Source organism: Vibrio sp. 1557, assembly GCF_033340175.1.
Classification (GTDB): Bacteria; Pseudomonadota; Gammaproteobacteria; order Enterobacterales; family Vibrionaceae; genus Vibrio; species Vibrio alginolyticus.
In genome coordinates, this window is record NZ_JAWOVZ010000027.1 from 1 (window position 1) to 54,856 (window position 54,856).

The window sequence follows — 54,856 nt, forward strand, 5'->3', positions numbered from 1 at the left end:
GCGGGGTGGAGCAGCTTGGTAGCTCGTCGGGCTCATAACCCGAAGGTCGTCGGTTCAAATCCGGCCCCCGCAACCAAATACAAGACGATAGATTGAGTACTTATTTAGTATACAATTGTTAAGTCGTCTACGGATGCGCCGCTTGATTCAACTCCTGCTTCTCGCAACCAATCACATCGCTCTTTTCATAATGCTGCGAAGCATGAATCCCCAAAAGCTAAACTTTTATCCGCATCATATGATGTCGGACGATTTCGTTTGTGTTTAAAACACGATATGAATCGGCTGACGTACAAGTATGATGAGGCTTCGCGTGTTTTATCTACTTTAATTAACAGAGTTATCCACATACGTCGTTCTGTGGATAAGTTGGTTGATAAAGTGTTTTTAGCTCGACTTTTTATGATGGGGAAGAAAGATCTTTTCTCTAAAGTGAAGTTGAAATAACAAAGAAATATCAATTAAATCTTTGTTATATAAAGAAAAAATAAGTTTTTTGTCGGATCGAGTACGTTAAAATACGATCATTAACTGGTATTTTTTTGATCCTAGTCATTTCTCCGAGCTGTGTTTAACTTTTTTCTGCTAGCTTGTTTTTCTTGAATCTCAAATTTTTTTCCACATTACAAAATTGAGAACAAGGTCATGAATTGAACATGCAAAAGTACTTTCAATCTCTTGCATATAGACTACGCTCTATGCGTCTCTCGGCAGTCCCTTCTCGACTATCCTTATTAAGCGTTGCTTTTTCGTCTCTATAGATGAATTACTCTCAGTGGGGAGTTGATTCAGTTGCTCTGTCAAAGCCCATTTAATGTGCTCATCAAGTAATTTATTTTCACCTTGCCGACTTTCCAGCGCATCTATGATTCGCTGACTATATTCTGCATTACCAAGTGCGACAGCGATGTTACGTAGCCACTGTATATGACCAATACGACGGATAGCGGAGCCTTCCATATTTTTTAGAAAAGTCGCTTCATCCCAGTTAAACATGTCGACGAGGTCAGGGTTTTTGAAACTGTCACGACGGTGGAAATCATCTTGCTCCGTTATGTCGGCGTAGCGGTTCCATGGGCAAACCAATTGACAGTCGTCACAACCATAAATGCGGTTACCCATTGGCTTTCGAAACTCTTCAGGAATCACGCCATCGAACTCGATGGTGAGATAAGAGATACAACGCCTGGCATCGACAACTTTGTCTTCAACGATGGCTTGTGTTGGGCATGATGTAATGCATGCTTTGCATTTACCGCACTGATCAACGCTTGGCTCATCTACGGGTAGTGGTAAGTCGATAAGTAGTTCACCTAAAAAGAACCACGATCCACAGTCTTGATCTAAAATCAGGGAATGTTTCCCGGTCCAACCTAAGCCCGCTTTTTGGGCGAGAGGTCGCTCTAATATTGGTGCGGAATCAACGAAAGGTCGGTAACCATATTGACCAACCTCTTGTTCAATAAGTTTGCCGAGCTTATTTAGCTGCTTTCTGACGAGCTTGTGATAATCGCGCCCTAGTGCGTAGCGGCTAATATAGGCATGACTTTTATTCGCGAGGTTCGAAGCGAATTGAGCCTCTGGTGGCAGATAGTCCATCCGGACGCTGATAACACGAACGGTTCCCGGGAGTAGCTCATGGGGTCTAGCACGCATCATACCGTGACGAGCCATCCAATCCATTGAGCCGTGATAGCCTGCATCAAGCCATTTTTGTAGTGCTGCTTCATGTTCACTCAGATCAACGTCGCAGATCCCAACTTTTTGGAAGCCGAGTTCTTTTCCCCAAACTTTGATTTGTTGTGCGAGTTGTTCGTAGTTCATGTTAACCACCGGAATAAAGGGGGGCGGATCTTAACGGATCTCTGGCTTTGGTGCTACCCAGTTAGGTACGTTTTTGATGTTGTGAATACTGCTTATTGAAGTCATTTGCATATATTCTAAATCTAGGTCGATACTAAGATGATTAAGATACCGTTTATTGGATACTTTTTTCGCACATATGACATTTGAAAGCTTGTCTCTCAAAACCAACACGGTTTACTATTCCTGTTCTTTTGATTTTTATATAGTCAACGATCATTAGTTAGAGAAGCATCAATGAGCACGAAACAATTCAATTTAAAAGATGAGCATGAAACGGTTGCACTAGGCACCGCTTTGGCTCAGCTTTGTTCCCAGCAAACCACAATTTATCTGCATGGTGATTTGGGTGCAGGTAAAACAACCTTTAGTCGTGGTTTTGTCCGTGCTCTTGGTCATCAAGGTAACGTGAAAAGTCCAACTTATACTCTAGTCGAACCGTACCAGTTGGATCAGTGGCAAGTATATCACTTCGACCTTTATCGTCTTGCGGATCCTGAAGAGCTTGAGTTTATGGGGATTCGAGACTATTTCACAGACGATGCGATTTGCTTGGTTGAATGGCCTGAAAAAGGGCATGGCTTACTGCCACAACCGGATCTTGATGTAAACATTCGCTACCAAGGTGAGCAACGTGTAGCCGAACTAACAGCTAATAATGATTATGGTGTGCAGTTACTCAGTCGATTGGAGCTATGTTGAGTTTTTCAAATTTTAGAGTGGTGGCGACGTTTGTCGCCACTTTTCTCCTTCTCATCCCCAATTTAGCATTTGCTAACGTCGTTAAGAGTTTTCGAGTTTGGCCTTCACCTGATGAAACGCGTGTTGTCATCGATTTAGGCTCGGAAGCTGACTATTCCTATTTCTCTTTATCAGGGCCGGATCGCCTTGTCGTGGATTTAAAAAGCACGACGATGCAGGCCAAACTACCTGTTACTGTTACGGATAGCCCTGTTTTAAAACTGGTACGAAAAAGCTCGCCTCCAGAGAAGGGCACTTATCGTTTGGTGTTTGAACTAAAAAAGAGCGTTCAAGCGGAGTTATTTAAATTAAGCCCAACACCAGGTGGGCAGTATGGTCACCGCTTGGTGATTGATTTACCGCACGGTAAGAAGGCATCGACCTCTAAACCGAGTAAGCCAGCGGCGGCCAGCAAAGACATGAGTTCAGTTCAACGAGCTCAAGAAGTGTTAATTGTTATCGACCCTGGTCACGGTGGGGAAGACCCTGGCTCTATTGGCCCTTCACGTCGTAAGTACGAGAAAGATGCGGTATTGAGTATCTCAAGAAAAATTGCTGCTCAGCTCGATGCGACTCCTGGTATTAAAACGCGCATGACTCGTACGGGAGATTATTTTGTAAACTTAAACCGTCGTGTCGCGATTGCTCGTGAAAATGATGCGCACTTGCTGATTTCCATTCACGCAGATGCGTTTACTTCACCGAAGCCTCGCGGTGGATCGGTCTTCGTACTAAATACTCGTCGTGCAAATACCGAAATTGCTCGTTGGGTCGAGAACCATGAGAAACAGTCTGAGTTATTGGGCGGCTCGGGTAATGCGTTCTTCACGAAGACAAAAGATCGTAACGTGAACCAAACTTTGTTGGACTTGCAGTTTAGTCATTCACAAAAAGAAGGTTATAAGCTGGCAACAGAAATCCTAGGTGAGATGGGACGTGTTGCGCACCTGCATAACACCAAACCGATCAACACCAGCCTTGCGGTTTTACGCTCTCCACAGATTCCGTCTGTGCTAGTGGAAACGGGCTTTATTTCTAACCCAACAGAAGAGCGTTTACTGTTTCAACGAGCGCACCAAGATAAGTTAGCTCAGGCTATCACTAAGGCGGTCGTCAAGTACTTAAAAGATAACCCACCAGAGGGTACGGTGTTCTCGCCTTCAGCGAAGCCAATGGTACATATTGTAAAGCGTGGCGAGTCATTATCGGTGATCGCGAACAAATATGGGCTTAGCTCTAAAGCGCTGATGTCGGCAAACAACTTGAAGTCGACAGGCTTGGCAATTGGTCAGAAGCTCAACATTCCTTCTGCTGGTACGATTAAAGTGCCAAGTAAACCGATTACTGTTGAGACAGAAACCATTACGCACAAGGTTAAGTCTGGTGAGTTCTTAGGTAAGATTGCGAATCACTATAAAGTGAAGGTTTCAGATATCCGCCGAGAGAATAACTTGAAGTCAGATACCTTGTGGGTAGGGCAAAAGTTGAAGATAACGGTCGCGGTAAAAGATAAACCGATTCGTAAGCACAAGGTTTCTCGGGGTGAGTTCCTTGGCAAAATAGCGTCCAAATACGGCGTTAGCGTATCGAGCATTCGTAAAGCGAATAACTTACGCTCTGATCAGCTAGCGGTTGGGCAAGTCCTGATCATTCCAAACAAGTAGGTGAGCTTCTAACTCATTATGACGATTAAAATTTTGCCAGCCAGACTTGCAAACCAAATCGCCGCAGGGGAAGTGGTCGAAAGACCTGCTTCTGTGATTAAAGAGCTGGTTGAAAATAGTCTTGATTCTGGCGCAACTCGAATCGATATCGATATCGAGAAAGGAGGCGCAAAGCTGATTCGTGTTCGTGATAACGGAAAAGGTATCGCGAAAGATGAACTTGGCTTAGCGCTCAGTCGTCATGCGACATCTAAGATACATACCTTAGATGATCTCGAAGCTATTATGAGTCTAGGTTTTCGCGGTGAAGCGTTAGCCAGTATTAGCTCAGTCTCGCGTTTGACGCTCACGTCGCGTCCTGCGGCACAAGAAGAAGCCTGGAGTGCCTACTCCGAAGGGCGTGATATGCAGGTGAAGCTTAAGCCAGCAGCGCACCCGATTGGCACGACTGTTGAGGTGTTGGACTTATTTTTTAATACTCCAGCGCGTCGCAAGTTTCTTCGTACGGAGAAAACCGAATTTGCTCATATTGATGAGTTATTGAAACGTATTGCGTTAAGTCGCTTTGATGTCACCATCAATGTGCGTCATAACGGCAAGATCATCCGTCAATATCGCGCGGCGAAAAATCAGCTTCAAACCGAAAAGCGTATTGCTGCTGTCTGCGGTAATGCGTTTGTGCGGCATATGCTCAGAATCGAGCTTGAGCATCAAGGGTTAAAGCTACATGGGTGGATTACCACGCCAGAGGGAGCAAGGCAGCAAAGCGATTTACAATATTGCTATGTGAATGGCCGAATGATGCGTGACAAATTAATCAATCACGCGATTCGTCAAAGCTATGAAATGAGCTTAAAGCCAGATCAGTTCGCTGCGTATGTGCTCTTTATTGAGCTAGATCCGCACCAAGTAGATGTGAATGTTCACCCTGCTAAGCATGAAGTGCGTTTCCACCAAGCTCGTTTGGTGCATGATTTCATCTATCAAGCTTTGACGGATGCACTTTCACAAAGCGCCGTGATTGATAAACCACAGGTGAATGAATCGGCATTTCATCGCGTGGAACCGACTGAGTCCGAAGAGATTGAACATTCGCCAGAGCCTGAAAAAGTACAAGAGCCAGCATCTTCACCAGTACCAGAGCGGGTTTATCAAGCGATAGATAGTACACCGGCTTATCCTGGACGCAGTGATTATGAAGTGAAGCCTCGTAATAGCGGTCCTAGTGAAACCTCCGTGCGAGAGGCGCGCGTAGTGGAGTCATTCAAACGTAATGATTGGGTGGAATCCAAACCTGCACCAAAGCCAAGTCACAGTAAAGAGCGCCACGTAGAACCAGCGCCAACTAAACAAGAAGTACGCGCTTATCACGAGCTGTTGAAAACGCCAGAGTTTGAGGCTCAGGCAGTCACTCCAATAGCGCCCCAAACGATAACTTCGCACACATCAATGCCATCGATTACTGCATTAGGCAAAGCGCTGATGGTGGTCGATGAACAATTTGTTTTGATGAGCAGTGACAGTGGGGCGGCGTTAGTCTCGTTACCTAGAGCAGAATTTTATCGTGTAAAAGGCCAGCTTTCTCCAAGCGATGGTGCACTCAAGGCACAACCTCTGCTTGTTCCTCTATCTATTAAGTTAGAGGCCGAATTAGTGAGACTGGCCCAAGATTATCAACAAGATTTGGCATTGCTTGGTATTCAATTGAAAGCGAGAAACGAGCACGCCTTAATGGTGATGGGCGTCCCAGCTCCGCTGCGTCAACAAAACTTACAAAATTTAGTACCAGATCTGTTATCTTACGCGCAATCTTGTGTGAACGAAGGTATAGCAGCGGCTCAGATGCTGTCTGAGTTGATAGATTGGCTCGCATTACAGGTCACGACAGTGAAGAGTCACTATACTTTTTCTGAAGCCATTCAAATTATTGCGGAACTTGAACAGCTAAGACATGGTCAATTGCCATTAGAAGATACAAAATTCGTATCCGCTGTTGATTTCTCTGCCACGATAGCCAAATTAAAACCATGACAGATAAACTACCTTTGGCGCTATTTTTAATGGGGCCAACTGCATCAGGCAAAACTGAGCTGGCGATTCGTCTTCGTCAAAAATTTCCGGTTGAGATCATCAGTGTTGATTCTGCTTTGATCTACAAAGGGATGGATATCGGTACGGCGAAACCGGATGAAAAAGAGTTAAGTTTGGCGCCTCATCGCTTGATAGATATTTTGGATCCAAGTGAATCTTACTCTGTCGCCGACTTTCGTCGAGATGCATTGAAAGCGATGGATGATATTGTTGCAGAAGGAAAAATTCCACTTCTTGTGGGTGGAACAATGCTGTATTACAAGGCGTTACTTGAAGGTTTATCACCACTTCCTGCTGCAAATCCTGAAATTCGTCAGCAAATTGAACAAGAGGCATTGACTAAAGGTTGGTCAGTGTTGCACGATGAACTCAAAGAGGTTGATCCTGTGTCAGCCGCGAGAATCCATCCCAATGATCCCCAACGTTTATCTCGGGCATTGGAAGTTTTTCGCATTTCAGGTAAAACTTTGACTGAATTGACTCAAACGAAAGGTGAAAGCCTACCATACCGAGTCAAGCAGTTTGCAATAGCTCCCAAGGATAGGGCAGAACTTCACCGTCGGATTGAACTCCGTTTCGAGAAAATGATGGAAGCGGGCTTTGAAGAAGAAATGAAAGCGTTACATTCGCGAAAAGATCTTCACCCCGATCTTCCTTCCATACGATGCGTCGGTTACCGACAGATGTGGGAGTATTTAGATGGGGAGTGTACACGTGACGAAGCGGTATTTCGTGGCGTATGCGCGACTCGTCAATTGGCCAAGCGTCAAATCACCTGGTTACGCAGCTGGGATGATTTAACTTGGTTGGATAGCGAGAACATTGAACAGGCATTAGAAACGATGTCGGAAGCAATAGCATCTGATTGACATAGCTGTGTATAATGTGATCGTTTTTGCGTGAACGCACTCTCAAAGGATCTGTTGTTGGCGGTTTTTATACTATGCTGCTAATTACTTAGAGTGCATTTTTGATTCGTTTAGCTCAGATGCAAAAGCCGTATCTTTTGCATTGCACCACTAGCTAAATAATTACAACTACAAATTAAATAAGGAAAATAAAAATGGCTAAGGGGCAATCTCTACAAGACCCATTTCTAAACGCGCTACGTCGTGAGCGTATCCCGGTATCTATCTACCTTGTGAATGGTATTAAACTACAAGGTCAGATCGAATCATTCGATCAATTTGTGATCCTGCTGAAGAATACTGTTAACCAAATGGTGTACAAGCACGCGATCTCAACAGTTGTGCCGGCTCGTCCAGTGAGCCATCACAGCGGTGAACGTCCACAAGGTGAGCGTCCACAAGAGAAATCAGAAGATTAATTCTTCATCGAGTATTTTTAAAATAAGGAGTTGATTGCTTGTTTGACCGTTATGAATCCGGTGAGCGAGCCGTACTTGTTCATATCAACTTCACGCAAGAAGGTGAATGGGAAGATCTGGCTGAGTTCGAAATGCTGGTTTCTTCTGCTGGGGTAGAGGCGCTACAAGTGGTAACTGGTAGTCGTCAATCCCCACACCCGAAATACTATGTCGGAGAGGGTAAGGCCCAAGAGATTGCTACAGCGGTACAATCAACGGGTGCCGAAATTGTGATTTTTAATCACGCCCTCTCTCCTGCCCAAGAACGTAACCTCGAAGCACTGTGCCAATGTCGAGTTCTCGACCGCACTGGTCTTATTCTCGATATCTTTGCTCAACGAGCTCGAACACACGAAGGTAAGCTACAGGTAGAGCTGGCTCAACTTCGTCATATCTCTACTCGTTTGATTCGTGGTTGGACGCACCTTGAAAGGCAGAAAGGTGGTATCGGTTTACGTGGCCCGGGTGAAACCCAGCTGGAAACCGACCGTCGCTTATTGCGTGACAGAATCAAAGCCATCCTGCGACGCTTAGACAAAGTAGCGAAGCAGCGTGAACAAGGGCGCCGCGCCCGAAATCGAGCTGAAATCCCAACGGTTTCACTTGTGGGTTACACCAACGCGGGTAAGTCGACACTCTTCAACCGTATTACAGAAGCTGGCGTGTACGCGGCTGATCAATTATTTGCTACTTTGGACCCGACTTTACGTAAGATAGAGTTAGCAGATGTTGGTCCTGCCATCTTGGCAGACACGGTTGGTTTTATTCGACATTTGCCACACGACTTGGTTGCGGCCTTCAAGGCAACCTTGCAGGAAACGCAAGAAGCTGACATTTTGTTACATGTTGTTGATGCCAGTGATGAGCGTTTTCGTGAGAATATTCAAGCTGTTCATGAAGTACTAGAAGAGATCGACGCGCATGAAGTGCCGACTCTGGTTGTCATGAACAAAATCGACAATCTAGATTCGCAGAAACCACGTATAGAACGAGACGAGGAAGGCGTACCTCGCGCAGTTTGGGTTTCAGCAATGGATGGGTTGGGCATTGATGTCCTGTTTGAGGCGCTGACGGAACGTCTGGCGTCACAAATGGTCGAGCATCAGTTGCGAATTCCTCCACAGTATCAAGGACGATTCCGTAGTACCTTCTTCCAAATGAAGTGTATTCAACGTGAGGAATATGACCAGGATGGTAACTTGTTGATCGATATTCGAATGCAGCAAGTAGATTGGTCTAGACTTGAAAAAAGAGAAGGGGCAGTTTTGACTGGCTTTATAGTCACTTAAAGGACTGCTACAGTATAACGTCATATCAAATGATGGAGCTTTCTAATGGCGTGGAATGAGCCTGGAAATAACAACGGCAACAATGGCCGCGATAATGACCCTTGGGGTAATAATAATCGTGGTGGCCAGCGTCCTGGTGGCCGAGATCAAGGTCCGCCAGATTTAGATGAAGTGTTCAACAAACTGAGTCAAAAGCTGGGCGGCAAGTTTGGTAAAAAAGGCGGCGGTGGTTCTCCAATCGGCGGCGGTGGTGGTAGTGCAATTGGCTTTGGCGTGATTGCTCTGATTGCTGTTGCAGTTTGGTTCTTCGCTGGTTTTTACACCATCGGTGAAGCAGAGCGTGGTGTTGTACTGCGTTTAGGTAAATACGATCGTATCGTAGACCCAGGTCTTAACTGGCGTCCTCGCTTTATTGATGAGTACGAAGCGGTAAACGTACAAGCGATTCGTTCACTACGTGCATCTGGTCTAATGCTGACCAAAGATGAAAACGTTGTAACAGTTGCGATGGATGTGCAGTACCGAGTGACTGACCCATACAAATACTTGTACCGTGTAACCAATGCAGACGACAGCTTGCGTCAAGCAACGGATTCTGCACTACGTGCAGTAATTGGTGACTCATTGATGGATAGCATTCTAACCAGTGGTCGTCAGCAAATTCGTCAAACTACGCAAGAAACACTGAACCAAATCATTGATAGCTATGATATGGGTCTGGTACTTGTTGATGTGAACTTCCAGTCTGCTCGTCCACCAGAGCAAGTGAAAGATGCGTTTGATGATGCAATCGCAGCACGTGAGGATGAAGAGCGTTTCATTCGTGAAGCTGAAGCATACAAGAACGAAATCTTGCCTAAGGCAACGGGTCGTGCAGAGCGTTTGAAGAAAGAAGCACAAGGTTACAATGAGCGTGTCACTAACGAGGCTCTTGGTCAGGTAGCACAGTTCGAAAAACTACTACCAGAATACCAAGCAGCGCCTGGTGTAACGCGTGATCGTCTGTACATTGACGCAATGGAAGAGGTGTACTCAAGCACTTCGAAAGTGTTGATTGACTCGGAATCAAGCGGCAATCTTCTTTACCTTCCAATTGATAAGTTGGCGGGACAAGAGGGCAAAGCAGATACCAAACGTAAATCGAAGTCATCTTCAACCTATGATCAAATTCAACTTGAGTCTGATCGTACACAAGAAGACACTTCGAACTCGCAGTCTCGTTCAACAGGTTCACGTCAAGGGAGATACTAAGAATGCGTAAGTTAATGATCCCTGTACTGGTAATCGCACTGGCATTAATGTTGATGTCTTTGTTTGTGATTCCTGAAGGTGAGCGCGGTATCGTGGTTCGATTTGGTCGTGTCTTGAAAGACAACAACGACATCACTCGAATTTACGAGCCTGGTCTGCATTTCAAGATGCCTTTGTTTGACCGTGTGAAACAACTTGATGCACGTATCCAAACAATGGATGGCCGTGCAGACCGTTTCGTAACGTCTGAGAAAAAAGACGTTATCATTGATACCTACGTGAAGTGGCGTATTGAAGATTTTGGTCGCTACTACCTCGCGACTGGCGGTGGTAACTCGCTAACGGCAGAGGCACTACTTGAGCGTAAAGTGACGGACGTGCTTCGTTCTGAAATCGGTGCTCGTGAAATCAAACAGATCGTATCTGGTCCACGTAACGATGATGTGCTACCAGAAGACGCAAGTGCCGATGTTGTCGCAACTGAAGCGGCTCGTGAGGCGCTTGAGATTGATGGTGAACGCGACCTAATCATGTCTGAAGTATTGAAAGACACGCGTGAAAGCGCAATGAAAGACTTGGGTGTTCGTGTCGTTGATTTCCGAATGAAGAAAATCAACCTGCCTGATGAAATCAGTGAGTCTATCTACCGTCGTATGCGTGCGGAGCGTGAGTCCGTTGCTCGTAAGCACCGTTCTCAAGGTCGTGAAAAGGCGGAAGTTATTCGTGCTCAAGCAGAACTAGAAGTAGCAACTATTCTAGCTGAAGCTGATAAAACTGCGCGTGTGACACGAGGTGAAGCGGATGCTGAAGCTGCGAAGATTTATGCTGAAGCGTACAACAAAGACCCTGAGTTCTTTAGCTTCCTACGCTCGCTACGTGCGTATGAGAAGTCCTTCAGCTCTAAGAGCGATATTCTGGTGCTTGATCCGAAGAGTGAGTTCTTCCAATACATGAACCAGTCGAAGGGCAGCATGGAGAAATAATCTCCGCGTCTCATTGAAATAAAAGGCTCCTTAGGGAGCCTTTTTTGTATCTGATGCTAAGTGTTAGCTCATCATGATGGCGATGACGGCTCCAGCAACTACTAGGCAGCCACCGATGCGTCGTAGCTGATTGTTGGGTTGTTCACTTAATTGAGCCACCATATTCCGCCAACCGTTAGGAGCAATCAGTGGCCCAATGCCTTCCACGATCAAGACGAGCCCAATCGCCAACCATATGGATTCAGACATAGCGCTTTCCAGTCGAATAGAGAAAGCTAAATACTATCAGTGATATGCTGATTTCAAAATGAACAAAGCGGCAAGATGACATTCTGGTAGCGACTCTGTGAACAAAAAATGACTGCAAGAAGTGAGATTCGGTGCTAGAATCCATTTTTAACTAGCAATCAGACTTGGAAAGATGGGAAATAACGTAGTCGTTCTAGGCACCCAATGGGGTGACGAAGGTAAAGGTAAAATCGTAGACCTTTTAACTGAAGATGCAAAATACGTGGTACGCTACCAAGGCGGTCACAACGCAGGTCACACTCTCGTAATTGACGGTGAAAAAACCGTTCTTCACTTAATTCCATCAGGTATCCTTCGCGATAACGTAAAATGTGTTATCGGTAACGGTGTTGTACTATCACCTGAAGCTCTACTTAAAGAAATGAAGCCTCTTGAAGAGCGCGGTATTCCAGTACGCGAGCGTCTTTTCATTTCTGAAGCATGTCCGCTAATTCTTCCTTACCACGTTGCAATGGACCAAGCTCGCGAAATCGCTCGCGGTAAAAAAGCTATCGGTACTACTGGTCGTGGTATCGGTCCAGCATACGAAGATAAAGTTGCTCGTCGCGGTCTACGCGTTGGCGACCTATTCGATATGGCGACTTTCGCAGAGAAGCTAAAAGAAGTCATGGAGTTCCATAACTTCCAACTAGTTAACTTCTACAAAGCGGAACCAGTAAGCTACGAAGAAGTACTTGAGCAAGCGAAAGGCTACGCTGAACTACTAACGTCAATGGTTATCGACGTAACTGACGAACTAGACGCAGCACGTAAGCGCGGCGACAAGATCATGTTCGAAGGTGCACAAGGTACACTACTTGATATCGACCACGGTACTTACCCGTACGTAACGTCTTCTAACACGACTGCTGGTGGTGTTGCTGCAGGTTCTGGTTTTGGTCCTCGTCACATCGGTTATATCTTGGGTATCGCAAAAGCGTACTGTACTCGCGTTGGTGCTGGTCCATTCCCGACTGAACTATACGACGGTTTAGATAAGCAAGATCCAATTGGTAAGCACTTAGGTGAAGTTGGCCACGAGTTCGGTGCGACAACTGGTCGTCTACGTCGTACAGGTTGGTTCGATGCTGTTGCTATGCGTCGTGCAATCCAAATCAACTCTGTATCTGGTTTCTGTCTAACTAAACTAGACGTACTAGATGGTCTAGAAGAGCTAAAAATCTGTACTGGTTACAAGATGGAAGATGGCTCTGTGCTAGAAGTTTCTCCGATGGCTGCTGAAGCATTCGAAAAAGCAACGCCAATCTACGAAACAATGCCTGGTTGGTCTGAGAATACATTTGGTGCTAAGTCACTAGATGCTCTACCACAAGCAGCTCTTGACTACATCAAGCGTATTGAAGAGCTAACTGGCGTTCCAGTAGACATCATCTCTACAGGTCCTGACCGTAACGAAACTATCATCAAAGTTCACCCATTCGAAGCTTAATTGATAGCCGTTAAAGATTGCAAAAGCCGACCTTATGGTCGGCTTTTTTGTATCTGAACAAAAACAGCGTGACTCTCATATGGCAAGCTTTTGCCTCTTAGCCTAAATCAGAGGCAAAAATTGTCTAAAGCTTAGCTGTTTTTTGCCGATAAGGTTATCAAGCAGAGGAGATCCTTCACCGATCTTTGGTTTCTTAGATACCTTAAGGGTACGTTTATGAAGTTACGAACAGTGGCTGCTTCACTGTTGTTGACCTTGGTTGCTACCACAGTGAAAGCCAATGTTGCTGATGTGGGGGCACCAGTTCCGATCTATACCGAAGCAGAGCTGATAAAGCTTATTGAGCAAAATAAGCACTTACAACGTGTGCGCGCTGATAACTGCCAGCTGGTGGAGGATATCGTAGCTCGTGCGACTCGAATTAACTTACCCGCTTATGAATTTCTGTACGGAGATATGTTGGCTTGGGGTGTGTGTGTCGAGCAAGATGTCGAACTGGGTCTTTACTACATCGAAAATGCAGCGCATCAGGGGTTACCAGCTGCACTAGAGCAGATTGGCCGATACTATTCGCGTGGCACTTTAGTACAGCAAGATAAAGAACGTGCAATTCCATATTTGCGAGAAGCTGCGTCAATGGGAAACCTAAACGCGCGTATTCATCTGGCCGAGTTGCTTTTACGTGATTATGGCAGTCCACTCGATTACGAAGATGCGTATCGTTGGTTATATAACTCTGTCACAGCAGATAAGCGGCAGCATAAGCGCATAACTGTATTGAGAAACGGCCTTGAACAGCGCATGCCACAAAACGTTATTGCTCGAGCTAAACGGCGAGACACCTTTTGGTAACGCTTCAATATTGCAAACAACTTCATACAACAAAGCCCACGTCACGTGGGCTTTGTTGTTTTCCCGATAGCTGATAGCGCTTAAACCACTTTGTGTGGACCGAAGCATTCGTAATGGAATTGCTCTTCTGGTACGCCAAGTTCTAATAGCTGTTTCGCTATGTGCTGCATAAATCCTACAGGGCCACAGAAGTACACCTGCACGTTATCTTGCTTTAATGCAGCTTCAATTTCATACAGATTGACAAAGCCCGTGAAGTGGAAGTCTTCACCTAGTTTGTCTTCTGCCGTTGGTTGGTTATACCAAATGAGCGCGTTCATATTTTCTTTTTCTGCAACGAGTTGGTTTACGTGTTGCTTGAAAGCATGCTGTTGGCCATTTTCGGTTGCATGAACCCAGGTTACAGGTGCTTGATGTGCTGAGAGACTTTCTAGCATTGACAGCGTTGGAGTAAGTCCCACACCAGCAGATATTAGAACAACGGGTGTTTGTGGTTCGGCATCCATAAAGAAGTCACCGGCAGGGGCCGCAAGCTGCACTTTTTCGCCAATGTTCAGGCTATCGTGCAGGTAGTTCGACACTTTTCCGCCTTCTTCACGTTTTACCGAGATACGGTAAGTGTTCTCTTGGACCGCAGAAGACAGACTATATTGGCGAATTTCTTGGTTTTCTAACTGGTCACTGTTGATGTAGATGCCAAGGTATTGTCCCGGTTTATACGGCGCCACTTTTTGACCATCGGTTGGCTTGAATACAAAGCTGCAAATGTGTTCGCTCTCAATCTTTTTATCGACTAATTCAAATTCGCGTAGACCGCGCCAGCCGCCTTCCAAAGCTTCATTTTGTTGGTAAATTTGTTCTTCGCGCTGAATAAATACATTCGCAAGTACGCCGTAAGCCTCAGCCCAAGCATCCAACACCTCTTGACCTGGATTAAAAAGCTCATCGATTGTCGCAAGTAAATGCTTACCAACGATTTGGTACTGATCTTCTGTGATCAAAAAGCTCGTGTGCTTATGCGCAATTTTCTCTACTGCGCCAAGCAGAGCTGGCAAATTTTCAATATTGGCAGCATAGGCACAGATAGCGTTGAATAATGCTTCACGCTGATCGCCGTTACGCTGGTTACTCATGTTAAAAATATCTTTCAACTCAGGGTTATGAGTAAACATACGCTCGTAAAAGTGCGCGGTCAGTTTTGGTCCTGTTTCGGCGATGAGTGGTGCGGTCGCTTTGACGATCTCGATAGTTTGATTGCTGAGCATAAGGGCTTCCTACTTTAAGTTGTATTTATAATGCATGTTTAAAGTTGTATCTCAAATGTATCTTTCGATCAAGAAAAGATTTACACTTTTATCGATAGCTCAAGTTTGGGGTTTTAGCATCACCAGCGGGTTATTGAGTCGCACTTTGGGAGAGAATATGCAGTTAACTAGTTTCACTGATTATGCGTTGAGAACCTTAATTTTCTTGGCTTCGTTGCCGGAAGATGAGTTAACCAGCATTACCGAAGTGACGGATTTATTTGGTGTGTCACGCAACCATATGGTTAAAGTTATCAATCGGTTAGGGCAGTTGGGTTATGTCCATACCGTGCGCGGAAAAAACGGTGGTATCCGGCTGATGAAGCCAGCGTCTGAAATCACAGTTGGTGGTGTTGTGCGCGATTTAGAGCCGTTAGATTTAGTCAACTGTGGTGTGGATTTTTGCCATATTACCCCTGCTTGCCGCCTCAAAGATAAATTGGCGAAAGCAAAAAGTGCCTTTCTGGCGGAGTTGGATAACTGCACGATTGAATCCTTGCTCAGTGACAATTCTGAACTTTTGATCTTGCTGGCTCGTCCTTAACTCATTTGCATGCCTAGAGTCGATCTCGATCATTCTTTTTTCAAAGCAATTCTGTAGCTTATCGAGAGACTCAGATATACTAGCCATATACCTTCCTTGCTAGATAGGCGTGCCTATGTCAGACAATATTCCAAACGATCCTTTTGCAGATCGTGAATCCAAAAATTACGAAAATCCAATTCCAAGCCGAGAGTTTATCATCGAGTTTCTAGAGCAAGCGGGCGTTCCAATGAATCGTAACGACTTGTTTGAGGCACTAAAGCTTGAGGGCGAAGAGCAATACGAAGGGTTGCGTCGTCGGCTACGTGCGATGGAGCGAGATGGCCAACTGGTGTTTACCCGCCGTCAGTGCTATGCATTGCCTGAAAAACTTGAAATGGTGAAAGGTTACGTGATTGGTCATCGTGATGGCCATGGTTGGGTACGTCCAGAAGGCAGCGTCGGCAAGGATGATGATATTCTGTTACCGCACCATCAGATGAAGAACATCATCCACGGTGATTTTGTCTTAGTGCAACCGACAGACAACAGCAAGCGCGGCCGCCGTGAAGGACGTTTGGTGCGTGTGCTAGAGGAGCGTAATGATCAAATCGTCGGTCGTTTCTTCCTTGAATATGGATACTCCTATGTTGTCCCAGATGACTCGCGTATCAGCCAAGATATCCTGATCCCAAATGAGCACAAAGCGGGTGCACGCATGGGTAACGTAGTCGTAATTGAAATTACTGATCGTGGCTCACGCTCACGCGGCATGATGGGTAAAGTGGTTGAAGTCCTTGGTGAAAATATGGCACCAGGTATGGAAACACAAATTGCGATTCGTACACACCAAATCCCTCACGAATGGCCAGAAGCCGTCGATAAACAAATCGAAAACTTAGGCGAAGAAGTACCAGAAGAAGCGAAAGTTGGTCGTGTGGATCTACGTGATTTGCCACTAGTGACCATTGACGGCGAAGACGCACGAGACTTTGATGATGCCGTTTACTGTGAAAAGAACAAAGAAGGTGGTTGGCGTTTATGGGTAGCGATTGCTGACGTCAGTTACTACGTTCGTCCTGACTCTGCGTTGGACAAAGAAGCGATCAATCGTGGTAACTCAGTATATTTCCCGTCGCAAGTTGTGCCGATGTTGCCAGAAGTACTATCGAACGGCCTATGTTCGCTCAACCCGCAAGTAGATCGCTTGTGTATGGTGTGCGAAATGACCATTTCCGATACAGGTAAGCTGTCTGGTTACAAGCATTACGAGGCGGTGATGAACTCGCACGCTCGTCTCACATATAGCAAAGTGAGCGCGATTCTAGAAGGGGATGAAGAACTACGTGAGCGCTACCAGCCGCTTGTTTCTCATCTAGAAGAGTTGCACAAGATGTACAAAGTGCTGAAAGAAGCACGAGATCAACGCGGTGCAATCGAATTTGAAACCGTTGAAACCAAATTTATTTTCAATGCGGAACGTAAAATCGAAAGCATTGAGCCAGTAATTCGTAATGACGCGCATAAGATCATCGAAGAATGTATGATTTTAGCCAACATTGCTTCGGCATCGCTGGTAGAAAAAGCGAAAGAGCCCGCGCTTTATCGTATCCACGAATCTCCAGGTGAATTACGCCTTCAAGGTTTCCGTGACTTCTTAAGTGAACTTGGTCTTGAGCTAAAAGGTGGTTTAGAGCCTTCACCAACGGACTATGCTGATCTCGCACGTCAAATCTCCGGGCGTCAAGATCAAGAGTTGATTCAGACCATGCTGCTACGCTCAATGAAGCAAGCGGTATACAACGCAGATAACGCGGGGCACTTTGGGTTGGCATTGAAACGCTATGCGCACTTTACGTCGCCAATTCGTCGTTACCCTGACTTGTTACTTCACCGTGCAATCAAGTATCTGATTGCTAAAGAAGAAGGTCGTAATCAAGATCGCTGGACACCAACAGGTGGCTATCATTACTCGTTTGACGACATGGATTTTTACGGCGAACAATGTTCGATGACAGAGCGCCGTGCTGATGATGCAACACGTGATGTTGCGGATTGGCTGAAGTGTGAATATATGCAAGACCACGTCGGTGACGAACTAGACGGTGTTATCGCTAATGTCACTAGCTTTGGCTTCTTTGTACGTTTAACGGATTTGCACATCGATGGTTTGGTACATATTTCTACCCTTGCGAACGACTACTATCAATTTGACCCGATTGGTCAACGACTTATTGGTGAAAGTTTCGGTAACATCTACCGCTTAGGTGATGCAGTAAAAGTAAAAGTACTGGCTGTTAACCTCGATGATAAGCAAATTGACTTTGAATTGGTCGAAACAAGTCGTAAGCTACGCGGCGAAGGTAAGACTGCGAAGAAACGCGCAGCGGAAGCAAAACGCAAAGCGAAAGATAAAAAACGCGCTGCGACTCGCTCTTCATCGAAAGAAGGTGGCGCGGCTCGTGTAATTCCTGCGATAGAGCCAACTAAACGCCCAGAAGAAACGGGCGCAACGAGTAAGCGTAATGGCCCAAAACGTGGTGACGCCGAAGGCAACGAGAAGCCTAAAGTGAAAAAAGCACGTAAAAAGAAGCCGCACAGTAAGCCGAAGAAAACCAAGCGCACTAAAAAAGAAGCGCAGTAGGTTGAAGCGCCAACTTAGTTCAAACTTGGTTGGCGCAGGCAATACGACCAGAACAACAGGTTAAACAATGAGTAACGAATTTATCTACGGCATTCACGCAGTGAAGGCGGTATTGGAGCGCGAACCAGAGCGTTTTATCGAGGCGTACGTTTTAAAAGGTCGTCAAGATGATCGCCTAATGCCAATCCTAAATGATCTTCAGGTTTGTGGTGTTTCTATTCAGCAGATGACACGTAAAACCTTGGATGACAAAGCACGCGGTGCAAATCACCAAGGCATCATCGCTCGTGTGAAACCAGCGAAGCAGCTGAATGAGAACGATATTGATGACATCCTTGCAAAGCACGAATCACCACTGCTCTTAGTGTTAGACGGCGTGACCGATCCACACAATCTTGGTGCGTGTTTACGTAACGCAGATGCGGCAGGTGCTGCGGCGATCATCGTACCGAAAGATCGTTCTGCGCCAATGAATGCGACGGTAAGTAAAGTCGCTTGTGGTGCAGCTGAAGTCGTACCATTGATCCGAGTGACTAACTTGGCTCGTACTATGCGTACATTGCAAGAGAAAGGCATCTGGTTTGTTGGTACTGCGGGTGAAGCAACGCACGACATCTACCAAGCCAAACTGACTGGACCTCTTGCTATCGTAATGGGGGCTGAAGGTGACGGTATGCGTCGTCTGACTCGTGAAACCTGCGACGATTTGATTAAGATCCCAATGGCTGGTAGCGTTTCAAGCTTGAACGTATCTGTGGCATCCGGCATCTGTTTGTTTGAGGCAGTTCGTCAGCGTATTGCTGCAAAGTAACGACGAAACAAACAGTTACTGTAGAATCAGACATAATGATAAAAACAAAGGATGGGGTGCCATCCTTTGTCGTTTTCACCGATTTATAAATAAAAATCCTCAGGGAAGTTATGACTCAACAAGACATTAAATTCATCGCCTTCGATCTAGATGGTACTTTGCTTGATAGCGTGCCAGATCTAGCTGTCGCGGCAGACCAAGCAGTACAGGCGCTTGGCTTTCCATCGGTTTCAGAAGAACAAGTTCGTGATTATGTGGGTAACGGCGCAGACGTGCTTATTGGTCGCTCATTAAGCCAAAGCCTGACCATCAACCCAGAGCTGAGTGAAGAGCTTCGTGCTAAAGCGCGTGTATTGTTTGATGATTACTACGAGCAAAGTGGTCACAAGCTCAGTCACCTATACCCAACGGTAAAAGAGACACTAGCAGAGCTGCACAAAGCGGGCTTTGTTATGGCGTTGGTGACTAACAAACCTTCAAAGTTTGTGCCTGACGTTTTGGAAAAGCACGACATCGCAAAATACTTCGTTGATGTCCTTGGCGGTGATGCATTCCCAGAGAAAAAACCAAACCCAGTAGCATTGAACTGGCTAATGGAAAAGCACCAAATCCAACCAAGTGAAATGCTGATGGTTGGCGACTCGAAAAACGACATGCTCGCAGCAAAGAATGCAGGCTGTGCCTCATTTGGTCTGACATATGGTTACAACCACGGTGAACCTATTTCAGCATCAAATCCAGATTTCGTCGCTGACAGTTTGGCAGAATTATTGGACGTTGTAGCGGTTTCTGCATAACGGCTACAAAAGAGCTTCCAAAATACTCGTTAATGAGTACACTGAGTAAACCGTGCACCTATTACTGCACGGTTTTTTTCATTTAATTAGATTAAGAAGTCAAAGGAATCATTCTAATGAGCAAACCCATTGTATTGAGTGGTGTTCAACCTTCAGGTGAACTAAGTATCGGTAACTACTTGGGTGCTCTACGTCAATGGCAGCAGATGCAAGACGATTATGATTGCCAATATTGTGTGGTAGACCTTCACGCGATTACGGTTCGTCAGGACCCTAAAGCGCTGCATGAAGCAACTCTAGACGCACTGGCAATTTGTCTGGCAGTTGGTGTTGACCCGAAGAAGAGCACGCTATTTGTTCAGTCACATGTACCAGAGCATGCTCAATTAGGTTGGCTTCTTAACTGCTACACTCAAATGGGTGAGCTGAGCCGTATGACTCAGTTTAAAGACAAATCGGCACGTTACGCGAATGACGTAAACGTCGGTCTATTTGACTACCCGGTGTTGATGGCGGCTGACATTTTGCTTTACGGTGCGCACCAAGTACCTGTAGGCAGTGACCAGAAGCAACATCTAGAATTAGCGCGCGATATCGCAACGCGTTTCAACAATATTTACTCGCCAGAGCAGCCAATCTTCCAAGTTCCAGAGCCTTACATTCCGACAGTAAATGCGCGTGTAATGAGCCTTCAAGACGCAACGAAGAAGATGTCTAAATCTGATGACAACCGTAAGAACGTTATCACGCTGCTGGAAGAGCCTAAGTCGATCCTTAAGAAGATCAACAAAGCGCAAACCGATACCGAAACGCCACCAAGTATCCGTCATGATATCGAGAACAAGGCGGGCATTGCTAACCTAATGGGTCTGTACTCTGCGGCGACAGGCATGAGCTTCGAAGAGATTGAAGCGAAGTACCAAGGCGTAGAAATGTATGGCCCATTTAAGAAAGATGTTGGTGAGGCAGTTGTAGCAATGCTTGAGCCAATTCAAGCAGAATATCACCGTATTCGCGCTGATCGTGCTTACATGGACGAGGTAATGCAGCAAGGCGCTGAGAAAGCCTCGGCACGAGCGGCTGAAACGCTTAAGAAAGCATACGAAGCAGTAGGTTTTGTAGCTCGCCCATAGTCGCTAAGAACGAATACGAAAAAGCTCCACTTTGGTGGAGCTTTTTTTATGCCTGTATTACTGAAATGGTGTGTCTTTCATACAGCGTTCCATGTCGTAATATTCAACACGTCCTCGAGCCCCTAGAAAGGCAGACTTCACAACCATGCCTCTATCAATGAAGTAACTAAGCTGTACGCATGATATATCGTAGCTGAGTTCTTTAATTCTCGCTGGAATCCAGTAGGTTCCTGGCGTTCTTAGACGCTGAGTAAAGGTAATAACACCCTCGTCACTGACTTCTAGCTCTTCAATACCATCCAGTTCATTTTTGGCTGATTCGATGATGTCTTGATTCGCCGTAGGTTGAAGTGGCTCACTGGCGGTCAACTGACACCCCGCTATCAAGCCAAGTAGGGAGAGAGCTAGCACACTGCGTTGAATTTTTTTCATTTGTCGTTCCTGGGTTTACAGCTAATGAGATCTTATTGTCTCGCGCAGGTGTTATATCTTTTGTGTATGTTTTTGGCTAGTGAGTAATGAAAAGTTATTGAATAAATCATGAAAACTTTGAAGTATGAGGGGCCTGTATAAGAGAGAACGAAGCGAGTAATAGATTCTTGGGCTTGAACAGTGATACAAGTGAAAATTAAAGCATTCTAAATTAGTGACTAATTATATTTTTTATTTGTAACGGAACGGTTGGGTTAATAAGCCACTCAACAAGTGATGTATTTTCTACTCCTTAACATGAAGTGAAAAAGTAAACTGAGTAATCAATCTAAATTCTGACTTGTTTATCAATAGCGCTCTGTATTTATTACAAAAAATGTTTGAATGGGATGCTCTGGCATATTTTATTATATTCACATGTGATTCATTTCACGGCTTTAATTACTCATTCTTATTTATTTCATAAATAAACCTGATAGTAGACGCAAATGGCAGGCTCTAACCAGAGCTAAGTTTGCATTTACATAAATATCAGGTATGACAATGGACACGTTAATCAAACCCTCAATACTCGCATTAACCATCGCCAGTGCACTTAGTGCAAACGCGAACGCAGAGATTATTATTTCCCAATACGTAGAAGGCGGCGCTTATAATAAAGCGGTAGAGATCGCTAATACGGGTGATACTGCGGTGACACTCACTGGCTACGAGTTGGCGAAATCATCAAACGGTGGTGGTACTTGGGGTAGCACATTCGACCTTAGCCAAGTGACGCTACAAGCTAACCAAGTGTATGTACTGGCGCATGGTGACGCGAGCGATACCATCAAAGCTGTCTCGGATATCACAGATAAAAGCGTTGCGAACTTTAACGGTGACGACCCGATCGCACTGCTTAAAGATGGTGAAGTGCACGACATCATCGGTGTGATGGGTGACGTAGATTTTGGTAAAGACACCACATTAGTTCGTAACAGTGATGCTCTAACCCCTTCTGCTACTTATGATGCATCTCAGTGGACGGCATTTGAGAAAGACAACATTGACGGCCTTGGTGAGCTAAATGCGACTGAGCCACCAGCACCATTCGCTTGTGAAGTCGACGGTCAGCAACCTAACTTCACTACCATCCAAGATATTCAAGGTGAAGGCGATACGTCTCCATTCATTGATGGTTACCCATACATTACTGACGAAGATCATTTCGTAACGGGTGTCGTGACTGCTGTTACCACTGGCCTAACCAAAGGTTTCTACCTACAAGCATTAGAAAGCGACAACAACGACAAGACCTCAGAAGGCTTGTTCATTCATACTGACGCGGCAGACACGGCGCTGAAAGCTGGTGATGTTGTTTGTGTGAAAGGTAAAGTTCAAGAGTATTACAGCAATACTCAGCTTGCTTCTGATGCTAACAGCTATGTGAAAACAGGCACCTCTGAAACCCCTCGAGTTACCGATCTTGTTATCAAAGAAGGTGAGACACTACGTGATGCGCTTGAGCGTCATGAAGGGATGCAAGTTGAGTTAACCTCGGCAAGTGACTTGTTTGTAACTCGAAACTTCTCTTACGACTACGATTCACGTCGTAACAATATGATGCTCTCTCATGAAGCGCCATTGTTAAAGCCGACTCAATTACACGCGGCAGAGAGCGATGCAGCCGTTGAGCTAGCAAAAGACAACGCAGCGAACCGCGTATACTTAGAATCAGATGGCAAAGCACCAAACGGACAAATCCCATACTACCCAGATTTTGCTAAAGATGCAGACCAAGATGGCTCTTCAGAGCAGCACATTCGCCTTGGTTCTCGAGTAGAAGGTCTTCAGGGTGTCGTGGCTTACAGCTACAACGAATACCGCCTGATTGCGACCAATGAAGTCGATAACACCAACTTTGTGACTTCAGGTGAAGGCTTCGATGTGGCTCGTAAAGATGCCCCAGCGATTGCGGACTCAGATTTGCGTATTGCAAGCTTCAACGTACTGAACTACTTCAACTCCGTGGCTGACAGTGGTCATGAAAACCCAACCGGACAAAACCGCGGTGCGACTAATCTAGACGAATTCCTGATCCAGCAAGCGAAAATCGTTGCGGCGATGAACAAGATGGACGCAGACGTTATTGGTTTGATGGAAGTGGAAAACAACGGCTTTGGTGATGGCAGTGCTATCCAAAACTTAGTTGATGCCCTAAATGCTGAGATTGATGACGCTGAAGATCATTACACGTATGTCGAAATCGAAGAGCAAGACAAATACCAAGACGAATACTTTGGCAGTGATGCGATCATGGTGGCGATTTTATATCGTGCTAACGCAGTAACGCCAAAAGACGCTGCAAAAGTGATCATCACGCCAGAGCAGCACATTGCAGAAAACACAATTACTCGTAAAGAGGGCACAGAAAGTAACCCTGCTTACGATAAGTACCAACGCCACAGTCTACTTCAGACCTTTACGGTGAAAGAGACGGGTGAAGATTTGTCTATTGTCGTAAACCACTTTAAGTCGAAAGGCTCTGAGTGTATTGAAGAGTGGATTGCCGGTGTAGAAGATTCTGAGCCAGCGGATCTGCAAGGCAACTGTAACAACTTCCGCGTTTCTGCTGCGCACGCAGTGGGTGAAGCGTTGAAAGAGGTGAAAGGCGATGTATTGCTCATGGGCGACCTCAATGCTTATGGCATGGAAGACCCACTTCTGACACTGACTGATTACTCGAAAGAGAAATACGGCCGTGACATTTATACTGCTGCTTACACAACCATTGGTGATGGTGAACTTCAAGTAGAGAAGACCAAAATTGAAAAAGGTTACGGTCTGCACAACTTAAACACGTTGCTGCACGGCACTGATACGTTTTCTTACACCTATTCGGGCGAGCTGGGTAATTTGGACCACGCATTGGCAAGCAGCAGCCTAGCGCAAAAAGTGGTAGCAATTGAAGATTGGCACATCAACTCACTAGAGAGTAACTTGTTCGAATACAGCAGCAAGTACACAGGTGATATGCCGAAGTACAAAGATGCGTTCTCTGCCTCTGACCACGATCCAGTGATCATCGCGATTGATTTACCAGATACAGATATCGATCTACCAAGCTCAGGTGAAAACCTAGCAGTGGAAGTTCGTCTACCACCAAACGCAGTTGTCGGTGATATCGTGACGGTAAGCCTAACGGAAGCAACTCAAGCGGCGTCGTCAACGTCTGATACTGATGGTTACGAAGCGAGTGCAACTCTGACACAAACAGACATTGATGCTCGTAGCGTGAGTGTGGAATTCGACAAAGCACCAACGGAAGGTCAGTACGTTCTAGAAGAGAAAGTGACAGATTCTACCGGTAACACGGTTAAGTTCAGTGATTCTCGCGATGTTACGCTAGAGCCGTCGAGCACTAACCCATCAGACGATGATGATGATGGTGGTTCATTTGGCTTTGGCGCGCTATTTGCGCTGCTAGGTCTCGGCTTATTCCGCCGTCGCCGCTAAGCGAATTTACTTCCTGACAAACAGTTCCTAAATAGCTGTAAAGACCAAAGGCCAGCCTATGCTGGCCTTTATGTTCAGAAAAAATATAGAAATGGATAATCATATTGACGTATTAGTTACCAAGTTTGGGTATACTTTTTCAGCAGAGCAAAGGGTGAGACTACTAAATGGACATTAGCTATCGTCAGCTCAAAGCTTTTATCGCCTTGGCTGAGGAACAAAATTTTACTTATGCCGCTGAAAAGGTGCACATCACCCAGTCTGCGTTGAGCCAGATGATGAAAAAGCTGACCCAGCAACTTGCCAGCGAACTCTATCAGCGCCAAGGCAGGAAAATCATACTCACCGAAGCGGGCGAGCAGTTGTATCAGGAAGCGCGATTTATCGTTAATCGCTTGGATAAACTAGTTCAGCAAAACAAAGACCGCCAGCACGGCTACAACAAGTCGCTGGTGGTTTCGTCGCTATATACGTTGTGTGCATCCTTAGCGCCGAAAACCCTCAATGACCTGAAAAAGCGCTATCCAGATTTTACTTTTCGCTTAATTGAAGAACGGGTTGATGACATTACCCATTCAGTACTACAAGGGCAGGCAGACATCGGCATCAACACCAATCCGAATCACCCAGAATTGAACTTTGATTTACTGTTTCGCGATTACCTGTGCTTTGTTTGCCGGCAAGACCATCCGCTCGCCGAGCATAAGCAAGTCAGTTGGGAACAAGCGCATCAATACGCGTCGATTGGTGTCAGCCCCGGGAACAGTTTACGCACACTTGCCGACGAAGCGTTTCAACGCATTGGTTTAACCTATGATCCGGAGTTGAGCGCTTCGCATACCTCAACGCTATTAGGGATGATTTCCAGCGGACTAGGTTCGACGATTCTGTCTTCCACTATCGGTGAGTTGAGCAACAACGTGGAAGTTCGCTTTATTCCGGTTGTTCAACCGGTTCAGTACCGCTCAGTAGGGCTCATTACACGTAAAGAAACTCATCGAGAGTTAGTCGATGAGTTCAGTTTGATTTTGAAAAAGCATGTCAGCGACTGGGGCTTTGCTGAGTTTATCCCCAGTCGTTAAGCGACGTTACATTGGCCCGACGGGTAAACCTGTCAGCATGTAAATCAGGAATAGCCCGCCCCAAACACTAAATAGCACCAGAGCGTATGGCACCATCATCGCGAGGAAAGTACCAAATTTCACTTGCGGATTATATTTGGCGATCAGCGCCAGTACCATCGGAATATATGGATTGGTCGGTGAAATGATGTTGGTAGTGGAGTCGGCAATACGATAGCCCATTTGCGTAATTTGCGGGTCTACGCCAAGTAACATAAAGAGTGGGATAAATACCGGGGCCATGATCGCCCATTGCGCCGAACCACTAAACACAATCATGTTCATCACGCCAGCAAGCATCATAAACAGCGCCATCATCGCCAGCTTTGGCATCTCGACAGACGAAATCCATTCCGCACCATTCACCGCAATAAAGATAGCTAAATTAGACCACTTAAACCAAGCAATGAACTGGGCAATCACAAATACCAAGACAATGTAGCCGCCAACGCCCTTGAGCGCTTTGGACATCAAGTCAGGAATATCACTGGCTTGTTTGATCGTACCCGCTTTGACGCCGTAAACCACCGCATTCATAAAGAAGAATGCCATGATGATCGGGATAATCCCTTTTAGGAAAGGTGAAGGTACCAAACCGCCGTCTGCATTACGTAGAGGTGAATCGGCTGGCAGCAGGGCGGCCAAAAGCAAAGCGATAAACACCAAAGACGCTGCTCCAGCCCATTTCAACGCACTCTTTTGCTTAGTGGTAATTTCAAAAGACGGTTCACTATCGGCGTGGTTGGTTGTCACTTTATGCGCGAATTTAGGCTCGATGTATTTGTCGGTGATGAGCGTCCCTGTGACGACTAAAATCGGAACGGAAAGCAACATAAAGTACCAGTTTGCTGCCGGGCTAACTTCGACGTGTTCAACGATGGCAGACGCTTCGGTTGAAATACCGGAAAGTAATACATCGGTGCCAGCAATAAATAGGTTGGCGGTAAACCCAGCCGCGACCGCGACAAAACCTGCGGCGATGCCGACAATTGGGTTGCGGTTGGTTGCCGCAAAAATCAGACCTGCGAGAGGGGGAACCAAAATGAACGCAGCGTCTGAGGCGAGGTTACCGATGATACCAGTGACGAAAATCGACGCGGTGACAAACTGACGCGGCGCGTTGAGCAATGATTGCTTGATTGCACTGTCGGCCAAGCCTACTTCTTGCAATAGCCCCACCGCTAGCATCATACATAAGACCAATCCGAGTGGTTTAAACGAGACGAAGTTATTCACCGTCGATTGCAGGATGTAAACCAGACCTTCACCACTGATTAGGCTCTTAACGTGCACTACTTCACCCGTAGATGGATGGGTCACGCCGCCGCCAATAAACGAGAATAGGCAAGAGAGCAGCATGACGCTGAGGCACAGGAAGATAAACAGATAGAAGGGATGAGGGACTTTATCGCCCAGTCGCTCAATGCGGTCGATCATTGACGCGCCTGAACTCGATTTTTGCGTAATTGCAGTCGACATTGTTAGAACACTCCTTTGTGTAAAAAGGGGAGTCACTTCCCCTCATTTGTTGTTATTGCTGTTCAATCAAATTGATAAAGTAAGCGGCGCCAATCGGCAGCAGCCGGTCGTTAAAGTCGTAGGCTTTGTTGTGCAGGCCAACGCTGCATCCTTGCTCCTCAGTGCCGTTGCCGATAAAGCCGTAGCAACCCGGTACTTTGTTGAGGAAAAAGGCGAAGTCTTCGCTGGTTAGCATAGCTTCACAGCTTGGGTTAACGCGCTCAGCTCCAACGGTTTGAGCCGCTGCGTCGATCGCTCGCCGAGTTTCGTTTTCGGTGTTAACCGTCGGTGGGTGAGAAATTGGTCCGAGTTTAAATTCTGCTTGCATCCCGTGCGCCTTGGCGCTGTGAGCTACTAGTTGCTCGAGTCGTTCAACCAAGCTATCTCGTGTTTGTTGAGACAAAGTACGGAACGTACCGCTCATATGAGCTTGGTCGGCGATGGCGTTGGTTGTTTCTCCACAATGCAGCTGTGTGACCGAAACCACTAGTGGATCAAACGGGTCGTAGTTGCGGCTGACCATGCCTTGAATACCTTGGTAAATATGGGTCGCGACAAGCAATGGATCTTGGGTTGTGTGTGGTAAGCCAGCATGACCACTTTTTCCGTCGACAGTGACAAACAGACGGTCAGAGCTCGCCATTATTGGCCCCGTCTTAAATGCGAAATGCCCTTCAGGAATGCCCGGCATATTGTGCAGAGCGTAGCATTCGTCGATCGGGAAGCGCTCTAACACGCCGTCGGTGATCATGGTCTCGGCGCCACCGCGACCTTCTTCTGCCGGTTGGAATATCAGCACCGCTTTGCCTGCAAAGTTACGCGACCGGGCCAAGTAGCGCGCAGCGAGTAGCAACATAGTGGTGTGACCGTCATGGCCACAGGCGTGCATTTTACCGTCGCGGCACGAACGGTGGGCAAATGTGTTGGCTTCATGGATGGGTAGCGCGTCCATGTCGGCGCGAAGACCGATGCTCTTTCCGTCCCCGATCGAGCCGTGAATCACACCCACCACGCCCGTTTTGGCGAAATCAGTACAGATTTCATCGACGCCGTACTTTTCGAGCTCGGCAACCACTAACGCTTGAGTGTTATTTTCTTCAAAACCTAATTCTGGTTGCTTATGAATGGCATGACGGATACTAATCGCGTCGGCTAACCAAGGTTCTAAGACTTCAATAATGTTCATACATCTCCCCCTTTAATTGAGAGTGATTTAACACTATTGAAACAATTCAAACAAACCGGATTTCTACTGAAACTATTAGCGTTGCTAATAGTTGCTTGGAGAGAGGTTAAACTAAAAGCCGCCCAATACTGAGCGGCTTGAATGACGATTATATCCCATAGGTAAATGGTTTACCGAGCGGCAGCATGTCCTGATGCACTGGTGCTAATGCGCTCGCGTAGCAGCTGAGCAGTTTCAAAGTGTATTGAGTGCGAGCGACAAAGTCACTGTCATCGCTGTGCGCCTCTTGATCAATGAGTTTATCACTGTCACGTACAATGAGATGGTCAGGCAAAAAGCACACATGGTTATTTTTGCTGCCAGTCATGCGTAATTCGCTGATCGGGTAAACACCGTTGATACTGACGCTAACACTCACCAATAGTGCTGGTTTATGTGCCAGTTCGTTTGCGGTCGTCAGCAATAGGAAGTTTTTCAGCGCTGGGGTCGCCATCCCGTGCCATTCCGGTGTGATAAAGACAAACGCGTCAGACTCTTTCAGTTTTTGCGCGATTGGCGTCCAGACACCCCACTCTTCGCTACCTTGCCAAACGCCTTCATTCCAAAATGGCAGGTTCAGTTCATGCAGATCGAGGATTTCCACTTGATCGAATTCTTGCAAACCGTGCTGTTTGATAAAACGAGCTACGTTGAGACTTTGTGAATTTGCCCTTTGGCTGCCAGAGACAATCGTTAGTTTCATAATCATTTCCTTTTGAATTTTATATCTTGTTTATTGGAGTTATGCATTTGCAGCTTTAGGACTATGGGAGGCCAAAAAGATCGAAACCAGTATTGCTCCTGCACCTAACAATTGCAGTGGTGTGAGTATTTCATCTAAAAATACGTAGCCCAACACGCTCGCCGAGACGCTACTCAGAAATCCTAGAAACGCGACGTTTGTTGCAGGAAGACGCTCGATTCCTTTAAACCACAGTGCGTAAGCGAGTACCGCGCCCACTATGGTTAGGTAGCTGTATCCGGCCAAGTTTTTTAGCGAAATGGTCTCCGGTAGACCTTCAAACCATAGCGCTGCAGGTAATAAAAGGATGCCTCCGACGAGGAGTTGCCAGCCAGTGAACGCCAATGTCGACATATCCTTCGGACGTCCCCAGTATTTGGTTAGCACCACGCCACTTGCCATGCTTAATGTGCCTAGTACCGCCAGAGCAATTCCTTGCGCGCTGATCTGCACCGTTTCGTTGATGACGATAAGCGCTACACCGAGCACACCGAATATTGCTGCGATGCAGTGGCTCAAAGCGATCTTACTTTTTAATACCAGCCCACTGAGCAGCATCACGATGATCGGTTGGCTCGACATGACCAGTGCCGCGGTTCCTCCAGGTAGGTAACTTGCAGCAAAAAACAGGCAGTAAAAGAACAGTCCGATGTTGAGCACTCCAAGGCATGCGAGTTTTCCCCACCATTGCTGGTTCGGAAAGCACCGCGTATAAGCGATGAGTAATAATCCCGCCGGAAGTGCGCGTATCGCAGACGCGAGTAGGGGACTATCTGCGGGTAGCAACTCAGTAGTGACGATGTAGGTGCTGCCCCAAACGATGGGAGCAATCGCGGTGAGCAGTATTGCTTGAATCCTTTCTGCGTTGGTCATGATACCTCCTGTAAAAGTATCTTTTGTGAAAGATTGTTTTTTAAAAGTAATGGCGTTTTTTCTTTTGGTCAAGTATCTTTTTGAAAAGATTTTTAGTTGGTGATGATAATGGGGATGATGTAATGGACGGTGTAGATAAGATTCTTCAGCAGTGGCAGCAAGCACGACCTGACTTAGATTGTTCTTCGATGGGCGTGGTTGGGCGCATTCGTCGCGCGGCAAACTTCTGGGAACAGGTCCATGGCCAAGTGTGCGGTGATGCTGGGATCAGCGCAATTGAGTTCGATATTCTGGCCACGCTAAGACGTAGCATAGACCCCGTCACGCCGACAACGTTGTACAAAACGTTGATGATTTCGTCTGGTGCAGTGAGTACACGCTTAGAAGGCTTGGTACAAAAAGGTTGGGTGCACCGCGTAGCGAGCGAAAGCGACCGCAGAAGTAATCGAGTGACATTGACGGAAGACGGTGTTGCCTTTTTAGATCAGGTGCTTGAAGCGCATGTCGCGAGCATGGAACAGCACTTAACTTGTCTCGACTCTGAAGAAAGAAATGCGTTGGAAAGCCTGCTGAGTAAGTTCCTGCAAGCCGAGGTGGAATAACTGATCGTACTTGCGTTTAGATAAAAAGGCGGCACAATACTCGCTTTCAGGTTTCCACGATGTAGTCCCATGCTGTTAATTATCGATAATTATGATTCGTTTACCTACAACCTTTACCAATACTTCTGCGAGCTTGGTGCAGACGTAAAGGTGGTGCGTAACGATGAAATCGATATCCAAGGCATTGAGGCGATCAACCCAACTCATTTGGTGATCTCGCCAGGGCCATGTACGCCGAACGAAGCAGGTATTTCACTGAAAGCGATAGAACACTTCGCTGGTAAGCTTCCAATATTGGGTGTTTGCCTTGGCCATCAAGCGATAGCGCAAGTGTTTGGAGGCGAAGTGGTACGTGCACGACAAGTGATGCACGGTAAGACCTCACCGATTCGTCATAACGGTCGTAGTGTGTTTAAAAATCTGAATAACCCACTCACGGTAACTCGTTATCACTCTCTTGTGGTGAAAAACGGTACTTTACCCGACGTGTTTGAACTGACTGCATGGACAGAACTGCCTGACGGAAGCATGGATGAAATAATGGGTTACCAACATAAAACCTTGCCAATTGATGCGGTGCAGTTCCACCCAGAATCAATCAAAACTGAGCAAGGTCACGAGTTGCTTGCGAACTTTTTAGCGCGCAAAGCGATCTGATCGCGATCACTTTTCTTAACAAATCATTCATCTTTTTGCTGAGGTGAGCGGATTGCAAAACTATGCGGTTCTCTCGAGTCTCTTTGTCTATTCATGTCTTTTTAAACCTTCTATCCCCTGTATTACATAACATTTATAAAAAATCACTTCTCTATTTTACTTTCTTGATGCATAAATAGTCATAAGCAGTGATTAATGGAAGTTGCTTTCGAGAACGAAAAGAATAAATCACTATTGAAATGGTTAATTAAATGTAAATACAATGCCGCAATAGCTTAAATGCAAAACATTATTTGCTGGCAAAGAGAGCCGGTTAAATTCGCTTATCTGCTACGCATGCGGTATCAAGAAGGAATGTGCAATGACAACGGAAATTAAAGTAGAGCGCGGTTTATTCGATGAGGTAATGGTACCTTGCTATAACCCGATGGAAATGATCCCTGTTAAAGGTGAAGGTTCACGTGTTTGGGATCAGGAAGGTAATGAATACATCGACTTTGCTGGTGGTATTGCAGTGAGCTGTCTTGGCCATTGTCATCCAGTAATGGTAAACGCGCTAACAGAGCAAGCTAACAAGCTTTGGCACTTAAGTAACGTTATGACGAACGAACCAGCCCTTCGTCTGGCGAAAAAGCTAACAGAAGTGAGTTTTGCTGAGCGAGTGTTCTTTGCTAACTCTGGCGCAGAAGCAAACGAAGCCGCTTTGAAGCTGGCACGTCGTTATGCAGCAGACGTTCATGGCACTGAGAAATCTGAAATCATTGCATTCAAACAAGGTTTCCACGGTCGTACATTCTTTACCGTAACGGTTGGTGGCCAAGCGGCATACTCTGACGGCTTCGGTCCTAAGCCAGGCGACGTGACACACCTTCCTTACAACGATATCGAAGCTTTACAAGCACACATGTCTGATCGTACTTGTGCGGTCATGATGGAGCCACTACAAGGTGAAGGCGGCATCGTGCCACCAACGCCTGAGTTCGCTCAAGCGGTTCGCGAGCTGTGTGACAAACACAACGCCTTACTGATCTTCGATGAAGTGCAAACTGGTAATGGCCGTACAGGTAACTTCTACGCTTACCAAGGTTTAGGTATCACGCCAGATATTCTAAGTACTGCGAAATCACTTGGTGGCGGTTTCCCGATCGGTGCAATGCTAACGACAGCAAAATTGGCAGAGCACATGAAAGTGGGCACTCACGGTTCTACATATGGCGGTAACCCACTAGCGTGTGCGGTTGCAGAAGCGGTTGTAAATGAAGTTACTAAGCCAGAGGTGTTGGCTGGTGTGCTAGAACGCGAAGCAATGTTCCGTGAAGGTCTAGAGAAGATCAACGCGAAGTACAACATCTTCTCAGAAGTGCGCGGTCAAGGCCTATTACTTGGCGCTGCACTAAATGAAGAATGGCAAGGCCGTGCGCGTGACGTGCTGGTTGCTGCAGGTAAACAAGGTCTCATGGTATTGGTTGCGGGTGCCAATGTCGTACGTTTCACACCATCACTCGTTATCACACAACAAGAAATTGAAGAAGGCTTGGCGAAACTGGATAAAGCGATCGCGACTTTAGTTTAAGCGCGATATCAGTTTAAACGTCAACGCAGACACCCCCGTCAAGGATCTCTGATGGGGGAATTGTTCCTACAATATAGTTAGGATCTTCTTGCATCTGGAGGGAGTATTGATGCTAGTAGTTCGCCCTATCGCGATGTCGGATTACGACGCACTGCACACTTGTGCGGTGGAGTCTGGTCACGGATTTACATCTCTACCGGTTAACGAAGAACTGTTAACCAATCGAATCAAACATTCAGAGTACAGCTTTGGTAAGCCAGATGTGGCAGAACCAGGCGATGAAGGCTACCTGATGGTTGGCTTTGACTCTGAAACGGGTGAGGTTGCGGGTACCACCGGAATCGAAGCATCTATCGGCTGGGATGTCCCATTTTACTCATATCACATTAGTAAAGTTGTGCACTCGTCGCCAAAGCTTGGCGTTAACAACGTCGTTAAACTGCTTACTTTTGGTAATAACTACACGGGTAACAGCGAAATTTGTACCTTGTTCTTGCGTGAGAAATTCCGCCAAGGTCTGAATGGTCGTCTAATGTCGAAGTGTCGTTTCCTAATGATGGCAGAGCACCCAGAGCGCTTCTCTGAAACGATCTTTGCGGAGATGCGTGGCGTTTCAGACGACGAGGGTAATTCACCATTCTGGCAATGGCTTCAAGAGCATTTCTTCTCTATCGATTTCACGCTTGCAGATTACCTGACAGGTATCGGCAAGAAAGGCTTTATCGCCGACTTGATGCCGAAACTGCCTATTTACATCAATCTGCTCAGCCCAGAAGCGCAAGCCGTGATTGGTCAAGTACATGACAACACGCGTCCTGCGCTGAAGCTGCTTGAGCGTGAAGGTTTTACCAACCGAGGCTACGTCGACATCTTCGATGGTGGCCCAACGGTTGAGTGTGATCTGCGTAATATTGAGTCGGTACGTCATTCATTCCGCGCGCAAGTCAAAATCTCTGAACATTCCAGCACACAAGACTTCTTGATGTGTAATTCATCTTTCGAGAACTTCCGTGCGACAGTCACTAAGGCGGCGTATGACGCAGAGACACAGAGCGTAATGATCGCACCAGACGTTGCGGATGCACTTTCGGTTGAAGAAGGGGATTTCGTTCGCCTTCTTCCGCAGTAACAGACGACAGAATTTAAGGATAGAAACAATGACACATTGGATTGCAGGTGAATGGGTACAAGGTCAGGGTGAAGCATTTACGTCTCTGTCGCCGTACAACCAAGAAGTGATCTGGCAAGGCAAAGGTGCAACGGCAGAGCAGGTGAACCAGGCGGTATCTGCAGCGCGTGAAGCGTTTATTGACTGGAAAAAGCGCCCATTTTCAGAGCGTGAGGCAATCGTGTTGGCTTTTGCGGAGAAAGTAAAAGAGAACAGCGAAAAAATCGCCGAAGTCATTGCCAAAGAAACCGGTAAGCCAATTTGGGAAACGCGCACTGAAGCAGCAGCCATGGCAGGTAAAATTGCCATTTCGATTCGCGCTTATCATGACCGCACTGGTGAGGCGAGCCGTGAAGCAGCAGGCAACCAAATCGTATTGCGCCACCGCCCATTGGGCGTGATGGCGGTGTTTGGTCCTTACAACTTCCCAGGCCACCTACCAAATGGTCACATTGTACCTGCGCTACTGGCTGGTAACACGGTAGTCTTCAAACCGTCTGAGCAAACGCCATGGACGGGTGAATTGGCAATGAAGCTATGGGAAGAAGCCGGTCTGCCGAAAGGCGTGATTAACCTTGTTCAAGGCGCGAAAGAAACTGGTATCGCCCTCGCTGACGCAAAAGGCATTGATGGCGTACTGTTTACGGGTAGCGCAAATACGGGGCATGTATTACACCGTCAATTTGCGGGTCAACCGGGCAAGATGCTCGCACTAGAAATGGGTGGTAATAACCCGATGGTGATCTCTGATAAATATGGTGATTTGGATGCCACGGTTTATACCATCATCCAGTCAGCGTTTATCAGTGCTGGGCAGCGTTGTACGTGTGCTCGTCGTTTGTATGTGTCATTGGGTGAAAAAGGCGATGCGCTTATCACCAAGCTCGTTGAAGCGACACGCAATATTCGCGTAGACCAACCATTTGCAGAACCTGCGCCATTTATGGGACCGCAAATTTCGGTCGCGGCAGCCAAGTTTATTCTTGATGCACAAGCTAATCTACAGTCTCTTGGCGGTGAAAGCTTGATTGAAGCGAAAGCAGGAGAGGCGGCGTTTGTTTCTCCTGGCATCATTGATGTAACGAACATTGCTGAGTTACCAGATGAAGAATACTTCGGCCCACTTCTGCAAGTGGTGCGTTACGAAGGGTTAGACAAAGCCGTGGCGCTAGCAAACGATACGCGCTTTGGCTTATCTGCTGGTTTGGTCTCAACCGACGACCAAGAATGGGAATACTTCGTTGACCACATTCGTGCTGGCATCGTGAACCGTAACCGCCAGCTCACTGGTGCAAGCGGTGATGCGCCATTTGGTGGCCCGGGGGCGTCGGGTAACTTGCGCCCAAGCGCTTACTACGCAGCAGATTACTGTGCGTACCCAATGGCATCAATGGAAGGTCAAGAAACTGTCTTGCCTGCAACATTGAGTCCAGGTGTAGCGCTATAAGTTTTAATAATAGAGTCGCAACTATGCATTGCGGCTCACCTTGCCGGCGCATCATTTAGGTATGGGTTGTAGTGATCGTTGGCAGAACACGAAAAGTGAGCAAAGACTCGGAAAAGCGTGTTGACTGACTGGCATTTACCGTCACAGGTTGATGGTTGCTCGTTCATTATTCTGGACAACTTTTGTTGTGAACGAGCAGCCAACTTCCGCTTACCTTTAAACTCTACATCTCGTAACAAGGAGTCGTTATGACGCCCGATGTGTTATTTGAATCGCTATGGCAAGATTACATTCAACGTCTTTGCCCTTCGGCGGCTAAAGTGCATCAGCTGCTTCAAGAAGATGAGCCTCTGATTAATGATCATATAGCTTTACGTACCTTCAATATCGCGCCTCTTGGTATTGAAACTCTAGCTAAGCCATTTGTAGCTATTGGTTACAAGGCGTGTGGTGATTACGTTTTCGAAAGCAAAAAGCTGGTTGCTAAGCACTATGAGCACCCAGATCCGAAGCAACCTAAAGTCTTTATTAGTGAGCTAAAAGTTGAAGAGTGCTCGTCTGAGCTACAAGAGATTGTGAAAAATTTGGTGGCACAAGTCGATGCTGACAAGCTGAACGATAGTGCATTCTTACATGGTGGACGCTTGTGGGATTTAAGCTTTGCTGATTACCAAACGTTGGCTAAAGAAAGTGAGTACGCATCTTGGCTTGCGGCGCATGGTTACGGAGCAAACCACTTCACGGTGAGCGTTAACCAGCTCAATGAATATGAAGAAGTGAAGCAGGTAAACGATCATCTGCGTACCGCTGGGTTTACCATTAATGAAAATGGTGGTGAAGTGAAGGGCACTCCTGAGGTGTTGCTAGAGCAGTCATCGACCATGGCAGATAAAGTAGCGGTTCGTTTTAGCGAAGGCACTGAAATTATCCCTGGCGGGTTTTATGAATTTGCTAAGCGCTATCCGATGGAAAATGGTGATTTGTACCCAGGTTTCGTGGCCGCTTCAGCTGACAAAATCTTTGAAAGTACGAATAGCTAAGTTTTAGGGTTAACCTGTTAAGCTTACTCATTAGTGTTCGCTGCACCCTATCTCATTTGGTCATGAGCAAATAAAAAGCCACCAATGTTTCCATTGGTGGCTTTTATAATTTTGTTCGTGTCACTCTAGTTTGAGATTAACGAGTACCGTAAACTACGATGGTTTTACCGTGAGCAGAGATTAGGTTCTGCTCTTCTAGCATCTTCAAAATACGACCTACTGTCTCACGAGAACAGCCAACAATTTGACCGATTTCTTGACGAGTGATCTTGATTTGCATGCCGTCTGGGTGAGTCATTGCGTCTGGTTGTTTTGCAAGGTTCAGAAGCGTCTGAGCGATACGACCAGTTACGTCTAGGAACGCCAGGTCACCCACTTTTTGGCTAGTTACTTGAAGACGACGAGCCATCTGCGCAGAAAGACGCATTAGGATGTCTGGGTTTACTTGGATAAGCTGACGGAACTTCTTGAAAGAAATTTCAGCAACTTCACAAGGAGATTTAGCACGAACCCAAGCTGTGCGCTCTTGGTCTTCCTCGAATAGACCAAGTTCACCAATAAAGTCTCCTTGGTTTAGGTAAGAAAGGATCATCTCCTTACCTTCTTCGTCTTTGATAAGAACCGCAACAGAACCTTTAACGATGTAGTACAAAGTTTCTGCCTTTTCGCCCGCGTGAATTAGCGTGCTCTTTGAAGGGTACTTATGAATATGACAGTGTGAAAGAAACCACTCTAATGTTGGGTCGGTTTGAGGTTTACCTAGAACCATAATATCTCACTTCCTCTGCAGGGTACGCTTGCGCTATCCATATTTTAGCTAAGCCTGAATTAGGCCTACTAGAATAAGAGCACTTTTTATATGCTGCAAGCTCTCTTGTGTTTCGGTAAGAAATAGTATCCTTTTTCGAAAACGATTTCTTGATTTTAATCGTGCCATGATTGAGATTTTGTAAGCAAAACTGTGCACATGATCACGGTATGAAAAGTAAACATCTTCGCAGGCAGGTTTTTAGCCAATTTTCCCTGTTTCGATGAGCTGTTGTAGGATAGGCCGAACTATGAGCTCCATTGCAAAGCTCATCTTACCGCCGGGTACGACAATCGTGTTGTGGCGTGACATGAATGAGCCATCAATCATGGCCAGCAGATATGGGAAGTCGACATTCTTGATACCGCGTAGGCGAATCACCACAAAACTCTCATCCAAACTAGGGATGCCTTTTGCATTAAGTGGGTTGGAAGTATCAACGGTCGGTACGCGCTGGAAGTTGATGTGAGTACGAGAAAACTGCGGAGTGATATAGTTGAGGTAATCGTCCATGGATCGCACGATTGAGTCCATTACCGCTTCACGCGAATGGCCGCGATCGCGAGTGTCACGTACGAATTTTTGGATCCACTCTAAGTTCACAATCGGCACCATGCCAATTAAGAAATCCACATGTTGAGCAACATTAACATCGCCATCGACCACGCCACCATGTAACCCTTCATAAAACAGCACGTCGCTGTTTTCGGGTAAGTCTTGCCACGGTGTAAACGTGCCTGGCATTTGATTGTAGGGAACCGCTTCGTCAAACGTGTGCAGATAACGGCGCACGCTGCCAGTACCGTCATGCCCGAACTTACGGAAAAACTCTTCTAATCCCGGGAAGTCATTAGCTTGTGGGCCAAAGTAGCTAATGTGTCGACCTTGCTCGCGGGCTTTGCGAATTTCGATGTCCATTTCTGGGCGAGTAAAGCGATGGAAGCTATCGCCTTCAACCCATGCGGGTTTAACGTTCATCATATTGAACATTTTACGGAAGGCTTCAGATGTAGTGGTCGTGCCGGCACCGGACGAACCAGTAACCGCAATAATTGGGTGTTTAGCTGACATGACAAACCTTGTCGAAAATTACTTACCTGTAATGTGCAGTAGAGTTACTACTGCACGGTCGATATCCCACTATAGCACGTAACAATACCTTGTCATCGAGTGGGATACGGTAAAATGTGAAGGGTCTAAAATTTTGTTTTATGCTGAATATCGACGGTTTCGTGTAGCTCAGAGAACACGATAACCGCTTCACCTTTTTCCAATTGAGCTTTAACTTGATCAATTTTGTCTTGCAAAGAAACCTCGACGGTTCCGTAATCCGTTCCTTCGCGTAAGACGAATTCACGAATTAAGTTTTCCAATGTTTCCGGCGCAATGTCTTGCCATGGAATGATCATAAATACCTCTAACTTTTATGATGAGCGGCTAGTTTACTGCGTTCGTTGCTTGGATACAGCAGAAAGGTAATCTGCGGCGATACTTTCGTAATACGCGGGCAGCGCTTCCTCCAACCAAAACTTAGGTTTTAACGCCGTTCCTGTCAGGAAGCCAACATGGCCACCGTGCTCAAAGAGACGGTAATCAATGTTATCTGGCAGAACAAATTTCGGGATCACATCGTCGGTCATGAACGGATCGTCTTTGGCATGGATGATCAGTGTGGGTAGCGTGATTTGCTGTAGTTTACTTAAGCCAGAGCATTGGTCGTAATAATCTTGTGCGTCTTTAAAGCCATGCAATGGTGCGGTGATCAAATCATCGAATTCATACAATCGTGTGACACGTTTTATTGAGTTGTAGGACAAAGCGAGCTCGCCATGCAATAGATGATGCTTTTGTAACGCGTTACGTTTCAGTGAAGAAAGCAGATAACGGCGATACACTTTCGAAAAGCCTTGTTCTATACGGTTCGCACACGCCGCTAGGTCTAAAGGAGCTGAGATAATAGTCGCTGCATTCAAAATAGGGTGGTCTTTATATTGGGCTAAATAATTCGCCAACATGTTACCGCCAAGAGAAATACCAACCGCAACTTTGGGATTATCAGGAAAACGTTGTTCAAGGTGCTCTAGGAAGTAACGAGCATCCGTCACTTCACCCGAGTGGTAAGCTCGTGCTTTTTTGTTTGGTTTACCGCTGCAGCCACGAAAATGCATCATCACCGACAGCCATCCAGATTGAGCAAATGCATTCATTAGCCCATTGGCATAAGGGCTATAGAAGCATCCCTCTAACCCATGAAATAAAACAAAAATCGGCTTTTTTAGTGCAGGCTCTTGGGTTGGGTCCTCGCTCCACGCGAGATCGAGAAAGTCGCCATCGGATGTATCGAGGGTTTGCCAAATCGGCGTAAACAACGCTTTTTTGCGAATAAAACGCGGCAAAAGCGTTTGGAGATGCGGGTTTTTGATCCCGGCGGCTGCGAAAAATTGTGTCATACCTAACTGCTCTTATGCGGTCCTTCGGTGTCCGTTGAAGAACTTATTAATATAATCCTTTATAAAGATTATAGGTATTCTACAGATTTATGGGCGTTTTGGTGGTTGAATGTTTGGCACCGGCATAGCAAAGGCTTGCTGCAAATGCTCCCCACCGAGTTGACGACAGTATCTCAACGTCAGTGGGTCACCATCATTTTTGAGTAGTGCAAGTGAGTTAATGCAGTCCACCAAATCCGCTTGTTGCTGCTTTTCTAGTTGCAGCTCAAACTGCAAGGTCTCACGATACAAAGCGTCATTGACTTGAGACTTAAGGTGGCGACGAAGGTCGCGAAAGGAGTGAAGTAAAGTTTCGCTTCTACCTAGACAGTCTTGCACCAAGGGCCAGTCTTTTTCTTGGAAAATGAGTTGCTGCTCATCGAGCCATCTGAGCAGCAGGAGTAGGTTCACGTTACCGTGGTAGTTGTTTTGCAATGATAAGCACGCCTCTTTCACTTCTCGCACACCATAAAACTGCAGACTAAACTGCCAAAGGTGTTCTAGGGTGAGTGTGTATTCAGCGTGTTGATTACTCATTGATTAAACTCTAGCTCCATCTGCTCCAACGTTTCTTGAGCAGACATCCATTCCATTTCAATTTCTTCGAGCTCAGCCTTACTAGAAGCTTGAAGTGCCAGCACTTGGTTAAGTTTAGCTTTATTTTCGGCCGCATACAGTGAGTTGTCCGCCAATTGTTCTTCAGCTTCGGCCAGTGCAGCACCTAACTTATCCATTTTATTTTCTAGTTGTGTCAGCGTTTTGCGAATTGGCGCTGTCTGTTTTCGAAACTCTGCATCGCGACGTTTTTGCTCTTTTTTCGCTGCCGCGCTGTTGGCACTATCTTTGGCTGGCTGTGCGGCTTGTGCTTCTTTGCGTTCCGCTCTTTGTTGTTCGGTTAACCACTTGTAATAGTCATTTAAGTCACCGTCGAACGGAGCAACTTGTCTATCATGCACTAAATACAAGTCATCGGTCGTAGCGCGCAGTAAATAGCGGTCGTGCGAAACAATCACCATCGCACCTTCGAATGTTTGCAGTGCCATCGTAAGTGCTTGGCGCATGTCCAAGTCTAAGTGGTTGGTCGGTTCATCAAGTAGCAACAGGTTTGGCTTTTGCCACACAATTAAAGCCAATACCAAACGGGCTTTTTCGCCACCAGAAAACGGCGCAACTTTTTCTAGTGCTTTGTCACCTTGGAAGCCAAAGCTACCTAGGTAATCACGTAGCTGCTGTTCGGTTTGATCGGGTGCGATTTGCATCATGTGTTGCAGCGGCGTTTCTTCAGGATGAAGCGTTTCTAACTGGTGCTGAGCGAAGTAACCAATTTTCACGCCTTGTGAGTAAGTTAGGTCACCACCTTGCGCGTTAAGTTCACCAGAGAGCAGCTTGATTAAGGTCGATTTACCCGCACCATTACGGCCGAGTAGACCAATACGACTGCCAGGAACCAAGTTCAAGCGGATCTTCTCTAAGATGAGGTTGTCACCGTAACCTGCAGATACTTCATCCATCATCATGATTGGGTTTGGCAGCGCAGCTGGCTCACGGAATTGGAAGCTAAATGGGTTATCGAATTGAGCTGGCAGTACTTTTTCCATGCGCTCCAAAGCTTTGATACGGCTTTGGGCTTGGCGTGCTTTTGATGCTTTGTAACGGAAGCGGTCGATGTAGCTTTGCATGTGCGACATCTGCTTCTGTTGCTTTTCAAACATCGCTTGTTGTAACACCATCTTTTGTGCGCGTTGGTTTTCGAATGACGAGTAGTTACCCGTGTATTCGTTCAGCTGCTGATTCTCGATGTGAATGATGCGACCAACAATTGGATCAAGGAAGTCTCGGTCGTGCGAGATCAGAATCAGCGTGCCAGGGTAGTTTTGTAGCCAACGCTCTAACCACATTACCGCGTCCAAATCCAAGTGGTTGGTTGGCTCATCGAGTAGCAATAAGTCAGAACGACACAATAGCGCTTGAGCCAAGTTAAGACGCATACGCCAACCACCCGAGAATTGGGTCAAACTCCAACTCATTTGCTCTTGGCTGAACCCTAAACCATCGAGCAGTTCTGCCGCGCGAGCGCGAATGCTGTAACCACCAATGGTTTCAATTTTACCGTGTATCTCGGCAACTAGGGTTCCGTTGTCTTGTGTTTCTGCTTCAGCTAACTGCTTTTCGAGAGCGCGGTATTCGCGATCACCATCAATGACGTATTCCAGTGCAGTGCGCTCTAGCGCAGGCGTTTCCTGTGCGACCCAGGCCAACTCCCAATGTTGAGGTTGGCTAAATGAGCCTGCATCAATTGACAGTTCATCTTTCAGTAGGGCAAACAGCGTTGATTTACCGCAGCCGTTTTTGCCCACAAGACCGACTTTATCGCCAGGGTGAATAGTCGCAGAAGCTTGGTCTAAAAGAGGTTTACCGCCACGCAGTAACTGAATATCAGAGAAGGTAATCATAAAGTTTTCATTCACTTTGCGCAGTGCGCGTTGCTTGGTTACATAGCGAAGTGGTTTCAATCGTTTTTAAAGCCACTTGGGTATATATCTAGCGGTGAATAGTAGGGGTATTGGCCGGAAAAGTCGATTGATTCGCTTTAATTGCATTATGCTGTACAAAAAAGTATAACAATTTGATAACGGATAAAAATAACCACAAGGACGACCATTTGGCTGTTGCACCGTCTATTCTCCCAAAAGTTCTGGTCATTTATGCTCATCCAGAGCCACATAACTCGATTGCCAATCAAGTGATGATAAAAAAAGCTCAGTCGCTTGATCACGTCACTGTGCACGATCTTTACGGTGTTTACCCCGATTTCTTTATTGATGTGAATTACGAACATGAGTTGTTGCTCGCTCACGATGTGATTGTATTTCACCACCCACTTTATATGTATTCATGTCCAGCCCTATTAAAAGAGTGGCTAGACCGAGTGTTAGGTAAAGGCTTTGCGTTTGGCGGAGGTGCGGCGCTAGAAGGAAAATACTGGCGCAGTGTCATTACAACAGGTGGTAAAGAAGAAGCCTTCAGCGCGAAGGGGTACAACAAATACCCACTTGAGCAAATCTTGCAACCGTTTGAACTGACGGCAGCCCTATGCCAAATGCACTGGATTGAACCTCTGGTGTTGTATTGGTCAAGAAATGTTTCGGATATTGAACGCTACGAACATGCCGAGTTATACCGTGGATGGCTGAGTAACCCACTTGAAAACTGGCAAGCGGCAGATCGAGGAGGTCAGTATGGCGATCACCAGTGAGTTTCTTCAAAGCAGTGTGGTCTTTCTTTCGGCTGCGGTTATTGCGGTGCCGATTGCTCAGCGCCTTGGGCTTGGCTCGGTTTTAGGTTATTTACTCGCTGGTGTGTTGATTGGCCCATGGGGGCTTGGCTTAATTAGCGACGTTGATGCCATTTTGCATTTTGCCGAGCTTGGGGTTGTGTTGTTACTGTTTTTGATAGGGCTGGAATTAAACCCTAAAAAATTGTGGCAGATGCGAGGGCCGATTTTAGGTTTAGGCGGTGCGCAGGTTGTGGTCACGACCGCCGTGATTGGTAGTGTCGTCAGTATGTTTGGCGTAAGCATGCAAGTGAGTTTGGTGATCGGGATGGGGTTGGCGCTGTCCTCGACGGCGATTGCGCTTAAAGTCATTGAAGAGCAAGGGCTTAATGGTACCGAAACGGGGCAATCTGGTTTTGCGGTGCTGCTCTTTCAAGATATTGCAGTGATCCCGATGCTGGCGATGTTGCCCTTGCTAGCAGGCGGGCATAGTGGTGGAAGTTGGTTGGATGTCTTCACTATTTTAGGCAGTGTGGTAGCACTGTTGATTGGAGGTCACTTTTTACTACGTCCGCTATTTCGTTTTGTCGTGATGAGCGGCGTTCGTGAGCTCTTTACCGTTGCTGCACTTTTAGTCGTGCTTGGCATTTCGGTCGTGATGCAAAAGCTTGGCCTTTCGATGGCATTGGGGACTTTTTTAGCAGGCGTTTTGCTGGCAGAGAGTGAGTATCGCCATGAGCTGGAAATCGCTATCGAGCCATTTAAAGGTCTGTTGTTGGGGTTATTCTTTATTGCGGTGGGCATGGCGGTAAACTTGGGGTTATTGGCATTACACCCTTTAGAGATTCTCGGTGCGGTGGTGGCTTTGGTCGTGGTTAAGGGTTTGGTTTTGTATGCATTGGCGAGAGCTGCCCGTGTCGGAGCCAAAGCGAGAAGCCGTATGGCTGCAATTTTGAGCCAAGGCGGTGAGTTTGCCTTTGTCATATTTACCGCGGCGAGCCAAGAGGGCATTTTGTCCAAAGAGCAAGTGGCGTTTCTGTTGGTGGTGGTCAGTCTATCCATGGTGACGACTCCTCTTTTGCTGATGGGACAAAAGAAGTGGTTTGCTCATACCCTGAATCAAGAAGAAGAGGGCATGACCACGAAAGTCGTGGATCGCCGACCACGCGTTATCATTGCAGGCTTTGGACGTTTCGGTCAGATCGTCGGACGTTTAATGTATGCCAATAAAATCAAAGTGACAGTATTAGAAAGTGATGCCAGCCAAATCCACCTATTACGTAAGTATGGTTACAAAGTGTTTTATGGCGATGCTACACAAATTGACCTATTGAGGGCTGCTGGCGCTGATAAAGCGGAAGCATTGATTATTTGTACTGATTCACCTGATGAGGTGATGGCCATCGTGGACATTTGTCGCGTGCACTTCCCGAAACTTAAGTTGTTAGCCCGAGCAAGAAGCCGTGTCGAGGCTTACCAGTTAATGAGTCATGGTGTAGAGAATTACTCTCGTGAAACATTTCTAGGGGCACTAGATCTCGGTCGCCAAGCGCTCGTAGAACTGGGTATGCATCCTTATCAAGCAAAGCGGGCAGAAGCACATTTTCGCAAGTTAGATAATGCTATGCTTAAGGACTTATTGCCTCAACACAATGAAGATAAGAAATTAGCTCAAAGAGCGAAAGAGGCCCGCAAAGAGCTAGAAGAAATATTTGGTCGTGAAATGGAGAGCGACCATCAGTCACCTAATCATTGGAAGTAGTACTTGAGCCAAGACTCAAGCTAAGGAAATAGCGTGAAAATCAAGAAACGTTTTATTGCCGGCGCTAGCTGCCCAAATTGCAGCCAGCAAGATACCCTGCGCTGGTGGATTGAAAATAACATCGAATTAGTTGAGTGTGTCGAGTGTGAGTTTACAGAGCAGCGCAAACCACAATCTGTAGAGAAAAATAAACACTCAGATCAGGAAATGATCGGAATTTTTAAGCCGGAGTAATTGAACTTCGATAATTGATCCCCATAATACACCCAGATATCTCAGTACTTAACCCCATTCAGGTTAAGTCAATTAATCTCCCTGGAGTTAGTATGAAAATTGAAAAGAACGTTGTTGCAAGCCTTGCATACAAAGTAATGATGGAAGACGGTGTCGTTGTTGATCAATCAACAGCAGAAGCACCTCTAGATTACCTTCACGGTCACAACAACCTAATCACAGGTCTTGAAAAAGAACTTGAAGGTAAAGTGGCTGGCGACAAGTTCTCAGTAACGGTAGCTCCTGAAGAAGCTTACGGTGAGCACAACGATGCGCTAGTACAGCGCGTTCCTGCGGACGTGTTCCAAGGCGTTGAGCAAATCGAAGTGGGCATGCGCTTCCTAGCTGACACTGACCAAGGTCCAATCCCTGTTGAAGTAACAGAAGTTGACGGCAACGAAGTGGTTGTTGACGGTAACCATATGTTAGCTGGTCAAACACTAACTTTCGAAGTAGAAGTTATGTCTACACGTGAAGCAACAGCAGAAGAGATCGAACACGGTCACATCCACCAAGGTGGTGGCTGTTGTGGTGGTCACGATCATGACCACGATCACGAAGAAGAAGGCGGCTGCTGTGGCGGCGGTAGCTGTGGTTCTCACTAATCATAAGCGCCTTCACTAGATAATCTTATCTAGCAAAGCTTTGAAAAGCGCAAGTTGAGTTTTCAACTTGCGCTTTTTGTTTATCTAAGGTGTAGTGCCAACCATACAAGGAATAACAGTTGGACAAAGTGATGACGAAACCTTTCTCGATTGCCATTCATGGTGGTGCGGGCACAATCTTGCGTGAACAGATGAGCGATGAGCTGCAACAATCCATCTTGGCGGATTTAGAAGCTGCGGTAAAAGCGGGACATCAAATTCTAGACACGGGCGGTGAAGCCTTAGATGCAGTCGTAGCGGCAGTGAAAGTATTGGAAGACTCTCCTAACTTTAATGCGGGTAAAGGCTCAGTGCTGACCAACAACGAAATGGTTGAAATGGACGCTTCTGTGATGGATGGGCGAAACCTTGCAGCAGGCGCGGTCGCTGGGGTTCGTCATATCAGAAACCCAATTGAGCTCGCTCGTGACGTGATGCGAAACAGCAATCATGTGTTGTTGGTGGGTGAGGGCGCAGAGAAGTTTGCTTTTGAGCAAGGTCATGAGTATACCGAGCAAGATTACTTCTTCACTGATCGTCGTTATGAACAACTGATTTCTATGCGTGAGAAAGGCTTGTTTGCTCTTTCCGAGTCCCGTTACCCAGATGACCGTAAGCACGGTACGGTTGGTGCGGTGGCATTGGACCAACAAGGCAACTTAGCCGCTGCCACCAGTACGGGTGGCGTGACGAATAAGAAATACAACCGAGTCGGAGATTCGGCTCTTATTGGTTGTGGTACGGTGGCCGAAAATGGCGTTGTTGCAGTTTCCACTACGGGTGTCGGTGAGTTCTTTATTCGTAAACGTGTTGCGGAAGACGTTGCAGCACGTATGCGTTACTTACAAGAAGATATTCATACGGCTTGTGAACACATTATCCAAGGTGATCTCAAACAGATGGGCGGAGAGGGCGGTTTGATTGCCATTGATGCTAAAGGTGAGATGCACTTTGCGATGAACAGTTCTGGCATGTACCGAGCAGGCATTAATACGCAAGGCGAGCTGAGCGTTAAAATCTACGCCGACGAATAGCTTCCTCTTGAGTGCCTTCTTAAGTAATTAATACAACAAAGCCCAGAACATGTTCTGGGCTTTATGCTATTTGAGCCTGCATTTTAATAATGCGGTGGTGGGGTTTCTTCTGACGGATCGGCTAAATTCGACGAGTCCATATTTTTTACTTTACCTACCACATATTTCATCTGATCGAGCATCTTGGTAATTTGCAGTTGTTGCTGCGATAAAGCGCCGTTCAGATCTTCAATAGTCTGTTCTTGGAACGCAAGCTGACATTCTAAGTCATTAATGCGTGCTTCCAATTGCTGAATGATTTTTTCTGTCATGATCCGTTCTCTAACTGCCAAGCTTGGGCAATACCTGCTGAAGTAGCAGTAATTACGCGTTGTTTTGAATCAAAGGCTGCATCATACACGACCGCACGGGGAGGGCGAGTGTCTTTTTTGGGCTCCACTTCAAATCCACTCATTCGTTTTCCGGTTTGAGTATCCCATATTGACACACGGCCAGAAGGGCTTCCTGTGACTAGTTGAGTCCCGTCGTCAGAAAATCGTGCGGTAGAGAAAATTAATTGGCGTGACCAACTGCTCAACTGTGTGACTTCTTGTCCAGTTTTTAAATCCCAAACAATCGCTTGGTTTCCGCCATCAGATGTCATTGCGAATTTTCCATCTCTTTGCAGGGCCACGCGAACAATTCGTTGTTCATGTTCGAAGGTTCGTAGTACTTGTCCGGTTTCGGTATCCCACAGATACGCTTTATAGTCATTACCTCCGGTTAGGGCGAAGCGCCCATTAGGAGAAATGGCCACGGAATTGACTTTTTCACGATGCGCAAGGAACTCCATGCGACGCCCGGTGACTAAGTTGACATAAATTGCTTTACCGTTGGATAACCCAAGCAGAACTTGTTCACCATTACTGGTGATATCAACGTCGCGAATGAGCGCATCAGAGATAGACCAAAGGCCTTCGGATTGCGTCCAGCCTAGGTCCCAAACTGCGAAGTTCATTTGGCTTGCTGTAATTGCGTAGCGACCATTGTCAGATATGCGGATATGGGAAACCACATTGGCATCGGCATCGAGTTCACCCAGGTTGGCTAGTTGTTCATTTTGCTCTAGGTCCCACAACATCAAATGACGTTGTTGAGAATAGAGCAGAGCAAACCGTCCATCTCTGCTAAGTGCGAAGCTCGTCGCACCTTGAGGTTCTATCGGCCAACGCTGCACTTCACGCTCGGCGAAAAAGCAACCATTTAACGTGGTGATGACAATTAAATATAGGAATAAATGAAAAATTCTTTGCATCACATCTAATAATCCGGTTTGTGTCTTAAGACATATAGCTAGTATATTGGTATAACGATTGTCTTCACTAGTCTCATAGAAGATTTGTGCACAACAACCAATGGCAGAGCCATTATTGGGAGAATTTAATGAAATCAGTTTTAAAAGTGTCGCTACTTGCTGCAACAGTTATGCTAGCGGTAGGTTGTCAGAAAGAAGAAACTAAAACAGAAACCGCACCTCAAGCAGAACAAGTTCAAGCAGAAACCGGTAAAGCGGTTCACTTTAAAACCGACGACGACAAAGCGGCATACGCAATCGGTGTTTCATTTGCTAACTACCTAAGCACAAGCATCGACAAGCCAAGCGAAATCGGCATTAATCTTAACAAAGATTTGGTACTAAAAGGTATCGAAGACGTCTTCAAAGGCAATGCTGAATTGAATGAAGAAGAAACACGTGCAGCACTAGAATCTCTAGACAAGCGTGTTGCAGAAAAGATGCAAGCACAAGCGGCTGAGAAAGCAGCTGAAGCGAAAAAAGCTGGCGATGATTTCCGAGCTGAGTTTGAGAAGCAAGAAGGCGTAGTGAAGACAGATACAGGTCTTCTATACCAAGTAATGACACCAGCTGAAGGTGAGAAGCCAAAAGACACTGATACGGTTCAAGTACACTACAAAGGTACTCTGATCGACGGTACTCAGTTCGACAGCTCATACGATCGTGGTGAACCTGCAACGTTCCCACTTAACCGTGTAATCCCAGGTTGGACAGAGGGTGTTCAGTTAATGCCTGTGGGTTCTAAATTCAAATTCGTTATCCCGCCAGAGCTAGCATACGGTGACCAAGACACACCAAGCATTCCTGCTAACTCAACGCTAGTATTTGAAGTTGAGCTGCTAAAAGTTGAGAACGACAACGCAGAGCAATAACAATAAGCTGCGATAAGTTATTGAAAAAGGTCCGTTTAACGGGCCTTTTTTGTTCTAGGTCACTAGTTGGTGAGTTTGCTAGGTTGCTTTTCAAATTTTCTGATAAACTTACACCAATTTGTTGATTTTTCGCTCGAAGGCTTATGACAACTACAGAAACAATAAACGCGGAGATGTTGCTCGAAATGGAATCCGTTAACGTGATGCCGTTTACCGAGCACGACAAAATCATTTTAAGATCTTATGAGGCGGTCGTGGATGGTATCGCCAGCCTGATAGGTCCATTTTGTGAAATCGTTCTTCACTCTCTAGAAGACTTAAATACCTCTGCAATTAAAATCGCTAACGGTGAAAACACGGGGCGCCAAGTCGGCTCACCAATCACCGATTTAGCGCTTAAGATGCTAAAAGACATCGAAGGCTCGGAGCGCAACTTCTCACGTTCGTACTTTACCCGTGCAAAAGGTGGCGTGTTGATGAAGTCGATTACTGTCGCCATTCGTAATGGCGAAAATCGCGTGATTGGTTTGTTGTGTATCAACGTCAACTTGGATGCGCCTTTCTCGCAAGTCCTTCAGTCTTTCATGCCGACGCAAGAAGCGAAAGAAGCGGCTTCCTCGGTCAACTTTGCTAGTGATGTAGAAGAGCTGGTGGACCAAACTGTTGAACGCACCATCGAAGAGATCAATGCGGATAAGTCCGTGTCTAACAACACCAAAAATCGCCAGATCGTGATGGAGTTGTACGACAAAGGTATCTTCGATATTAAAGATGCCATCAACCGTGTCGCGGATCGCCTTAATATTTCAAAACACACCGTTTACTTGTACATTCGTCAACGTAAAACCGAGGATGATGAAAGGTGAGCAAACTGACTTACACGTTAGTGGTGAATGGTCCCGTTTATGGCAGCCAGTCAGCGCGCAGTGCTTATCAGTTCGCCAAAGCGGTGATAGAGCAAGGCCATCAGCTAGTGAGCGTCTTCTTTTATCAAGATGGTGTGACTAATGGTACTGCTTTGAGTGTGCCAGCCAACGATGAGTTTGATCTCAATAAGGCGTGGCAGTTTTTGGCTAAAGAGCATGGTGTTCGCCTAGAAACTTGTGTCGCGGCCGCTTTGCGTCGCGGGATTGTAAGTGAAGAAGAAGCAAATCAACATGGTTTGGTACAGAACAATCTAGCCGATGGTTTTGAACAAGCAGGCTTAGGTAGCCTAGCTGAAGCGATGTTAACCCAAGACAGAGTGGTACAGTTTTGAGTCAGTTAACTTATCTATTTCGTAGTGCGCCACATGGCAGTGCAGCTGGTCGTGAAGGTGTGGATGCACTGTTAGCCGCGTCGGCTTACTGTGAAGATATCAGCGTCATTTTCATGGGTGACGGGGTATACCAGCTTCTACTCGGGCAAGACCCCAACAATATTTTGAGTAAAGATTACGCGCCGATGTTAAAGCTTTTCGATTTATACGACATCGAACAAGTCTTTGTGTGTTCAGAGTCGTTAACCCAGCGAGGTTTGGCGCAAGCGGATTTAGTCATTGAAGCCCAAGCGTTAAGCTCAGAACAGCTCAAAGATAAGTTACAACACGCTGGCAAGCTACTGTCTTTTTGAGGAAGTTATGTTACACATCATAAAAACAGTTTCTGCTCTAGAAGACGCTATGCCTTTATGCAGTGAACAGGATGACATCTTACTTATAGAAGATGCAGTGTACGCTGCTAACTCGCAACATAAAGCACTTTCCCATCTAAAAAACCGCAGCGTATTTGTGTTAGAGAGCGATGCACAAGCTCGCGGTATTGCAAATCGTATTAGTCCATCGCTGACGATTGTGAATTATTCAGGCTTCGTTGAACTAACAGCAAAACAGGATAAATCCCTAACTTGGGATTGAACAAGATTTGCTGTCGACAAAGCTTTACGGATGAATTGTTCTAATTGAACAAAAAAGATCCGTATATTTCTTGACACACCTCTCACTGCTGCATAGAATTTTGCGTCCCTAACTGCATTGGCAGTTGGGGATAGATTTTTCACAAAGCTTACTTTCAAGTAAATCAGGAGCTAGTTAATGGCAACTATTAACCAGTTGGTACGTAAGCCACGTGCAAAGCAAGTTGTTAAAAGCAACGTGCCTGCACTAGAAGCGTGCCCACAAAAACGTGGTGTATGTACTCGTGTTTACACTACTACACCTAAAAAACCTAACTCAGCACTTCGTAAAGTTTGTCGTGTACGTCTGACAAACGGCTTCGAAGTTACATCGTACATCGGCGGTGAAGGTCACAACCTTCAAGAGCACTCAGTTGTTCTAATCCGTGGTGGTCGTGTTAAAGACCTTCCAGGTGTGCGTTACCACACTGTTCGCGGCGCACTAGACTGTGCTGGCGTAAATGACCGTAAACAAGGTCGTTCTAAGTACGGTGTGAAGCGTCCTAAGTCTTAATGGATTCCGTTAAGTAAGGCCAAACACTAAATTATTTTTAATTTTTTGAAAAAACTGAAAAGTTTTGGATAAAACCTGAAGAAGACAACGGAGATAAATCCATGCCACGTCGTCGCGTCATTGGTCAGCGTAAGATCCTTCCAGATCCAAAATTCAAATCTGAATTGCTGGCAAAATTCGTTAACATCCTAATGGTTGACGGTAAAAAATCTACTGCAGAGAAAATCGTTTACACTGCACTAGATGCTATGGCTGAAAAGTCTGGTAAAGACCACTTAGCTATTTTTGAAGAAGCTCTTGAAAACGTTCGCCCAGCGGTAGAGGTTAAATCTCGCCGTGTTGGTGGTTCAACTTACCAAGTACCTGTAGAAGTACGTCCGGTTCGCCGTAACGCACTTGCTATGCGTTGGTTGGTTGAAGCTGCGCGCAAGCGTGGTGAAAAATCTATGGCTCAACGCCTAGCTGCTGAAATGCTAGACGCGTCTGAGAACAAAGGTACTGCGGTTAAGAAACGTGAAGACGTTCACCGCATGGCTGACGCAAACAAAGCGTTCGCTCATTACCGTTGGTAATACCTTCTGTGCTGCGAGGTTCTCTCGCAGCACTTTTCTATACTCTAAGGTACACCTTAGTAAGAGGATACAATCGTGGCTCGTAAAACTCCTATTGAGCTATACCGTAATATCGGTATCTGTGCTCACGTAGATGCAGGAAAAACAACCACAACTGAGCGTATTCTGTTCTACACTGGCCTTTCTCACAAAATCGGCGAAGTTCACGATGGTGCAGCAACCATGGACTGGATGGAGCAGGAGCAGGAGCGTGGTATCACTATCACATCCGCTGCGACTACTACATTCTGGCGTGGTATGGAAGCACAGTTCCCTGAGCATCGCGTAAACATCATTGATACCCCTGGACACGTTGACTTTACTATCGAAGTAGAGCGTTCTCTTCGTGTACTTGATGGTGCTGTGGTTGTGTTCTGTGGCTCATCTGGTGTTGAACCTCAGTCTGAAACTGTATGGCGTCAAGCAGACAAATACCACGTTCCACGTTTGGTATTTGTAAACAAGATGGACCGTGCGGGCGCAGACTTCCTACGCGTTGTGAACCAAATTAAGAATCGTCTTGGTGCGACTCCTGTTCCAATCCAGCTGAACGTTGGTGCGGAAGATGAGTTCAGAGGTGTCATCGACCTTATCAAGATGAAAATGATCAACTGGAATGATGCCGATCAAGGCACTTCGTTTACTTACGAAGACATCCCAGCTGACATGATTGAACTTGCTGAAGAGTGGCGCAACCACATGGTTGAATCCGCTGCTGAAGCTAGCGAAGAGCTGATGGACAAGTACCTTGAAGAAGGTGAATTGACTGAAGCTGAGCTCAAACAAGCTCTACGTACTCGCACACTAAATAACGAAATCGTACTGGCTACTTGTGGTAGTGCGTTTAAGAACAAAGGTGTTCAAGCGGTACTGGATGCAGTAGTTGAGTTCTTGCCATCGCCTGTTGACGTACCTGCAATTAAAGGTGTCGACGAAAGAGAAAATGAAGTTGAGCGTCATGCTGACGACAACGAACCTTTCTCTGCGCTAGCGTTTAAGATTGCGACTGACCCATTCGTGGGCACGTTAACTTTCATGCGTGTTTACTCCGGTGTTGTAAACTCGGGTGACGCTGTTTACAACTCAGTAAAAGAGAAGAAAGAGCGTTTCGGTCGTATCGTTCAGATGCATGCGAATAAGCGTGAAGAAGTGAAAGAAGTTCGCGCTGGTGATATTGCAGCTGCTATCGGTCTGAAAGACGTAACCACAGGTGACACGCTGTGTGATCAGAACCACAAAGTGATTCTAGAGCGCATGGAGTTCCCTGAACCAGTTATTCAGATTGCTGTAGAGCCTCGTTCTAAGGCAGACCAAGAGAAAATGGCTATCGCGCTAGGTAAACTAGCAGCGGAAGATCCATCATTCCGCGTGGAAACGGACGACGAATCAGGTCAGACTCTGATCTCAGGTATGGGTGAACTTCACCTAGACATTATCGTTGATCGTATGAAGCGTGAATTCAGCGTTGATTGTAACGTTGGTAAACCTCAGGTTGCTTACCGTGAAACCATTCGTGGTAAAGCGGAAGTTGAAGGTAAGTTTGTTCGTCAATCAGGTGGTCGTGGTCAATACGGTCATGTTTGGGTCAAACTTGAGCCTTCTGAGCCTGGTGAAGGTTTCGTATTCGTAGACGAAATCGTGGGCGGTGTGATTCCTAAGGAATACATCAGTTCGGTATCGAAAGGTATCGAAGAGCAAATGAATAGTGGTGTTCTAGCGGGTTACCCTGTACTAGATATTAAAGCTACACTATTTGATGGTTCTTACCACGATGTAGACTCAAGCGAGATGGCGTTTAAGATCGCTGGCTCGATGGCATTCAAGAAAGGTGCACTAGAAGCACAACCTGTGATTCTAGAACCTATGATGAATGTCGAAGTAACCACTCCGGAAGACTGGATGGGTGACGTTGTTGGTGACCTAAACCGTCGTCGCGGTATCATTGAAGGCATGGACGAAGGTGTGGCTGGTCTTAAGATCATCCGTGCTCAAGTACCACTATCCGAAATGTTCGGTTACGCAACTGATCTACGTTCTGCAACTCAAGGCCGTGCGTCTTACTCTATGGAGTTTCACGAGTACGCTGAAGTGCCGAAAAACTTCGCAGATAAAATTATTGCAGAGCGTGGTTACTAATTGACGATTGAACTGCAAAAAGTTTACGACTTTTTGCGAGATCAGGGCGTCCAAATATTGCGCTAACGGGCGTTGGCGCATAAAATAACAATTTCTGGCGCGTCGTCGATCAATAATGATCACGACGAATCATAACTAGGAAGGAACACGATCGTGTCTAAAGAAAAATTTGAACGTACGAAACCGCACGTTAACGTTGGTACTATCGGCCACGTTGACCACGGTAAAACA

The 54,856-nt window shown here is 46.3% G+C and carries 52 protein-coding genes; 36 read left to right on the top strand and 16 right to left on the bottom strand.

Going from position 1 to position 54,856, the window contains the following annotated elements:
* Window positions 1–696: 696 nt before the first annotated feature.
* Window positions 697–1,824: a tRNA epoxyqueuosine(34) reductase QueG gene (gene queG / locus R7070_RS21350; protein WP_005381370.1), complete on the bottom strand. Its 1,128-nt coding sequence runs from the start codon at window positions 1,822–1,824 to the stop codon at window positions 697–699.
* A gap of 276 nt (window positions 1,825–2,100) precedes the next feature.
* Between queG and tsaE the strand changes: the two genes are divergently transcribed.
* The 8 genes from tsaE to hflC all read left to right on the top strand — a co-directional run bounded on the left by tsaE (window position 2,101) and on the right by hflC (window position 11,248).
* A complete protein-coding gene (gene tsaE, locus R7070_RS21355; RefSeq protein WP_005381372.1) occupies window positions 2,101–2,565 on the top strand; it encodes a tRNA (adenosine(37)-N6)-threonylcarbamoyltransferase complex ATPase subunit type 1 TsaE in 465 nt (154 codons plus the stop codon).
* The gene (locus R7070_RS21360) at window positions 2,559–4,268 is read left to right on the top strand and encodes an N-acetylmuramoyl-L-alanine amidase (RefSeq protein ID WP_005381374.1); all 1,710 of its coding nucleotides are present in this window, start codon (window positions 2,559–2,561) and stop codon (window positions 4,266–4,268) included. Before tsaE ends, R7070_RS21360 begins: the two co-directional genes overlap by 7 nt.
* An 18-nt stretch (window positions 4,269–4,286) precedes the next feature.
* Window positions 4,287–6,299 (top strand): DNA mismatch repair endonuclease MutL, encoded by a 2,013-nt coding sequence (gene mutL, locus R7070_RS21365; RefSeq protein WP_054575295.1) that lies wholly within the window; start codon window positions 4,287–4,289, stop codon window positions 6,297–6,299.
* Complete coding sequence (gene miaA / locus R7070_RS21370) at window positions 6,296–7,228, top strand: tRNA (adenosine(37)-N6)-dimethylallyltransferase MiaA (protein WP_005395375.1); 933 nt, start codon at window positions 6,296–6,298, stop codon at window positions 7,226–7,228. The genes mutL and miaA overlap by 4 nt, the downstream gene beginning before the upstream one ends.
* A gap of 194 nt (window positions 7,229–7,422) precedes the next feature.
* A complete protein-coding gene (gene hfq / locus R7070_RS21375; RefSeq protein WP_005381379.1) occupies window positions 7,423–7,686 on the top strand; it encodes an RNA chaperone Hfq in 264 nt (87 codons plus the stop codon).
* Between the two features lie 38 nt (window positions 7,687–7,724).
* On the top strand, window positions 7,725–9,014 hold the full coding sequence (hflX, locus tag R7070_RS21380; RefSeq protein WP_005381380.1) for a ribosome rescue GTPase HflX: 1,290 nt from the start codon (window positions 7,725–7,727) through the stop codon (window positions 9,012–9,014).
* A gap of 45 nt (window positions 9,015–9,059) precedes the next feature.
* Window positions 9,060–10,265: an FtsH protease activity modulator HflK gene (gene hflK / locus R7070_RS21385; protein WP_005381381.1), complete on the top strand. Its 1,206-nt coding sequence runs from the start codon at window positions 9,060–9,062 to the stop codon at window positions 10,263–10,265.
* A gap of 2 nt (window positions 10,266–10,267) precedes the next feature.
* On the top strand, window positions 10,268–11,248 hold the full coding sequence (gene hflC / locus R7070_RS21390) for a protease modulator HflC (RefSeq protein ID WP_005381382.1): 981 nt from the start codon (window positions 10,268–10,270) through the stop codon (window positions 11,246–11,248).
* A gap of 63 nt (window positions 11,249–11,311) precedes the next feature.
* Here hflC and R7070_RS21395 read toward each other — a convergent pair whose 3' ends face one another.
* Entirely contained in the window at window positions 11,312–11,497 is a 186-nt protein-coding gene (locus R7070_RS21395) for a DUF2065 domain-containing protein (protein ID WP_005381383.1), read from the bottom strand.
* Between the two features lie 172 nt (window positions 11,498–11,669).
* Here R7070_RS21395 and R7070_RS21400 point away from each other — a divergent pair, with 172 nt between their 5' ends.
* Together R7070_RS21400 and motX are read left to right on the top strand one after the other, a co-directional pair.
* Window positions 11,670–12,986: an adenylosuccinate synthase gene (locus R7070_RS21400; RefSeq protein WP_005381385.1), complete on the top strand. Its 1,317-nt coding sequence runs from the start codon at window positions 11,670–11,672 to the stop codon at window positions 12,984–12,986.
* Window positions 12,987–13,202: 216 nt separating this feature from the next.
* The gene (gene motX, locus R7070_RS21405; RefSeq protein WP_005381388.1) at window positions 13,203–13,838 is read left to right on the top strand and encodes a flagellar protein MotX; all 636 of its coding nucleotides are present in this window, start codon (window positions 13,203–13,205) and stop codon (window positions 13,836–13,838) included.
* 80 nt (window positions 13,839–13,918) lie between these two features.
* On the opposite strand, the gene hmpA is transcribed toward motX, so the two are convergent.
* Window positions 13,919–15,103, bottom strand: coding sequence for an NO-inducible flavohemoprotein (gene hmpA, locus R7070_RS21410; protein WP_047103962.1), 1,185 nt, complete (start codon window positions 15,101–15,103; stop codon window positions 13,919–13,921).
* 157 nt (window positions 15,104–15,260) lie between these two features.
* On the opposite strand from hmpA, the gene nsrR reads away from it, so the two are divergent.
* The 5 genes from nsrR to trpS all read left to right on the top strand — a co-directional run bounded on the left by nsrR (window position 15,261) and on the right by trpS (window position 21,050).
* A complete protein-coding gene (nsrR, locus tag R7070_RS21415) occupies window positions 15,261–15,686 on the top strand; it encodes a nitric oxide-sensing transcriptional repressor NsrR (RefSeq protein ID WP_017633731.1) in 426 nt (141 codons plus the stop codon).
* Between the two features lie 115 nt (window positions 15,687–15,801).
* Window positions 15,802–18,309: a ribonuclease R gene (gene rnr, locus R7070_RS21420; RefSeq protein WP_047103964.1), complete on the top strand. Its 2,508-nt coding sequence runs from the start codon at window positions 15,802–15,804 to the stop codon at window positions 18,307–18,309.
* Between the two features lie 67 nt (window positions 18,310–18,376).
* A complete protein-coding gene (gene rlmB / locus R7070_RS21425; RefSeq protein ID WP_047103967.1) occupies window positions 18,377–19,120 on the top strand; it encodes a 23S rRNA (guanosine(2251)-2'-O)-methyltransferase RlmB in 744 nt (247 codons plus the stop codon).
* A 110-nt stretch (window positions 19,121–19,230) separates the two neighbouring features.
* Window positions 19,231–19,917, top strand: coding sequence for a phosphoglycolate phosphatase (locus tag R7070_RS21430; protein ID WP_047103969.1), 687 nt, complete (start codon window positions 19,231–19,233; stop codon window positions 19,915–19,917).
* Between the two features lie 116 nt (window positions 19,918–20,033).
* A complete protein-coding gene (gene trpS, locus R7070_RS21435) occupies window positions 20,034–21,050 on the top strand; it encodes a tryptophan--tRNA ligase (protein ID WP_005381398.1) in 1,017 nt (338 codons plus the stop codon).
* Window positions 21,051–21,107: 57 nt separating this feature from the next.
* Here trpS and R7070_RS21440 read toward each other — a convergent pair whose 3' ends face one another.
* A complete protein-coding gene (locus R7070_RS21440) occupies window positions 21,108–21,482 on the bottom strand; it encodes a hypothetical protein (protein WP_005381401.1) in 375 nt (124 codons plus the stop codon).
* 543 nt (window positions 21,483–22,025) lie between these two features.
* On the opposite strand from R7070_RS21440, the gene R7070_RS21445 reads away from it, so the two are divergent.
* Both R7070_RS21445 and R7070_RS21450 read left to right on the top strand, forming a co-directional pair.
* The gene (locus R7070_RS21445; RefSeq protein WP_104975653.1) at window positions 22,026–24,977 is read left to right on the top strand and encodes an ExeM/NucH family extracellular endonuclease; all 2,952 of its coding nucleotides are present in this window, start codon (window positions 22,026–22,028) and stop codon (window positions 24,975–24,977) included.
* Window positions 24,978–25,144: 167 nt separating this feature from the next.
* Window positions 25,145–26,059 (top strand): LysR family transcriptional regulator, encoded by a 915-nt coding sequence (locus tag R7070_RS21450; protein ID WP_104975652.1) that lies wholly within the window; start codon window positions 25,145–25,147, stop codon window positions 26,057–26,059.
* Between the two features lie 6 nt (window positions 26,060–26,065).
* Here the strand turns inward: R7070_RS21450 and R7070_RS21455 are convergent, their stop codons facing one another.
* The 4 genes from R7070_RS21455 to R7070_RS21470 form a co-directional block, all read right to left on the bottom strand.
* The gene (locus R7070_RS21455) at window positions 26,066–27,577 is read right to left on the bottom strand and encodes an AbgT family transporter (RefSeq protein WP_053303039.1); all 1,512 of its coding nucleotides are present in this window, start codon (window positions 27,575–27,577) and stop codon (window positions 26,066–26,068) included.
* Between the two features lie 52 nt (window positions 27,578–27,629).
* Window positions 27,630–28,802, bottom strand: a complete 1,173-nt coding sequence (locus R7070_RS21460) for a M20 aminoacylase family protein (RefSeq protein WP_104975651.1) — start codon at window positions 28,800–28,802, stop codon at window positions 27,630–27,632.
* 148 nt (window positions 28,803–28,950) lie between these two features.
* On the bottom strand, window positions 28,951–29,544 hold the full coding sequence (locus tag R7070_RS21465) for an NAD(P)H-dependent oxidoreductase (RefSeq protein ID WP_318141301.1): 594 nt from the start codon (window positions 29,542–29,544) through the stop codon (window positions 28,951–28,953).
* 39 nt (window positions 29,545–29,583) lie between these two features.
* Entirely contained in the window at window positions 29,584–30,456 is an 873-nt protein-coding gene (locus R7070_RS21470; protein WP_053303042.1) for an EamA family transporter, read from the bottom strand.
* A gap of 122 nt (window positions 30,457–30,578) precedes the next feature.
* Between R7070_RS21470 and R7070_RS21475 the strand changes: the two genes are divergently transcribed.
* From R7070_RS21475 to R7070_RS21500, 6 genes are all read left to right on the top strand, one after another.
* Window positions 30,579–31,058 (top strand): MarR family winged helix-turn-helix transcriptional regulator, encoded by a 480-nt coding sequence (locus R7070_RS21475; RefSeq protein WP_033907165.1) that lies wholly within the window; start codon window positions 30,579–30,581, stop codon window positions 31,056–31,058.
* Between the two features lie 69 nt (window positions 31,059–31,127).
* Window positions 31,128–31,715, top strand: coding sequence for an aminodeoxychorismate/anthranilate synthase component II (locus R7070_RS21480; RefSeq protein WP_033907164.1), 588 nt, complete (start codon window positions 31,128–31,130; stop codon window positions 31,713–31,715).
* Window positions 31,716–32,076: 361 nt separating this feature from the next.
* Window positions 32,077–33,288, top strand: coding sequence for an aspartate aminotransferase family protein (locus tag R7070_RS21485; RefSeq protein ID WP_005381420.1), 1,212 nt, complete (start codon window positions 32,077–32,079; stop codon window positions 33,286–33,288).
* 109 nt (window positions 33,289–33,397) lie between these two features.
* Window positions 33,398–34,417, top strand: a complete 1,020-nt coding sequence (gene astA, locus R7070_RS21490) for an arginine N-succinyltransferase (RefSeq protein ID WP_005381422.1) — start codon at window positions 33,398–33,400, stop codon at window positions 34,415–34,417.
* A 28-nt stretch (window positions 34,418–34,445) separates the two neighbouring features.
* Window positions 34,446–35,903, top strand: a complete 1,458-nt coding sequence (gene astD / locus R7070_RS21495) for a succinylglutamate-semialdehyde dehydrogenase (RefSeq protein WP_256900710.1) — start codon at window positions 34,446–34,448, stop codon at window positions 35,901–35,903.
* A gap of 248 nt (window positions 35,904–36,151) precedes the next feature.
* The gene (locus R7070_RS21500) at window positions 36,152–36,943 is read left to right on the top strand and encodes a DUF1338 domain-containing protein (protein ID WP_053350708.1); all 792 of its coding nucleotides are present in this window, start codon (window positions 36,152–36,154) and stop codon (window positions 36,941–36,943) included.
* A gap of 136 nt (window positions 36,944–37,079) precedes the next feature.
* On the opposite strand, the gene crp is transcribed toward R7070_RS21500, so the two are convergent.
* The 6 genes from crp to R7070_RS21530 all read right to left on the bottom strand — a co-directional run bounded on the left by crp (window position 37,080) and on the right by R7070_RS21530 (window position 42,693).
* Window positions 37,080–37,712, bottom strand: coding sequence for a cAMP-activated global transcriptional regulator CRP (gene crp / locus R7070_RS21505; RefSeq protein ID WP_005381432.1), 633 nt, complete (start codon window positions 37,710–37,712; stop codon window positions 37,080–37,082).
* 240 nt (window positions 37,713–37,952) lie between these two features.
* A complete protein-coding gene (locus R7070_RS21510; protein WP_005381434.1) occupies window positions 37,953–38,822 on the bottom strand; it encodes a phosphoribulokinase in 870 nt (289 codons plus the stop codon).
* Window positions 38,823–38,947: 125 nt separating this feature from the next.
* Window positions 38,948–39,160: a YheU family protein gene (locus R7070_RS21515; protein WP_005382815.1), complete on the bottom strand. Its 213-nt coding sequence runs from the start codon at window positions 39,158–39,160 to the stop codon at window positions 38,948–38,950.
* 33 nt (window positions 39,161–39,193) lie between these two features.
* Window positions 39,194–40,201: a hydrolase gene (locus R7070_RS21520; protein WP_005382814.1), complete on the bottom strand. Its 1,008-nt coding sequence runs from the start codon at window positions 40,199–40,201 to the stop codon at window positions 39,194–39,196.
* An 87-nt stretch (window positions 40,202–40,288) separates the two neighbouring features.
* Window positions 40,289–40,777, bottom strand: a complete 489-nt coding sequence (locus R7070_RS21525) for a TIGR02444 family protein (protein WP_005382813.1) — start codon at window positions 40,775–40,777, stop codon at window positions 40,289–40,291.
* The gene (locus tag R7070_RS21530) at window positions 40,774–42,693 is read right to left on the bottom strand and encodes an ABC transporter ATP-binding protein (RefSeq protein ID WP_053307381.1); all 1,920 of its coding nucleotides are present in this window, start codon (window positions 42,691–42,693) and stop codon (window positions 40,774–40,776) included. Before R7070_RS21530 ends, R7070_RS21525 begins: the two co-directional genes overlap by 4 nt.
* A 209-nt stretch (window positions 42,694–42,902) precedes the next feature.
* Between R7070_RS21530 and kefG the strand changes: the two genes are divergently transcribed.
* The 5 genes from kefG to R7070_RS21555 all read left to right on the top strand — a co-directional run bounded on the left by kefG (window position 42,903) and on the right by R7070_RS21555 (window position 47,227).
* On the top strand, window positions 42,903–43,496 hold the full coding sequence (kefG, locus tag R7070_RS21535; protein ID WP_005381444.1) for a glutathione-regulated potassium-efflux system ancillary protein KefG: 594 nt from the start codon (window positions 42,903–42,905) through the stop codon (window positions 43,494–43,496).
* On the top strand, window positions 43,480–45,276 hold the full coding sequence (gene kefB / locus R7070_RS21540; protein ID WP_017633740.1) for a glutathione-regulated potassium-efflux system protein KefB: 1,797 nt from the start codon (window positions 43,480–43,482) through the stop codon (window positions 45,274–45,276). The genes kefG and kefB overlap by 17 nt, the downstream gene beginning before the upstream one ends.
* Before the next feature lie 33 nt (window positions 45,277–45,309).
* Entirely contained in the window at window positions 45,310–45,510 is a 201-nt protein-coding gene (locus R7070_RS21545; RefSeq protein ID WP_005381449.1) for a YheV family putative zinc ribbon protein, read from the top strand.
* A 92-nt stretch (window positions 45,511–45,602) separates the two neighbouring features.
* Window positions 45,603–46,154 (top strand): peptidylprolyl isomerase, encoded by a 552-nt coding sequence (gene slyD, locus R7070_RS21550; protein WP_005381451.1) that lies wholly within the window; start codon window positions 45,603–45,605, stop codon window positions 46,152–46,154.
* Window positions 46,155–46,285: 131 nt separating this feature from the next.
* Window positions 46,286–47,227, top strand: a complete 942-nt coding sequence (locus R7070_RS21555) for an isoaspartyl peptidase/L-asparaginase family protein (RefSeq protein WP_085570109.1) — start codon at window positions 46,286–46,288, stop codon at window positions 47,225–47,227.
* A gap of 83 nt (window positions 47,228–47,310) precedes the next feature.
* Here the strand turns inward: R7070_RS21555 and R7070_RS21560 are convergent, their stop codons facing one another.
* A complete protein-coding gene (locus R7070_RS21560; protein WP_005381455.1) occupies window positions 47,311–47,538 on the bottom strand; it encodes a SlyX family protein in 228 nt (75 codons plus the stop codon).
* Window positions 47,535–48,521: a WD40 repeat domain-containing protein gene (locus R7070_RS21565; RefSeq protein WP_085570110.1), complete on the bottom strand. Its 987-nt coding sequence runs from the start codon at window positions 48,519–48,521 to the stop codon at window positions 47,535–47,537. Before R7070_RS21565 ends, R7070_RS21560 begins: the two co-directional genes overlap by 4 nt.
* Before the next feature lie 128 nt (window positions 48,522–48,649).
* On the opposite strand from R7070_RS21565, the gene fkpA reads away from it, so the two are divergent.
* From fkpA to fusA, 8 genes are all read left to right on the top strand, one after another.
* Entirely contained in the window at window positions 48,650–49,432 is a 783-nt protein-coding gene (gene fkpA, locus R7070_RS21570; RefSeq protein ID WP_017821751.1) for an FKBP-type peptidyl-prolyl cis-trans isomerase, read from the top strand.
* A gap of 143 nt (window positions 49,433–49,575) precedes the next feature.
* Complete coding sequence (locus R7070_RS21575) at window positions 49,576–50,298, top strand: transcriptional regulator (protein ID WP_005382804.1); 723 nt, start codon at window positions 49,576–49,578, stop codon at window positions 50,296–50,298.
* On the top strand, window positions 50,295–50,690 hold the full coding sequence (gene tusD / locus R7070_RS21580) for a sulfurtransferase complex subunit TusD (RefSeq protein WP_005382803.1): 396 nt from the start codon (window positions 50,295–50,297) through the stop codon (window positions 50,688–50,690). The genes R7070_RS21575 and tusD overlap by 4 nt, the downstream gene beginning before the upstream one ends.
* A complete protein-coding gene (tusC, locus tag R7070_RS21585) occupies window positions 50,687–51,043 on the top strand; it encodes a sulfurtransferase complex subunit TusC (protein WP_005382801.1) in 357 nt (118 codons plus the stop codon). The genes tusD and tusC overlap by 4 nt, the downstream gene beginning before the upstream one ends.
* A gap of 7 nt (window positions 51,044–51,050) precedes the next feature.
* Window positions 51,051–51,326, top strand: coding sequence for a sulfurtransferase complex subunit TusB (gene tusB, locus R7070_RS21590; RefSeq protein WP_054575286.1), 276 nt, complete (start codon window positions 51,051–51,053; stop codon window positions 51,324–51,326).
* 177 nt (window positions 51,327–51,503) lie between these two features.
* Window positions 51,504–51,878 (top strand): 30S ribosomal protein S12, encoded by a 375-nt coding sequence (gene rpsL, locus R7070_RS21595; protein WP_004399892.1) that lies wholly within the window; start codon window positions 51,504–51,506, stop codon window positions 51,876–51,878.
* Between the two features lie 101 nt (window positions 51,879–51,979).
* Window positions 51,980–52,450, top strand: coding sequence for a 30S ribosomal protein S7 (gene rpsG, locus R7070_RS21600; RefSeq protein ID WP_005382796.1), 471 nt, complete (start codon window positions 51,980–51,982; stop codon window positions 52,448–52,450).
* 75 nt (window positions 52,451–52,525) lie between these two features.
* Window positions 52,526–54,625 carry an elongation factor G gene (fusA, locus tag R7070_RS21605; protein ID WP_005382794.1) on the top strand — a complete coding sequence of 700 codons (2,100 nt, stop codon included), beginning with the start codon at window positions 52,526–52,528 and terminating at the stop codon, window positions 54,623–54,625.
* Window positions 54,626–54,856: the final 231 nt, after the last annotated feature.

Bases quoted from the DNA above. Each gene is read 5' to 3' on its own strand.
- queG (WP_005381370.1), bottom strand. From the start codon at position 1,824: ATGAACTACGAACAACTCGCACAACAAATCAAAGTTTGGGGAAAAGAA.
- tsaE (WP_005381372.1), top strand. From the start codon at position 2,101: ATGAGCACGAAACAATTCAATTTAAAAGATGAGCATGAAACGGTTGCA.
- R7070_RS21360 (WP_005381374.1), top strand. From the start codon at position 2,559: ATGTTGAGTTTTTCAAATTTTAGAGTGGTGGCGACGTTTGTCGCCACT.
- mutL (WP_054575295.1), top strand. From the start codon at position 4,287: ATGACGATTAAAATTTTGCCAGCCAGACTTGCAAACCAAATCGCCGCA.
- miaA (WP_005395375.1), top strand. From the start codon at position 6,296: ATGACAGATAAACTACCTTTGGCGCTATTTTTAATGGGGCCAACTGCA.
- hfq (WP_005381379.1), top strand. From the start codon at position 7,423: ATGGCTAAGGGGCAATCTCTACAAGACCCATTTCTAAACGCGCTACGT.
- hflK (WP_005381381.1), top strand. From the start codon at position 9,060: ATGGCGTGGAATGAGCCTGGAAATAACAACGGCAACAATGGCCGCGAT.
- hflC (WP_005381382.1), top strand. From the start codon at position 10,268: ATGCGTAAGTTAATGATCCCTGTACTGGTAATCGCACTGGCATTAATG.
- R7070_RS21395 (WP_005381383.1), bottom strand. From the start codon at position 11,497: ATGTCTGAATCCATATGGTTGGCGATTGGGCTCGTCTTGATCGTGGAA.
- R7070_RS21400 (WP_005381385.1), top strand. From the start codon at position 11,670: ATGGGAAATAACGTAGTCGTTCTAGGCACCCAATGGGGTGACGAAGGT.
- motX (WP_005381388.1), top strand. From the start codon at position 13,203: ATGAAGTTACGAACAGTGGCTGCTTCACTGTTGTTGACCTTGGTTGCT.
- hmpA (WP_047103962.1), bottom strand. From the start codon at position 15,103: ATGCTCAGCAATCAAACTATCGAGATCGTCAAAGCGACCGCACCACTC.
- nsrR (WP_017633731.1), top strand. From the start codon at position 15,261: ATGCAGTTAACTAGTTTCACTGATTATGCGTTGAGAACCTTAATTTTC.
- rnr (WP_047103964.1), top strand. From the start codon at position 15,802: ATGTCAGACAATATTCCAAACGATCCTTTTGCAGATCGTGAATCCAAA.
- rlmB (WP_047103967.1), top strand. From the start codon at position 18,377: ATGAGTAACGAATTTATCTACGGCATTCACGCAGTGAAGGCGGTATTG.
- R7070_RS21430 (WP_047103969.1), top strand. From the start codon at position 19,231: ATGACTCAACAAGACATTAAATTCATCGCCTTCGATCTAGATGGTACT.
- trpS (WP_005381398.1), top strand. From the start codon at position 20,034: ATGAGCAAACCCATTGTATTGAGTGGTGTTCAACCTTCAGGTGAACTA.
- R7070_RS21440 (WP_005381401.1), bottom strand. From the start codon at position 21,482: ATGAAAAAAATTCAACGCAGTGTGCTAGCTCTCTCCCTACTTGGCTTG.
- R7070_RS21445 (WP_104975653.1), top strand. From the start codon at position 22,026: ATGGACACGTTAATCAAACCCTCAATACTCGCATTAACCATCGCCAGT.
- R7070_RS21450 (WP_104975652.1), top strand. From the start codon at position 25,145: ATGGACATTAGCTATCGTCAGCTCAAAGCTTTTATCGCCTTGGCTGAG.
- R7070_RS21455 (WP_053303039.1), bottom strand. From the start codon at position 27,577: ATGTCGACTGCAATTACGCAAAAATCGAGTTCAGGCGCGTCAATGATC.
- R7070_RS21460 (WP_104975651.1), bottom strand. From the start codon at position 28,802: ATGAACATTATTGAAGTCTTAGAACCTTGGTTAGCCGACGCGATTAGT.
- R7070_RS21465 (WP_318141301.1), bottom strand. From the start codon at position 29,544: ATGAAACTAACGATTGTCTCTGGCAGCCAAAGGGCAAATTCACAAAGT.
- R7070_RS21470 (WP_053303042.1), bottom strand. From the start codon at position 30,456: ATGACCAACGCAGAAAGGATTCAAGCAATACTGCTCACCGCGATTGCT.
- R7070_RS21475 (WP_033907165.1), top strand. From the start codon at position 30,579: ATGGACGGTGTAGATAAGATTCTTCAGCAGTGGCAGCAAGCACGACCT.
- R7070_RS21480 (WP_033907164.1), top strand. From the start codon at position 31,128: ATGCTGTTAATTATCGATAATTATGATTCGTTTACCTACAACCTTTAC.
- R7070_RS21485 (WP_005381420.1), top strand. From the start codon at position 32,077: ATGACAACGGAAATTAAAGTAGAGCGCGGTTTATTCGATGAGGTAATG.
- astA (WP_005381422.1), top strand. From the start codon at position 33,398: ATGCTAGTAGTTCGCCCTATCGCGATGTCGGATTACGACGCACTGCAC.
- astD (WP_256900710.1), top strand. From the start codon at position 34,446: ATGACACATTGGATTGCAGGTGAATGGGTACAAGGTCAGGGTGAAGCA.
- R7070_RS21500 (WP_053350708.1), top strand. From the start codon at position 36,152: ATGACGCCCGATGTGTTATTTGAATCGCTATGGCAAGATTACATTCAA.
- crp (WP_005381432.1), bottom strand. From the start codon at position 37,712: ATGGTTCTAGGTAAACCTCAAACCGACCCAACATTAGAGTGGTTTCTT.
- R7070_RS21510 (WP_005381434.1), bottom strand. From the start codon at position 38,822: ATGTCAGCTAAACACCCAATTATTGCGGTTACTGGTTCGTCCGGTGCC.
- R7070_RS21515 (WP_005382815.1), bottom strand. From the start codon at position 39,160: ATGATCATTCCATGGCAAGACATTGCGCCGGAAACATTGGAAAACTTA.
- R7070_RS21520 (WP_005382814.1), bottom strand. From the start codon at position 40,201: ATGACACAATTTTTCGCAGCCGCCGGGATCAAAAACCCGCATCTCCAA.
- R7070_RS21525 (WP_005382813.1), bottom strand. From the start codon at position 40,777: ATGAGTAATCAACACGCTGAATACACACTCACCCTAGAACACCTTTGG.
- R7070_RS21530 (WP_053307381.1), bottom strand. From the start codon at position 42,693: ATGATTACCTTCTCTGATATTCAGTTACTGCGTGGCGGTAAACCTCTT.
- kefB (WP_017633740.1), top strand. From the start codon at position 43,480: ATGGCGATCACCAGTGAGTTTCTTCAAAGCAGTGTGGTCTTTCTTTCG.
- slyD (WP_005381451.1), top strand. From the start codon at position 45,603: ATGAAAATTGAAAAGAACGTTGTTGCAAGCCTTGCATACAAAGTAATG.
- R7070_RS21555 (WP_085570109.1), top strand. From the start codon at position 46,286: ATGACGAAACCTTTCTCGATTGCCATTCATGGTGGTGCGGGCACAATC.
- R7070_RS21560 (WP_005381455.1), bottom strand. From the start codon at position 47,538: ATGACAGAAAAAATCATTCAGCAATTGGAAGCACGCATTAATGACTTA.
- R7070_RS21565 (WP_085570110.1), bottom strand. From the start codon at position 48,521: ATGCAAAGAATTTTTCATTTATTCCTATATTTAATTGTCATCACCACG.
- fkpA (WP_017821751.1), top strand. From the start codon at position 48,650: ATGAAATCAGTTTTAAAAGTGTCGCTACTTGCTGCAACAGTTATGCTA.
- R7070_RS21575 (WP_005382804.1), top strand. From the start codon at position 49,576: ATGACAACTACAGAAACAATAAACGCGGAGATGTTGCTCGAAATGGAA.
- tusB (WP_054575286.1), top strand. From the start codon at position 51,051: ATGTTACACATCATAAAAACAGTTTCTGCTCTAGAAGACGCTATGCCT.
- rpsL (WP_004399892.1), top strand. From the start codon at position 51,504: ATGGCAACTATTAACCAGTTGGTACGTAAGCCACGTGCAAAGCAAGTT.
- rpsG (WP_005382796.1), top strand. From the start codon at position 51,980: ATGCCACGTCGTCGCGTCATTGGTCAGCGTAAGATCCTTCCAGATCCA.